52 protein-coding genes and 5 pseudogenes (2 of these 57 only partly in view) are annotated in these 56,878 nt (G+C 68.8%); 18 read left to right on the top strand and 39 right to left on the bottom strand.

What is annotated here, in order from left to right:
- From OG252_RS50445 to OG252_RS50435, 3 genes are all read right to left on the bottom strand, one after another.
- On the bottom strand, positions 1-98 hold the start of the coding sequence (locus tag OG252_RS50445) for a hypothetical protein (RefSeq protein ID WP_329344908.1). The gene continues 166 nt to the left of window position 1, outside the view; only the first 98 of its 264 coding nucleotides appear in the window; it begins with the start codon at positions 96-98; its stop codon lies off the left edge, out of view.
- A gap of 154 nt (positions 99-252) precedes the next feature.
- Positions 253-1,164 (bottom strand): LysR family transcriptional regulator, encoded by a 912-nt coding sequence (locus OG252_RS50440; protein WP_329344907.1) that lies wholly within the window; start codon positions 1,162-1,164, stop codon positions 253-255.
- 179 nt (positions 1,165-1,343) lie between these two features.
- Positions 1,344-1,961, bottom strand: a complete 618-nt coding sequence (locus tag OG252_RS50435; protein WP_329344906.1) for a TetR/AcrR family transcriptional regulator — start codon at positions 1,959-1,961, stop codon at positions 1,344-1,346.
- 336 nt (positions 1,962-2,297) lie between these two features.
- On the opposite strand from OG252_RS50435, the gene OG252_RS50430 reads away from it, so the two are divergent.
- From OG252_RS50430 to OG252_RS50400, 7 genes are all read left to right on the top strand, one after another.
- Complete coding sequence (locus OG252_RS50430) at positions 2,298-3,644, top strand: aminomethyl transferase family protein (RefSeq protein WP_329344905.1); 1,347 nt, start codon at positions 2,298-2,300, stop codon at positions 3,642-3,644.
- 482 nt (positions 3,645-4,126) lie between these two features.
- Positions 4,127-5,020, top strand: coding sequence for a dihydropteroate synthase (folP, locus tag OG252_RS50425; RefSeq protein ID WP_329344904.1), 894 nt, complete (start codon positions 4,127-4,129; stop codon positions 5,018-5,020).
- A gap of 164 nt (positions 5,021-5,184) precedes the next feature.
- Positions 5,185-6,528: an aminomethyl transferase family protein gene (locus OG252_RS50420; protein ID WP_329344903.1), complete on the top strand. Its 1,344-nt coding sequence runs from the start codon at positions 5,185-5,187 to the stop codon at positions 6,526-6,528.
- 29 nt (positions 6,529-6,557) lie between these two features.
- The gene (locus OG252_RS50415) at positions 6,558-7,430 is read left to right on the top strand and encodes a methylenetetrahydrofolate reductase (RefSeq protein WP_329344902.1); all 873 of its coding nucleotides are present in this window, start codon (positions 6,558-6,560) and stop codon (positions 7,428-7,430) included.
- Positions 7,427-8,332, top strand: a complete 906-nt coding sequence (gene purU / locus OG252_RS50410) for a formyltetrahydrofolate deformylase (RefSeq protein ID WP_329344901.1) — start codon at positions 7,427-7,429, stop codon at positions 8,330-8,332. Before OG252_RS50415 ends, purU begins: the two co-directional genes overlap by 4 nt.
- 204 nt (positions 8,333-8,536) lie before the next feature.
- Positions 8,537-9,400, top strand: coding sequence for a bifunctional 5,10-methylenetetrahydrofolate dehydrogenase/5,10-methenyltetrahydrofolate cyclohydrolase (locus OG252_RS50405; RefSeq protein WP_329344900.1), 864 nt, complete (start codon positions 8,537-8,539; stop codon positions 9,398-9,400).
- A gap of 60 nt (positions 9,401-9,460) precedes the next feature.
- Positions 9,461-10,501: a chorismate-binding protein gene (locus OG252_RS50400; RefSeq protein ID WP_329344899.1), complete on the top strand. Its 1,041-nt coding sequence runs from the start codon at positions 9,461-9,463 to the stop codon at positions 10,499-10,501.
- 84 nt (positions 10,502-10,585) lie between these two features.
- Here the strand turns inward: OG252_RS50400 and OG252_RS50395 are convergent, their stop codons facing one another.
- Positions 10,586-10,996, bottom strand: a complete 411-nt coding sequence (locus OG252_RS50395; protein WP_329344898.1) for a hypothetical protein — start codon at positions 10,994-10,996, stop codon at positions 10,586-10,588.
- 90 nt (positions 10,997-11,086) lie between these two features.
- On the opposite strand from OG252_RS50395, the gene OG252_RS50390 reads away from it, so the two are divergent.
- Positions 11,087-12,013 (top strand): LacI family DNA-binding transcriptional regulator, encoded by a 927-nt coding sequence (locus OG252_RS50390; protein ID WP_266447316.1) that lies wholly within the window; start codon positions 11,087-11,089, stop codon positions 12,011-12,013.
- 246 nt (positions 12,014-12,259) lie between these two features.
- Here the strand turns inward: OG252_RS50390 and OG252_RS50385 are convergent, their stop codons facing one another.
- The gene (locus OG252_RS50385; protein ID WP_329344897.1) at positions 12,260-13,759 is read right to left on the bottom strand and encodes a long-chain-fatty-acid--CoA ligase; all 1,500 of its coding nucleotides are present in this window, start codon (positions 13,757-13,759) and stop codon (positions 12,260-12,262) included.
- 148 nt (positions 13,760-13,907) lie between these two features.
- Between OG252_RS50385 and OG252_RS50380 the strand changes: the two genes are divergently transcribed.
- Entirely contained in the window at positions 13,908-15,113 is a 1,206-nt protein-coding gene (locus tag OG252_RS50380; RefSeq protein WP_329344896.1) for a PucR family transcriptional regulator, read from the top strand.
- Between the two features lie 403 nt (positions 15,114-15,516).
- Positions 15,517-15,714: pseudogene (locus tag OG252_RS50375) on the top strand (oxidoreductase); the annotation flags it as partial.
- Between the two features lie 119 nt (positions 15,715-15,833).
- Here OG252_RS50375 and OG252_RS50370 read toward each other — a convergent pair.
- The gene (locus OG252_RS50370; RefSeq protein ID WP_266447308.1) at positions 15,834-17,279 is read right to left on the bottom strand and encodes a pyridoxal phosphate-dependent decarboxylase family protein; all 1,446 of its coding nucleotides are present in this window, start codon (positions 17,277-17,279) and stop codon (positions 15,834-15,836) included.
- A gap of 400 nt (positions 17,280-17,679) precedes the next feature.
- On the opposite strand from OG252_RS50370, the gene OG252_RS50365 reads away from it, so the two are divergent.
- From OG252_RS50365 to OG252_RS50355, 3 genes are all read left to right on the top strand, one after another.
- A complete protein-coding gene (locus OG252_RS50365) occupies positions 17,680-18,279 on the top strand; it encodes a TetR/AcrR family transcriptional regulator (protein ID WP_266447306.1) in 600 nt (199 codons plus the stop codon).
- A 181-nt stretch (positions 18,280-18,460) separates the two neighbouring features.
- Positions 18,461-18,739 carry a hypothetical protein gene (locus tag OG252_RS50360; protein WP_411151625.1) on the top strand — a complete coding sequence of 93 codons (279 nt, stop codon included), beginning with the start codon at positions 18,461-18,463 and terminating at the stop codon, positions 18,737-18,739.
- Between the two features lie 302 nt (positions 18,740-19,041).
- Positions 19,042-19,620, top strand: coding sequence for a MarR family winged helix-turn-helix transcriptional regulator (locus OG252_RS50355; protein ID WP_266447304.1), 579 nt, complete (start codon positions 19,042-19,044; stop codon positions 19,618-19,620).
- A 452-nt stretch (positions 19,621-20,072) separates the two neighbouring features.
- Here the strand turns inward: OG252_RS50355 and OG252_RS50350 are convergent, their stop codons facing one another.
- From OG252_RS50350 to OG252_RS50305, 10 genes are all read right to left on the bottom strand, one after another.
- Complete coding sequence (locus OG252_RS50350) at positions 20,073-20,792, bottom strand: gamma-glutamyl-gamma-aminobutyrate hydrolase family protein (protein WP_329344895.1); 720 nt, start codon at positions 20,790-20,792, stop codon at positions 20,073-20,075.
- The gene (locus OG252_RS50345) at positions 20,789-22,279 is read right to left on the bottom strand and encodes an aldehyde dehydrogenase (RefSeq protein ID WP_266447300.1); all 1,491 of its coding nucleotides are present in this window, start codon (positions 22,277-22,279) and stop codon (positions 20,789-20,791) included. Before OG252_RS50345 ends, OG252_RS50350 begins: the two co-directional genes overlap by 4 nt.
- Positions 22,280-22,826: 547 nt before the next feature.
- On the bottom strand, positions 22,827-24,284 hold the full coding sequence (locus tag OG252_RS50340) for an APC family permease (protein WP_329344894.1): 1,458 nt from the start codon (positions 24,282-24,284) through the stop codon (positions 22,827-22,829).
- A gap of 212 nt (positions 24,285-24,496) precedes the next feature.
- Positions 24,497-25,138, bottom strand: coding sequence for a TetR/AcrR family transcriptional regulator (locus OG252_RS50335; RefSeq protein ID WP_266447295.1), 642 nt, complete (start codon positions 25,136-25,138; stop codon positions 24,497-24,499).
- A 128-nt stretch (positions 25,139-25,266) separates the two neighbouring features.
- Positions 25,267-26,112 (bottom strand): fumarylacetoacetate hydrolase family protein, encoded by an 846-nt coding sequence (locus OG252_RS50330; RefSeq protein ID WP_329344893.1) that lies wholly within the window; start codon positions 26,110-26,112, stop codon positions 25,267-25,269.
- A gap of 11 nt (positions 26,113-26,123) precedes the next feature.
- On the bottom strand, positions 26,124-27,059 hold the full coding sequence (locus OG252_RS50325; RefSeq protein WP_329344892.1) for a 3,4-dihydroxyphenylacetate 2,3-dioxygenase: 936 nt from the start codon (positions 27,057-27,059) through the stop codon (positions 26,124-26,126).
- Positions 27,052-28,539, bottom strand: a complete 1,488-nt coding sequence (locus tag OG252_RS50320; protein ID WP_329344890.1) for an aldehyde dehydrogenase — start codon at positions 28,537-28,539, stop codon at positions 27,052-27,054. The genes OG252_RS50325 and OG252_RS50320 overlap by 8 nt, the downstream gene beginning before the upstream one ends.
- A gap of 35 nt (positions 28,540-28,574) precedes the next feature.
- A complete protein-coding gene (locus OG252_RS50315; protein ID WP_329344889.1) occupies positions 28,575-29,381 on the bottom strand; it encodes an acetoacetate decarboxylase family protein in 807 nt (268 codons plus the stop codon).
- A 12-nt stretch (positions 29,382-29,393) separates the two neighbouring features.
- Positions 29,394-30,608, bottom strand: a complete 1,215-nt coding sequence (locus OG252_RS50310) for an NAD(P)/FAD-dependent oxidoreductase (protein ID WP_329344888.1) — start codon at positions 30,606-30,608, stop codon at positions 29,394-29,396.
- Positions 30,609-30,613: 5 nt separating this feature from the next.
- On the bottom strand, positions 30,614-30,802 hold the full coding sequence (locus tag OG252_RS50305; RefSeq protein WP_266447280.1) for a ferredoxin: 189 nt from the start codon (positions 30,800-30,802) through the stop codon (positions 30,614-30,616).
- A 369-nt stretch (positions 30,803-31,171) separates the two neighbouring features.
- On the opposite strand from OG252_RS50305, the gene OG252_RS50300 reads away from it, so the two are divergent.
- Positions 31,172-32,527, top strand: coding sequence for a glutamine synthetase family protein (locus tag OG252_RS50300; protein ID WP_329344887.1), 1,356 nt, complete (start codon positions 31,172-31,174; stop codon positions 32,525-32,527).
- Between the two features lie 21 nt (positions 32,528-32,548).
- Complete coding sequence (locus OG252_RS50295; RefSeq protein WP_329344886.1) at positions 32,549-33,847, top strand: cytochrome P450; 1,299 nt, start codon at positions 32,549-32,551, stop codon at positions 33,845-33,847.
- Between the two features lie 538 nt (positions 33,848-34,385).
- Here the strand turns inward: OG252_RS50295 and OG252_RS50290 are convergent.
- The 3 genes and pseudogenes from OG252_RS50290 to OG252_RS50280 all read right to left on the bottom strand — a co-directional run bounded on the left by OG252_RS50290 (position 34,386) and on the right by OG252_RS50280 (position 35,772).
- Positions 34,386-34,670, bottom strand: coding sequence for an aldo/keto reductase (locus OG252_RS50290; RefSeq protein ID WP_266447272.1), 285 nt, complete (start codon positions 34,668-34,670; stop codon positions 34,386-34,388).
- Positions 34,671-34,674: 4 nt separating this feature from the next.
- Positions 34,675-35,019 (bottom strand): annotated as a pseudogene (locus tag OG252_RS52540) (aldo/keto reductase); the annotation flags it as partial.
- A gap of 144 nt (positions 35,020-35,163) precedes the next feature.
- Positions 35,164-35,772 carry a carboxymuconolactone decarboxylase family protein gene (locus OG252_RS50280; RefSeq protein WP_329344884.1) on the bottom strand — a complete coding sequence of 203 codons (609 nt, stop codon included), beginning with the start codon at positions 35,770-35,772 and terminating at the stop codon, positions 35,164-35,166.
- A 413-nt stretch (positions 35,773-36,185) separates the two neighbouring features.
- Here OG252_RS50280 and OG252_RS50275 point away from each other — a divergent pair, with 413 nt between their 5' ends.
- A complete protein-coding gene (locus tag OG252_RS50275) occupies positions 36,186-36,422 on the top strand; it encodes a hypothetical protein (protein WP_329344883.1) in 237 nt (78 codons plus the stop codon).
- 134 nt (positions 36,423-36,556) lie between these two features.
- Here the strand turns inward: OG252_RS50275 and OG252_RS50270 are convergent, their stop codons facing one another.
- Together OG252_RS50270 and OG252_RS50265 are read right to left on the bottom strand one after the other, a co-directional pair.
- Positions 36,557-36,991, bottom strand: a complete 435-nt coding sequence (locus OG252_RS50270) for a nuclear transport factor 2 family protein (RefSeq protein ID WP_329344882.1) — start codon at positions 36,989-36,991, stop codon at positions 36,557-36,559.
- A gap of 86 nt (positions 36,992-37,077) precedes the next feature.
- Positions 37,078-37,353, bottom strand: coding sequence for a hypothetical protein (locus OG252_RS50265; RefSeq protein WP_329344881.1), 276 nt, complete (start codon positions 37,351-37,353; stop codon positions 37,078-37,080).
- 274 nt (positions 37,354-37,627) lie between these two features.
- Here OG252_RS50265 and OG252_RS50260 point away from each other — a divergent pair.
- A pseudogene (locus OG252_RS50260) lies at positions 37,628-37,920 on the top strand (helix-turn-helix domain-containing protein); the annotation flags it as partial.
- A 103-nt stretch (positions 37,921-38,023) separates the two neighbouring features.
- On the opposite strand, the gene glpK reads toward OG252_RS50260, so the two are convergent.
- The 11 genes from glpK to OG252_RS50205 all read right to left on the bottom strand — a co-directional run bounded on the left by glpK (position 38,024) and on the right by OG252_RS50205 (position 50,911).
- Positions 38,024-39,538 (bottom strand): glycerol kinase GlpK, encoded by a 1,515-nt coding sequence (gene glpK, locus OG252_RS50255; protein ID WP_329344880.1) that lies wholly within the window; start codon positions 39,536-39,538, stop codon positions 38,024-38,026.
- A gap of 11 nt (positions 39,539-39,549) precedes the next feature.
- Positions 39,550-40,386, bottom strand: coding sequence for an MIP/aquaporin family protein (locus tag OG252_RS50250; protein WP_266447262.1), 837 nt, complete (start codon positions 40,384-40,386; stop codon positions 39,550-39,552).
- A 551-nt stretch (positions 40,387-40,937) separates the two neighbouring features.
- Positions 40,938-42,032, bottom strand: a complete 1,095-nt coding sequence (locus OG252_RS50245) for an ABC transporter ATP-binding protein (RefSeq protein ID WP_329344879.1) — start codon at positions 42,030-42,032, stop codon at positions 40,938-40,940.
- A gap of 2 nt (positions 42,033-42,034) precedes the next feature.
- Complete coding sequence (locus tag OG252_RS50240; protein WP_329344878.1) at positions 42,035-43,558, bottom strand: ABC transporter permease; 1,524 nt, start codon at positions 43,556-43,558, stop codon at positions 42,035-42,037.
- A 38-nt stretch (positions 43,559-43,596) separates the two neighbouring features.
- The gene (locus OG252_RS50235; protein ID WP_329344877.1) at positions 43,597-44,652 is read right to left on the bottom strand and encodes an iron ABC transporter substrate-binding protein; all 1,056 of its coding nucleotides are present in this window, start codon (positions 44,650-44,652) and stop codon (positions 43,597-43,599) included.
- Positions 44,653-44,823: 171 nt separating this feature from the next.
- Entirely contained in the window at positions 44,824-45,303 is a 480-nt protein-coding gene (gene bfr, locus OG252_RS50230) for a bacterioferritin (protein ID WP_329344876.1), read from the bottom strand.
- Positions 45,304-46,518: 1,215 nt separating this feature from the next.
- Positions 46,519-47,100, bottom strand: a complete 582-nt coding sequence (locus OG252_RS50225) for a hypothetical protein (RefSeq protein ID WP_329344875.1) — start codon at positions 47,098-47,100, stop codon at positions 46,519-46,521.
- 471 nt (positions 47,101-47,571) lie between these two features.
- On the bottom strand, positions 47,572-48,252 hold the full coding sequence (locus tag OG252_RS50220; RefSeq protein WP_329344874.1) for a polysaccharide lyase family 7 protein: 681 nt from the start codon (positions 48,250-48,252) through the stop codon (positions 47,572-47,574).
- A gap of 220 nt (positions 48,253-48,472) precedes the next feature.
- The gene (locus tag OG252_RS50215; RefSeq protein ID WP_329344873.1) at positions 48,473-48,838 is read right to left on the bottom strand and encodes a hypothetical protein; all 366 of its coding nucleotides are present in this window, start codon (positions 48,836-48,838) and stop codon (positions 48,473-48,475) included.
- 83 nt (positions 48,839-48,921) lie between these two features.
- Positions 48,922-49,719: an alpha/beta fold hydrolase gene (locus OG252_RS50210; protein ID WP_329344872.1), complete on the bottom strand. Its 798-nt coding sequence runs from the start codon at positions 49,717-49,719 to the stop codon at positions 48,922-48,924.
- Between the two features lie 634 nt (positions 49,720-50,353).
- Positions 50,354-50,911 carry a hypothetical protein gene (locus OG252_RS50205; RefSeq protein WP_329344871.1) on the bottom strand — a complete coding sequence of 186 codons (558 nt, stop codon included), beginning with the start codon at positions 50,909-50,911 and terminating at the stop codon, positions 50,354-50,356.
- A 44-nt stretch (positions 50,912-50,955) separates the two neighbouring features.
- Here OG252_RS50205 and OG252_RS50200 point away from each other — a divergent pair.
- Positions 50,956-51,533, top strand: a pseudogene (locus tag OG252_RS50200) (transposase family protein).
- A 71-nt stretch (positions 51,534-51,604) separates the two neighbouring features.
- Here OG252_RS50200 and OG252_RS50195 read toward each other — a convergent pair.
- The 7 genes and pseudogenes from OG252_RS50195 to OG252_RS50165 all read right to left on the bottom strand — a co-directional run.
- Complete coding sequence (locus OG252_RS50195; protein WP_329344870.1) at positions 51,605-53,113, bottom strand: DUF4246 domain-containing protein; 1,509 nt, start codon at positions 53,111-53,113, stop codon at positions 51,605-51,607.
- Between the two features lie 325 nt (positions 53,114-53,438).
- Entirely contained in the window at positions 53,439-53,879 is a 441-nt protein-coding gene (locus OG252_RS50190; protein WP_329344869.1) for a VOC family protein, read from the bottom strand.
- A 180-nt stretch (positions 53,880-54,059) separates the two neighbouring features.
- Positions 54,060-54,473 (bottom strand): VOC family protein, encoded by a 414-nt coding sequence (locus OG252_RS50185; RefSeq protein WP_329344868.1) that lies wholly within the window; start codon positions 54,471-54,473, stop codon positions 54,060-54,062.
- On the bottom strand, positions 54,470-55,054 hold the full coding sequence (locus OG252_RS50180) for a dihydrofolate reductase family protein (RefSeq protein ID WP_329344867.1): 585 nt from the start codon (positions 55,052-55,054) through the stop codon (positions 54,470-54,472). Before OG252_RS50180 ends, OG252_RS50185 begins: the two co-directional genes overlap by 4 nt.
- A 149-nt stretch (positions 55,055-55,203) precedes the next feature.
- Positions 55,204-55,365 (bottom strand): annotated as a pseudogene (locus OG252_RS50175) (IS256 family transposase); the annotation flags it as partial.
- Between the two features lie 277 nt (positions 55,366-55,642).
- Positions 55,643-56,761 (bottom strand): PDR/VanB family oxidoreductase, encoded by a 1,119-nt coding sequence (locus OG252_RS50170; RefSeq protein WP_329344866.1) that lies wholly within the window; start codon positions 56,759-56,761, stop codon positions 55,643-55,645.
- Positions 56,762-56,784: 23 nt separating this feature from the next.
- Positions 56,785-56,878: the 3' portion of a metal-dependent hydrolase gene (locus OG252_RS50165; protein WP_266447241.1), read on the bottom strand. Its footprint extends 818 nt past the window's final position; only the last 94 of its 912 coding nucleotides appear in the window; its start codon lies beyond the right edge, outside the window; the stop codon is at positions 56,785-56,787.

Raw genomic sequence — 56,878 nt, 5'->3', positions numbered from 1 at the left:
ATGGAGCCCGTCGGCCACCTCTGGAGGAGCGCGTCGTGCCTCAGTGAACGGTATCCGCCCAGCGGGAGGTCGGGCACGAACGTGATGTGTTGGCTCACGTATCTGTCGACCAGCGGGCCACCGTGCTGGTCGGCCAGGTTGAAGAGGTAAGCGGCGATCGCTCGGAGTGTCGTACGTCAGGGATTTCTGCTCGTGGTCTCGCGCGGGCCTCATGTTCCGAGCGCACATCGGCGTTCCGCCGGGCGCCTACCTTCACATCCCGATCGCGGGAATGGGGTTCTCCTTGAACCATCGCGTGAGGAATTCGAGCAGGATGACGACCTTGCGCGGCACGGTCTGGCCGGGTCCGTAGATGGCGTACAACGGGCGGTCGGGGATGGGGACTTCGGGGAGCTGGACCTGGAGTGCGCCGGAAATCAGGTCTTCGTAGGCGGAGCGCTGTGGGAGCAGGGCGATGCCGAGACCTTGCACGGCGGCCTTCCGCAGGGCCATGTACGAGTTCGAGGAGAAAGCCGGGTTGCGGATCTTGTGCAGGCTGGAGGTGGATCCGTGCCCCAGGCGCCACACGGGCTCGTTCACGTGCACCAGGCAGTCGTGCTCGGCCAGATCGCCTGGATGGTCGAGGAAGCCGTGTCGCTTCACGTACTCCTCGGACGCGCACAGAGTGAAGGGGAGCGACGCGATCTTCTTGAGGTGGACCCGGGAATCCCTCAGATCCCGCGTGTGCAGGGCCACGTCGAAGCCGCCGTCCAGGAAGTCGTAGGTGCGCTCCGACAGGCCCCCCAGTTCGAACCGCACGGTGATCTTGGGCTGCGCGGCGGCGAAGGCGGCGATGGCGTCCCCGACGTCCAGGCTTCCGATCCACTTGGGGCAGACGACGTTCAGGGCACCTTCCGCCCGGTCGTGCAGGTGCCCGATGAGGGCTTCCTCGGCTTCGACCTCCGCGAGGATACGGGCGGCGAACTCGGAGTAGCGCAACCCCGGTTCGGTCAGGCTGACGGAACGAGCCGTGCGGTTGACGAGGCGGACACCGATCTGCCGCTCGAGTTCGGCCACGTGACGTGAGACGAGAGAGCCGGACGAGCTGAGGGCCCGGGCGGCCCCGCTGAAACTGCCGAGCTGCGCGACCGTGACGAAGCTGCGCATCAGGAGCATGCGGTCCATGGAAATCCTCCAGTCGGGCACGGCTCGGGCGTCCCTCCGGCCGGGTGGGACATGGGGTGCGAGGCGCGCGAACACCTACTTAACTAGAACGATCTAGTTGACTCCGTTTTGACGGTAACAGAGGTCCTTGGCTTCTCGCGAGAGTCGGGAAACGACCCAGGCTGTGAGTGATGCCCGCGTTACAGCGCGTCGCCGCGCGATGCCGTCGCGCCGTGCAGGAAGACCCGGACCGCGACGGCGATGCCCTCCTGGACCTCGTCGTCGTCCGGCTTGTGCGGGGAGTTGGTCAGCAGGCGCATCTGGGCGTCGCCGAGCATCGCCTGGAAGAGCTGTGCCGCCGCGCGGACCGGGTCACTCACGTCGATCTCGCCGGCGTCGCGTGCCTGTTGCAGGTACTTGGCCAGAACGCGCTGACCGGCGGAGGGACCGTGTTCAAAGAAGGCGCGGCCGACCTCCGGCATACGTTCGGCCTCCGCGGTGACCAGTCGGTGCAGGGCGATGGCCTGGGGGGTGAGAACCAGGGCGGCGAAGTGCCCGCCGAGGGCCGTGAGCGTGGTGGTGAGGTCGGCGTCAGGGGGCGCGGTGAAGGTGTGCACCGGCTTCGACCACTCGTCACACAGGGCTTCCACAGCAGCCTGGAACAGCTCGGCCTTGTCGGCGAAGTGGCGATACAGCGTCGCCTTCGAGCCGCCGACCTTCGCGAGGACGTCTTCCATGGTGACACCCGAGTAGCCCCGGGCGATGAACAGCTCGCCTGCGGCGTTCAGGATCAGTTTGCGCCGGTCGGCTGCCGTCATCCTCTGCACGGTCGACATCGTATAAGCCGCTTCCTTCGCAGGCGGGCACGCCTGTTCCCGTCTCGCTTCGGCTGTCAGTGGATGTCTCTTGTGCACCCGCGCAACCAGACAGTACTGTACCGTACAGTACCGCTGGGATCAGGGCATATCCCGCCCCGTCCCGCATGCGTATGTCGAGCCGAAGACGTTCCTCAAACGGCCCCCCACCCGGCCGCGCCGACACCCGGCAGCACCTGCCCGAGCGCCGGCCAGGATGCCCCACCCCCTTTTCCGATCCGCTGTTGAAGCACCCGCAGCCGCGTCGGCATGGCATGCCGACAGGACATGGAGGAAGCAATGGCACACCTTGACGATCAGATACGCGAGGCCGGTGGCCCGCTGGCGCTGATGCGCGGCGGCCGGTCGGGGGCGTATCCCTTCCCGATCCGGGCCGAGTTCACCAACTGGCGTGACGAGCAGGAGAGCTGGCGCACAAGTGCCGCACTCATGGACCTCTCCCACCACATGACCGACCTCACGGTGGAGGGCCCCGACTGCTACCGCCTCCTCTCGGAGCTCGGCGCGAACAGCTTCGCAGGCTTCGGCCCCATGCAGGCCAAGCAACTCATCGCGGTCAACCACGACGGCTACATGATCGGCGACTGCATCCTGTTCTGCCTCGCCGACAACCTGGTCCGCCTCGTCGGGCGACCGCCGGCCCTCAACTGGGTCCAGTTCCACGCCGAGACGGGCGGCTACGACGTCACCCTCCGCCGGGACGAACGCACCGCCCAGAACCCGGGCGGCCGCGAGTTCTACCGACTCCAGATGCAGGGCCCTTACGCGGCTCGCATCTTCGAGGAGGTCAACGGCGGCCCGATGCCGGACATCCCCTTCTTCAGCATGGGCAAGTTCAACATCGGCAAGCACGAGGTCACCGCCCTCAACCACCGCATGTCCGGCTTCCCCGGCCTGGAGTTCTTCGGCCCCTACGCCGACATCGACGACATCCGCGACACCCTCCTGGAGGCGGGCGAACCCTTCGGGATACGCCAGGTCGGCGGCCGCGCCTACGCCTCGGTGGCCACGGAGTCCGGCTGGATCGCCTCCACCGTGCCCGCGGTCTACTCGGGCGAGAACATGCGGCCCTACCGCGAGTGGCTCGGCGCACGCACCTTCGAGGCGAACCTCTCGGTCGGCGGCAGCTTCGCCCCGGACCGGGTGGACGACTACTACGTCACGCCTTACGACCTCGGCTACGGCCACGTCCTCAAGTTCGACCACCACTTCATCGGCCGCGAGGCCCTGGAGGGGATGCGCGGGCGCAAGCACCGCAAGAAGGTGTGGCTGTCCTGGCACCGCGACGACGTGGCCCGCGTCTACGGGAGCATGTATGAACAGGGTGACCGGCGGTTCAAGTACATCGACACGCCCGCCGCGTTCTACTCGGCCTCGCAGTTCGACCGAATCGAGAGCGACGGCCGGCTGATCGGGGTGTCGACCTTGTGCAGCTACTCGTCCAACGTCCGCGGCTGGATCTCCGTCTGCATGATCGACGCGGACGAAATGGGCTACGGGCGCGAGGTCGACCTCGTCTGGGGCGAACCGGACGGCGGGTCCGCCAACCCGACGGTCGAGCGCCACGCCCAGACCACCATCCGCGCCACCATCTCTCGCAGGCCCTTCGCGAGCGACAAGCGCTGAGACTACATCTGGCACGGCACGAGGTCCCCCGGCCGCGTTCCCGGGGACCTACGGCTGTCATCTTGACATCCTCCCCCTCTTAAAAGAGGGGGATCCCAACCCAGGAGGGTTGAGGTTCACGGACACTCGACCGCTGTTGGGGCAGTGTTGTCCCTCCGGCACCGGCTGAGCGCCGGGGCCGGGAATCCCGCCCTGTCCTGCCGCGACGTTGGTTGCAGCGTTGGTGTCCGCGTTACAGATGAAGCCGCAGGAAGAGCAACAGAACTCGGCTTGGCCGTCGCTCGCCTCCGGGAGAACCGGTGACCGGGGTGGTCGCCCACCAGGAACACGCCTACCTGCGTGGTCGCGATGACACCTTCGGCCGCAGTGCGCCGTCACAGCAGGTGACTAGAACGATTAAGCTCCGCCATGTAACATCCCGGACAGATCGATTTAGCATTCCTTTCCCGCCGCAGGACGCGGGATCGAGGAGGTTGTCGCCGATGCCAACCCTGCAAAACCCCGCCCTCGGGCGGGCGAGACCCCTCGTACCACCGGAAGGGCTGCCCCTGCTGGGCCGCTGCCTGGTGATGGGCATCCTGAACGTGACGCCCGACTCGTTCTCCGACGGCGGCCTGTACGCGGACAGCGGCCACGCGATCGACCGCGGGCTGGAGCTCGCCGCACAAGGCGCGGACATCGTCGACGTGGGCGGCGAGTCGACCCGGCCGGGAGCGCGGCCCGTATGCCTCGACGAGGAACTGGCCCGGACCGTGCCGGTGGTGCGTGAACTCGCCCGGGCCGGGGTGTGGGTGAGCGTCGACACCATGCACGCGCCCGTGGCCCGCGCCGCGGTCGAGGCGGGGGCGCGCATGGTCAACGACGTCAGCGGCGGCCTGGCCGACCCGGGCATGGCACGGACCGTCGCCGAGGCCGGCGTTCCGTATGTCGCCACGCACTGGCGTGCGCCCAGCCGTGAGATGGACCGCCATGCGGACTACGGCGATGTCGTCGCCGACGTCATAGCGGAACTCGGCGCGCGTCTTCGGCAGTTGACGGGAATGGGGGTGGATCCGTCGCGCATCGCGCTCGACCCGGGACTCGGGTTCTCCAAGCGCCCCGAGCACGACTGGACGCTTCTGGCCGGCCTGGAGAGGCTGCGAACCCTGGGCTTCCCCTTGATGGTCGGTGCGTCGAGGAAACGCTTCATCGGCGCGGCCCTCACCGAGGAGGGCCGCGGCGACATGCCGCCCGCACGGCGTGACGTGGCGACGGCTGCGGTCTCCGCGCTCGCCGCCGTCGGGGGCGCGTTCTGTGTGCGGGTGCACGACGTCCGCGCGAGTCTCGACGCTGTGCGCATGGCCGCCGCGTATGTCGAGCACGTCGATTGCACGTAATGAATGCGAAACCAGCACCTCGTCTTGGCGAGACCGCTCTGCTAGCTTGCGCTAGATCGTTTTAGCATCACCAATCCGCCGACAGATCAGTCGCGTTGACCTGCTGTCGGCCGAACTAGATCGATTTAGCTTTCCGGAGCAGGCAGATACCAAAAGGAGCCGATATGGGAACCCCCTCTCTGCAGGATGGCATCGACAAGGCCGGCTCGCCGATGAAGCTGCTGTGGCAGCCGAACGCCGAGCCGTGGACCCCGGAGGTCGTCGAGCGCGAGTACGCGGGCTGGCGTCAGGAACAGGCCGCGTGGCACGAGGGCGTGGCCCTGCTCAACCTCTCCCACCACATGTACGACATGTGGATCGAGGGCCCGGACGCCACGCGGGTACTGGCAGACCACGGCGTCAACAACTTCGAGAAGTTCGCGATCGGGCAGGCCAAGCAGTACGTGCCGGTCACCCGCCACGGCCACATCGTCACCGACGGGATCCTCGCCCGCGAAGGTGAGAACGAGTACCTGTTGAGCGGGATCCCCGCCGCTCAGCACTGGGTTCAGTACCACGCGGAGAAGGGCGGCTACGACGTCGGCTTCGTCACCGACCCGTCCTCCGCCTTCCGTCCCGGAGGCGGGGACCCGAAGCTGTTCCGCTACCAGATCCAAGGCCCGCTGGCGGCGGAACTCGTCGAGCGTGCCTTCGGCGGCCCCCTTCCGGAGACGAAGTTCTTCCACTCCACCGCGGTCACCCTCGACGGCCGCCCCATCCGTGCCCTGCGCCACGGCATGGCCGGCCAGGCAGGCTTCGAGTTCATCGGCCCCTGGGAGCACGCCGCGTACGTGCACGAGACGTTCCTGAAGGTCGGCGAGCCGCTCGGCCTGATCCAGGTCGGCGCCCTGGCCTACACCACGCCCAGCGTGGAGAGCGGCTGGATCCCCTCGCCGGTGCCCGGCATCTACACCGACTCCGAACTGCTCGACTACCGGCGCCACTTGGCCCTGTTCGGCATCGAGGGCAAGCGGCCACTGAACGGCAGCTACTTCTCCGAGGACATCGAGGACTACTACGTCTCCCCGTACGAACTCGGCTACGGGAAAATGATCTCCTTCAACCACGACTTCGTGGGCCGGGACGCCCTGGAGAAGGCCAAGGGCGAGGTACGCCGCACCAAGGTCACCCTCGTTCTCGACGCCGACGACGTGCGCACCGTCATCGGTGAGGGCCAGGACCCCGGCTTCGTGCTCAGCTACGCCCGCCACCGCGTGGAGAGCGCCACAGGTCTGGTCGGCGTCACGATGCAGAGCGCCTCGATCGACCCGGTGGGAACCGTCCTGGCACAGACCCTGATCGACGCCGAGTACGCCACTGCGGGCACCGAGGTCACGGTGGTCTGGGGCGAGCACCCCGGTTCCGGCACCGACCCCGAGGCCGACCTCGGCCTCCCCCACATCCGTGCCACCGTCCAGCAGTCACCGTTCAACGAGCACGCGCGCACCCTCTACCGGCGCGACCGCTGACAACGGACCGGAAAGCGAGTCGCAAGACGATGAATCCCGCGAGCACGGCACGAACAGCGGTCGGCACGGCGCTCCTTGAGGACTTCTCCCTGGAGATGACCGGCAAGGACGTCCCCAAACTGGAAGGAGCCCGCGACACCATCCCCCGGGGCACCCGCATCAACGTCACCTTCCTCGGCAACGAGGACCTGGAGATGCGCTTGACCGCGGCCCGCGCGGTCAAGCGGTTCGGTTTCGTGCCCGTGCCGCACATATCCGCCCGGCGCCTCGGGTCGCGTGACGACTTCGAGCGGTTCCTGGCCGGACTGCATGCGGACGGCACGGGCGAGAACGTGTTCCTGGTCGGCGGGGACCCGGCACACCCCGAGGGCCCCTACGCCGACTCCCTGTCCCTGATCGACACGGGGCTGCTGCAGGAGTACGGCGTCCGGCACGTCGGCATCACCGGCTACCCGGAAGGCCACCCCGCGATCGACGGTGGAACGCTGTGGTCCGCGCTGGAGAACAAGCACAAGGCGATCGCCGCCCAGCCCCTGGAAGGCGGTGTCATCACCCAGTTCGGGTTCGACGTCGACCCGGTGCTCACCTGGGTGGAGGAGGTCCGCGGCCGGGGCATCGGCCTCCCGATCCGGATCGGGGTGCCCGGCCCCGCCGGTGTGCGCCGACTCCTGTCGTACGCGGCCCGCTTCGGTGTCGGGACCAGTGCGTCCGTCGTCAAGAAATACGGGTTCTCGATCACGAACCTGATGGGCACGGCGGGCCCCGACCGTTTCCTGCGTGACCTCGCCGCGGCCTACGAGCCGGCCCGCCACGGCGACTTGAAGATCCACTTCTATACGTTCGGCGGGCTCAAGGCCACCTCCGACTGGGCCGCCCGCTTCCGGAAGGAAAGCCTCGCATGACCCTCACGCATGACGCCCCGGCCCGCACCGCCACAGGCAAGCCCCCGGCCCAGCAGGCGTCGCTCATCGTGCAGGGCGCCGACGCCACCGGCATCGTCGCCGCCGTGACATCTGTCCTCAGTAGCCACGGCGCGAACATCGTCTCCCTCGACCAGTACTCCGACAACCCGCAGGGAGGCGCCTTCTTCCAGCGCACCGTCTTCGGCCTCGACGCCCTCCAGGCCGCGCTGCCCGCGCTGCGGGCCGATCTCGACAAGCGCCTGGTCGAAGGGTTCGGGCTCGACTACACGCTGCGGGACATGTCGGTGCCCAAGCGGGTCGCGATCTTCGCCTCGAAGTCCGACCACTGTCTCCTCGACCTGCTGTGGCGCCACCGCCGGGGCCAACTCCCCGTCACCGTCGCCATGGTGATCTCCAACCACCCCGATGTGGCCGAGGAGGTACGCGGCTTCGGCATCCCCTTCTTCCACGTGCCCTGCCAGGGCGCCGACAAGTCCGCAGCCGAGGCCGAACACCTGCGGCTACTGAAGGGCAATGTCGACTTCGTCGTTCTCGCCCGCTACATGCAGATCCTCTCCGGCGACTTCATCGAGAACGTCGGCGTCCCGATCATCAACATCCACCACTCCTTCCTGCCCGCCTTCATCGGCGCCGGCCCGTACGCCAAGGCCAAGGAGCGGGGCGTCAAGCTGGTGGGAGCCACCGCCCACTACGTCACCCAGGACCTCGACGAGGGGCCGATCATCGAACAGGACGTCGTCCGCGTCAGCCACGGTGACACCGCGGCCGACCTCACCCGCCGCGGTGCCGACGTGGAACGCGCGGTGCTCTCCCGTGCCGTGCTGTGGCACGCCGAGGACCGGGTCATCCGCGACGGCAACCACACCATCGTCTTCGCCTGACGGAGGACGCTTCTCCGGCACGCAAACCGCCCGGTGCAGGGACAGGTCTTGTCGTGCGCCACCCCTGTGACCGAGCCGGCCGGCCGCGACGACCGGCGGCCTACCCGGTCACGGCGCCGTACAGCCGCGGTCACGCCGACCGCTCGCAGCACAGCCTTTCGCCCGGGTGAATCGTTCCTCACGACAAGAAAGCGGTTCGCCACCATGACCACCACGATCGACGGCACCAGGATCGCCCAGCGAATCCGCGCACAGGTCGCCGAGAAGGTCGCCGAGGCCACCGGTTCGGGCAGAATCCCCGGCCTCGCGACCATCCTGGTCGGCGACGACCCGGCCAGCGCCGTGTACGTCGCCGCCAAACGGCGCGCCATCAGGGAGGCCGGCATGCGCGACTTCCACCGCCACCTGCCCCCGCGCGCCACCCAGGACGACGTGGCCGCGGTGATCGACGAGTTCGCCGCCGACCCGCGCGTCTCCGGCATTCTGCTCCAACTCCCCCTGCCTCCGCAGCTGGACGCTTCCGTACTGATCAACCGTATCCCCGTCACCAAGGACGTAGACGGCCTCACCACCGGCAGCGCCGGCCTGCTCGCGCGCGGGGAACGCGGACTTCGTCCCTGCACACCCAGCGGCGTCATCGCACTCCTCGACGCCGAGGGCATCCCCCTCCTAGGAGCCCAGGTCGCCGTTGTCGGCTGGGGCGAACTGGTCGGACGGCCCCTGACCCAGCTGCTGCTGCGGCGTGGAGCGACCGTGTCCGTCGCGCACGAACACACCACCGACCTCGCGTCCGTCACCCGTCCCGCCGACATCGTCGTGGTCGCCACCGGCGTCCGCGGGCTCATCGGCCCAGAACACGTCAGCCCCGGAGCCGTCGTCATCGACGTCGGTATCCACCGCACACCCGCCGGACTGACCGGCGACGTCCGCTCCGCCGAACTCGACGGCATCGCCGACCGCATCACCCCCGTTCCCGGCGGGGTCGGCCCCATGACCATCGCCATGCTCATGGTCAACACCCTCCGTGCCGCCCAATGGGGCGCAGAACGCGAGGCCGTCGCGGCGTAACTGCTTCCTCCACAGGAGCACCTCAGTTCTTTCGGTACCGCACGCTGCAGGAGGCGCGGCATGGATCAACCCCCTCCGATGGCCCTTTTCGGCGGGCACCTCGCCACCGGTCTCGCCGACGTCACCAGCGATCCCTCGGCCCTGGAGTCCGAGGGCTTCTGGGCCGTGGCGGCCGACTTCGAGGGCCGTCTGACATGCGCCCGCTTCCGCGACGTACGGCGGACCGGGGACCGCCATGACCCCACGGCGCCCTGGCGTGGACCGCGTACCGAAGCCTGGTCCACCTCGTTCGACCGCCTCGCGTACACGAGCGGAGTGAGCCGCATCCGTGAGCACATCGCCGCCGGTGAGGTCTACCAGGCGAATCTGTGCCGGGTCCTGTCCGCTCCCATCGGTGAGGGCGCCGACGTCGAGGCACTGGCCGCACTGCTCACACGGCACAACCCGGCGCCGTACGCCGGAGTCATCCGCGTCCCGAGCCACGGTGTGGAGGTGGCCTCCGCCTCGCCGGAACTCTTCCTCCGCCGCGACGGCAGGAACGTCACCTCCGGCCCCATCAAAGGAACTGGCCGCACCGAGGCGGACCTGCTGGACAAGGACCACGCGGAGAACGTGATGATCGTCGACCTGGTCCGCAACGACCTCGGCCGCGTCTGCGTCCCCGGTTCCGTGGCCGTGCCCGACCTGTGTGCAGTGGAGAAGCACCCGGGGCTCGTCCACCTCGTATCCACGGTGTCGGGGCGACTGCGTGACGGCGTGGGCTGGCCCGAACTGCTGGCGGCGACCTTTCCGCCGGGATCGGTCACCGGGGCGCCCAAGGAGAGAGCCCTACGGATCATCGGGGTCCTGGAAACCTCACCCCGCGGTCCGTACTGCGGGGGAATCGGCTGGGTCGACGCCGACCACGCCCGCGGCGAACTGGCGGTCGGCATCCGCACCTTCTGGATCGACCGAGCCGAGGGACTCCTGAAGTTCGGTACGGGAGCGGGCATCACCTGGGAGTCAGAGCCGGAACGGGAGTGGCAGGAAACCGAGTTGAAGGCACACCGGCTGCTGGCCATCGCGTCGGCGGACGTTCCCCGAGCCTGCTGCGGTGTGTAACGGATGACGATTGTCCGGCGCGAGGCGCTGCCCGCGCGCTGAGGGGAGGCAGCGCGCGGGCAGCACGTTGGGAGTGGCCGTGGCTCAGGCGTTGCGGCGGTAGCGCCGACGGGCGTGATCGTCGTACGGCGCCGGCTGGACGGTCGCGCGGACGCGGGGAAAGCCGAGGTCGGCGTCGGCCGGGGTGCCCGGCCCGGGGTGCCGGCCCCAGACCACGGACACCTCGGTTCCCGGCGCCGCCCACTCACTGTCGACCAGGGCGAGCGAGAGGAGGGTGCCCAGGTGGTCGACCGGATCGGTCTGGAAGGTGACGCCGGCGAGCTCACCGGAGGCCGTCTCGACGCGGTTGCGGGCATAGCTGTGCACATAGCCCGGGTCCTCGCCGCCCCCGATGACCGAACGCACGTCCTCGGCGTCGCAGACCAGCGTGACTCGCGTACGCGTGACCTCCTCCTTCAACAACTGGAACGATCTAGTCGCGTAGGCTGGCCCCAAGCGCTTAATCGTTCTAGAGCTGGGACGCCACTTTCTTGACACCGCTCACGGGCGGGCGCGCCCAGTCCGTCGGAGAAGGAGTGTTCCGGTATGGGCCGTTCTGGCCGGGTGACGTTGAGCGACGTGGCCAAGGTGTCCGGCGTGTCACGGGCGACCGTGAGCTTCGTCCTCAACGACGACCCGCGGCAGACGATCTCCGCAGCGACCCGGGAGCGGGTCCTGGAGGCCGCAAATGACCTGGGGTACGTCCCGCACGGGATCGCCCGCGCCCTGCGTGAGGGGTCTTCGCGCATCGTGGTGCTCAACGTGGACTGGGCGATGGAGGGCAACTTCTCCCGCAGCTACGTCCGGGGACTGGACGAGGAACTCGCCGAGCACGACCACGTTCTTCTCGTCCGGCACGGACACTCCGCGCCCGAGGCCACGCAGAAGATCCTCGACGCCATCGTGCCGCGGGCGGTGTTCAGGCTGGGCGAGGTCTACATGCAGGGACACGAGCCGATCGAAGAGGACTGGGACAACGGGTTCGCCGCCAATGCCGCCCTGCAGATCGGCTACCTCGCCGAACGCGGGCACAGCAGGATCGCGATGGCCATGCCCGACCACGAGTTCCCGCTCACCGAGGCCCGCCTCGGATTCGCCCGGGAGGCCGCCCGGCGCCTGGGGCTTCCGCCCCTGGAGCGCTTCGTCGTCCCGCGGCCCCGGGAGGCCGGCGCGGCCGCTGTCGAGGCGTTTCTGGCCGGGCACTCGGACGTGACCGCGCTGGCCGCCTTCGACGACGACATCGCGCTGCGCAGCCTGACCGCCCTGCGCGACCTCGGGGTGCGGGTGCCGGAGGACGTGGCGGTGATCGGCTTCGACGAGACCGAGTACGGCTCCCTGTCGACGCCCGCGCTCACCACCGTGCACATCGACGCCGAGGTCCTCGGACGGCTCGCCGCCCGGAGCGCTCTCGGCATCGACACGGAGGGGCTGGCCCCGGTGCCCGGCCGGATCGTGGCCCGCGCGTCGGCGTGACGCCGCGCGGGCCCGATGTGGAGGTACTGGTCCCATGAGACGTGTACTGCGAAGGCGCCCCCCGACTCAGTCGGCACCAGGCTCCTGTCGCGCAGCATGAGCCGCACCGGCTCGCTGAGGAGTCTCACTGACCCGAACTGCCTCGCCATCGCCGCCCGTCTGAGGCGCCCGAGAAACTGAGCAGCAGCAATGCCGACGGTCGTAGGCACCGTGCACGGTGCCTCACCATCGCTCGTGGCGGCGCAGTCAGACAGTCGGCTCCGCCGCCGGTGCGCTGATCTGCCGCTTGAGGATCTTGCCGCTCGGCCCCATCGGCAACGTGTCCATGAGCCACACGGCCCGGGGGTACTTGTACGCCGCTATCCGCTCCTTGACGTACTCCCGCAGTTCCTCGGCCGTGGCCTGGGCCCCCGGGCGCAGGACCACCGCGGCCGCGATCTCCTCGCCGAGTTCCTGATGCGGTACACCCACCACCGCGGCGAGGGCGACGGCCGGGTGCTCGTGCAGAACCTCCTCGACCTCGCGCGGGTAGACGTTGTAGCCACCGCGGATGATCATGTCCTTCTTCCGGTCGACTATGTAGAGGTAGCCGTCCTCGTCCCGCCGGGCCAGGTCGCCGGTGCGCAGCCAGCCGTCCGGGATGGCGATCGCCGTCTCCTCGGGACGGTTCCAGTAGCCCTTCATCAGGTTGGGACCGCGCACGGCCAGCTCGCCGATCTCCCCGGGGGCGACGTCCTGGCCCTTGTCGTCCAGCAGCCGGACCTCCACGTCCTTGATCGGGGTGCCGATCGAGCCGGCCTTGCGGGGCCGGTCGAGATGGTTGAACGTCACCACCGGACTCGTCTCGGACATGCCGAAGCCCTCCAGCACCGCGCAGCCGAAGCGCTCCTCGAAGCCGCGCAGCACCTCCACCGGCAAGGAGGCGCCGCCGGAGACGCACATCCGGAGCGTCGACACGTCCGCGTCCGTCGGGTGCTGCAGCAGGGCGGCGTACATGGTCGGTACGCCACCGAAGACCGTCGCCCGGTCGCGGACTATGGCGTCCAGCACGGTCTGCGGGTCGAAGCGCGGGATGAGCGTGAGCGAGGCGCCGCTGCAGACGGCCACGCTCATCGTGCAGATCTGGCCGAAGATGTGGAACAGAGGGAGACAGCCCACCACCACGTCGTCCGCCGTCATCCGCTGGACGTGGACCTCATTGGCCTCGGTGTTGTGCCGCAGTCCGCCGTGGGTGAGCGCGGCGCCCTTGGGCTTGCCGGTGGTGCCGGAGGTGTACAGCAGGACAGCCACGTCGTCGTCCGCCGTCCGCGCCACCTCGCTCAGCGGCTCGTGCCCGGCCAGCAGCGCGGCGAAGGACGAAGACTCCACTGCCACGCGCCGTACCCCGGCGGCAGCCGCTCCCTGCACGCCCTCTCCCGGCGCCTGGTGCCATTCGAAGAGCAGCACGGCGCCTGAGTCGCTGAGGTGGTAGGCGGTCTCCCGCTCCTTCAGCAGCGGGTTCAGCGGCACCACGATCGCGCCGGCCCGCAGCGCGCCGTAGTAGAGCACGACGAATTCGGGGACGTTCGGCAGCATCAGGGCGACCCGGTCTCCGGGCCGTACGCCTTCGGCCCGCAGCAGCGCGGCCGCACGGGCACTGCGTTCGTCCAGCTCCGTGTAGGAGGTGATGTGCGACCCCAGCCGCAGTGCGGGCCGTTCCGGCTGCCGGGCCGCCGTCCGCACCAGAAATTCCGCCAGATTCGCCATGACCGCCTCCACGAACTCACCGTTGAAATCCGTTGTTCACGTGGGCGCCATCGTGCTGCGAACCACCGCCGAGGCCTATGGGCCGCGCGACACCATCGCCCGCCCATAACTGTTCCCGCGAACAAGACAGGCGCATTAAGCTGCGGTGATGGACCTCTCAGACGTGATCGCGGCGATCCACGAGCGGCTTCCCGAGCTGGGAGAGCGGATCGCGGAACGCATTCGCGCGGACGTCCCCGCGTATGTGGATGAGTCGCTTATCCCGTTCGACTCGCTGCGCCGGTCCTGCACCGCCAACGCTGACCTGGTCCTCAGCCATCTGCGCCGTTCCGGCGCACCGGATCCCGGACCCGCCCGGGAGACCGGCAGGATCCGCGCCGAGCAGGGCATGCCGCTGGCGGACATCCTGCACGCGTACCGGATCGGCTTCGAGTTCGTGTGGTCGGAAATCCTCACCCAGGCACGCACCCACACCACGGTCCCCGACGCACAACTCGTGGACCGATCGGCGGAGATCTGGCACCTGTTCGGGCTCTATGCCGAGGCCGTGGCGGCCGCACACCGGGAGACCACCGCCGAGCTGGCCGTGCAGCGCGGCGCCCGGCGCTCGGCATTGGTCGAGGCGCTGTTCTCCGGTGTGATCGCCGACCGCATCACACTGTGGGACGCGGCCCGCGAACTCGGTTTGCCGGAACGCGGCCCGTACGCCGTCGTCGCGGCGGCCGCAGACTCACCCGGCGAGGAACCTCTGCCAGGCGTGGAAGCCTCGCTGCGCCATGCACACCTGCCCTCGGCCTGGCGGCTGTTGGCGGATCAGCAGATCGGCCTCATCGCCGTCGGCGCACCGGAGGCGGAGGCCACCGGCCTGCGCATCCTGCGCCGGGCCGGCGCCCGCGTGGGGGTCAGTCCCCGCTTTTCCTCACTGCGGGACACACCACAGGCCCTGCGCTTCGCCCGGCTGGCCCTCGCGGGACTGCCGGGCGGCGGCTCGGGCGTCGCCCGCTTCGACGACAATCCCCTCGCCATGCTCGTCGCCGCCGCCCCCGCGGAGGCCACTCACCTGATGAACGTGGTCCTGAAGCCCGTACTCGACCTCCCGGGCCTCGAACGCACGCGTCTCCTGGACACCCTGAAGCACTGGTTCGACGCCGGCGGCTCCGCCGCGACCACGGCGCAACGCCTCTACGTCCACCCCAACACAGTCCGCTACCGCCTGCGCCGCGTCGAGGAACTGACCGGACGTTCCCTCTCGGATCCCCATACGGTGGCAGACCTCGGCGCCGCGCTGCTGGCTGCTCGAAGCCCTGCGGCGGGGCGAAACCCGGCCACCGACGAGACAACATCGACTGCATGACCTGGCCCGAACGACAGGACACCGTGTCGCTCCCCGCTTCCGGGGGACTCCGGCGTGACGGGTCCACCAGCAGCGTCGAGACCGGACGACCGCAGGCGTCCTCCGCCGTGCGCCCCAGCAGATACCTGGCGCCAGGGGAACGGCACGACGACATCCGCGCAGATTTCTTCTGCCTCGCCGTCTGCCTGATCACCCACCGCCGCGTCCAACAGCTTTGTCAGAGCTTCTACGTCAGCACGACCTGCGGTCGCGGCCGCCGGGGCCGACTCAGCGGGTTCGCGTGGGCAGGCTGACAGAGGAGGGGTGGCCGGGGTCGTGGAATATCACCTCGGTGGCGGCTTTCAACTGGGTGACGGTGTGCCGGAGTTCGCCGGTGCAGGGGTTGCGGATGTACTGGGGGAACGCGGCGGTGACAGACCTGCCCGGCGCCTCGTACATCGGCCCCGACGGCCCCGGCGAACGACGCGGCAGCCCTACCCTGGTCAGCCGTTCCGCCCATGCCGGCGACCCCGACACCGCCCGCCGCCTGTGGACCGACTCCGAGGAACTGTCGGGGGTCACCTTCCCCGCGCGGCTGCACGCAACGGACACCCAGGGATGAGTCGGTGCCCGCAACAGGCGCGGGCACCGATGCGGTGCTGCTCAGCACGGACGAGTCCCGAAACAGCTGACCCAGCTGCCACTTGCTGCCGGTCAACTCCACGATTGCGATGGGTTATGTCACCCACCGCTCTGGCGAGCGGCTTTGCGAAGCGAGTCCCACAGGGTGTCGATGTGGTCGGGCAGCGTCGTCGTCGCGCCGATAGCGACGCGGATCGCGAAGTGACCGTTGACCGATGTGTGCGTGAGGAAGGAATGCCCTTCGGCGTTGACCGCCTCCATAGCCGCCTTGGTGGCGGCGTCGTCGGGGCGACCGTCCCGGTCGACGAGGTACAGGCATACGAGTGCCAGTGACGGCGGGGTGGCCAGGGCGAAGCCCGGCTCGCTCTCGATCCGGGCGGCCAAGGAGTCGGCCATGGCGACGTGGCCACGGATGCTTTCGCGCAGGCCTTCCAGTCCGGCGCCGTGCACCACCGACCAGATCTTCAACGCACGCATACGACGGCCCAGCGGTACCTGCCAGTCGCGGTAGTCGATGACTTCGCCCGACTCAGTCGCAGCGTTACGCAGGTACTCCGGCGTGATGGACAGGGCTGTCGGCAGCGCTTGGGCGTCCCTCACCCACATGAACGAGGCGTCGAAGGCGGTGTAGAACCACTTGTGTGCGTCGGTGCAGAACGAGTCGGCAAGGTTTACGCCGTCCAGGAGCCAGCGGAACTCGGGACACAACGCCGCGACTCCCGCCCACGCGGCGTCGACGTGCACCCATGCCTGGTACTCACGCGCTGCCAGGGCGATGTCTCTGACGGGGTCGATGGCACCCGTGCCGGTTGTTCCCACGGTCGGACAGACCATGACCGGCCTCTTTCCGGCGGCTGCGTCCTTGGCCAGCATGTCTGCCAGGGCATCCGCCGACATGGACAGCGTGCCCTGGGTAAAAGGGACGATCCGCAGTGCTCGCGCGCCGAGCCCGGCCACACGCACGGCCTTGGCCAGTGACGAGTGGGTCTCGGCAGTGACGTACACCGTCTCGGTGCCGTCCACACCGTGTTCGCGCCAGTCCGGGTTGCTGCGCTGCAGCGCAGCCAGCAGCGCAGCCAAAGACGCCGACGAGGCCGAATCCTGCAGCGAACCGCCTCCGCCCCCGGCGAAGGTGAACTCGCGACCAAGGCCCAGCGCGTCCGCCAGGCCGTCGAGCAGGACCTGCTCGATCTCCGTCCCGGCGGGCGATGTTGACCAGAGCATTCCCTGCGCTCCGATGCCGCCCGATGCGATGTCGCCGAGGAGCGAGAGCAGGGACGCGTTCGCTGGGAAGTAGCCGAAGAATCCTGGGTGCTGCCAGTGGAGCGACGAGGGGACGACCACGTCGTTGAGCAGGGCGACGAGATCATCGCCCAGCGCCTGGGACGGCTGCTCAGGCAGTTCACGAGGAAGCTGAGCCTTCACGGAGCCCGGTGAGACATTCGGCTGTACGCGCAGGGAAGGGAGCGAGGCACGGTATTGGGCGACCCAGTCCACCAACTGGTGGCCCTGGCGGCGGAATTCATCTGGCTCAAGATCAGGCATGCTCTGTCCTATGAGGTGGTGTTGGTCATGACGTGGGCTGGGCGCCTACCTGAGCGCTGGGAGATCAGGTGCCAAGGGGCGAGGTGGCCGCTACTGGATTGAGAGGGCCTCGATGCCGCGTACCCACTGGTGCCGCACCAGAGCCTGTCGTCTACAGTTGTAGATTAATAGCTCCAATGTAATCCCTGATGGGCTTGCTGGGAAGGGGGCGCCCCATGGATCGCTCTCACGGCACCGGAAGTGACAGCTGTTCGTCCCCGCTCCGTGCGCCGTTAGCGAGAGAAGGTGGCGCGGGACCGACAGGACGCCTGGTCCAGCCATTGAAGGTTCTCAGTCTGGCCGCGAGGGTGCTGACCGTAGCCCTCAGAATCAGGCGTCTACCCGTTGGTAAGGTGTCAGCATGCCCAAGATCGTGGACCACGACGCGCGGCGTGAAGAGATCATCGAAGCCGTATGGCGCCTTGTCGCGCGGCGAGGATTCGCGGCGCTGAACATGCGGGATCTCGCCGCCGAAGCGGGGTTCACCAACGGTGCGCTCGCGCGATACTTTCCCACCAAAGCAGCCATTCTGCGGGCCGCGCTGGAGCGCGCCAACGCAGCCACCGAGCAGCGGGCCGCCCGCACCATCGCCGGCGCCAACGGCGTGAACGCGTTCCGCAAGTTCTGCATCGAGATCATGCCCCTGGACGACGAGCGTCTCAATGAGGCCCGCGTTGTCATCGGCTTCTGGAACTACGCGGTAGCCGATGAGGAACTGATCGACATCTACGACCAGGCAATATCGCGCTGGCGCGATCAGATGCTCTCGTATCTGCACACTGCGACCGAAGCGGGAGAGATCAACCCGTCCTGCGATCTCGATGCGTTCTTGGACCTTGTGATGGCCACGCTGATGGGACTCCAGATCAACGCGATCTTCGCGGCTCGCCTGACCACACCCACCCGCCAGTTGCGGATACTCGACGGACTCATCGCGGGGTTGCAGACCGGCACCTCATGATCTGAGCACGCAAGCGGAGAAGTAGACCGTGTGGATCAGTTTGCACCGGCCCGCCCGGCTTCGAACCGTCGTCCGTCCTGCAGACGCACGAAGGGGCGAGGGTTGCAGCCGTCTCCTGGACCCGGCTCATTCCATGGTCGATGCTCCGCCTTCTCGGCCGCCCCGGGCGTAGGCACGGGCAGTGGCAGGTCTGACTCACGTTCCACCGCGCCATACCCACAACGCCTGCGACGCGCCCCCACGGACCCTCCCGCTCCTCGCCACGGCGCTGGCCACCTCCGTGCGCGAGTCCGCAGCCGGCTGTCACGGCGACTTGGACGTGCTCATCAACAACGCCGGCATCATGAACATCGCGGAGTCGTCCACGAAGGGCGGTTTCGAGACGCAGTTCGACGCCCATCGCCTGGGCACTTCGCCCTGCCGAACCCGCTGCTGCCGCACATCACCGACCGCATGGTGACCATCTCCTCCGGGGCGCACAAGGCGCCGGGCACCCCGCGCATCCATTTCGGCTCGGCAAGCCGGTGCAGCGCCCACACGCGGGGGGCGCCGAAGCACTCGCCAAAGGCCGGCCGTCCTGCGCCCAAGACCGTCCCCTCACCGCTGGCAAGACCACCACCAGATAAGGCGAGCGAAACCTCCCGTGGGCACATCGGCGACTGAAGGCCGAGCACTCCCCCACTCGGCCTTCGTACAATTTGGGTCCGAACGATAATGTCGTCCAGTGCGTCGCAGAGACTGCGAAGTCGAAGGGGTGTGCCCGTGCCCGGCCATCGATCCATCACCGAAGCCGAGAAGCTGGCCGATTCGAAGCTCGGCGGCATCCCGATCCGCCACGAGCAGATGGCTGTCGTGGCCAACATCTACCGGGCGGCCTCAGCGGTCCGGCAGCATCTCGAGAACTCCGTACTCCGCGGATCCGACCTGACCTGGACGGCGTTCGTCGTCCTCTGGGTGGTCTGGGTCTGGGGCGAGTCGGAGACCCGGCATGTGGCTGAGGAAGCGGGGATCTCCAAGGGCACCCTCACCGGGGTCACGCGCACGCTGGAGGCACGGGGGCTGGTGCGGCGGAGCGGTCATCCCACCGACGGGAGGCTTGTTCTGCTCAGCCTCACGGACAAGGGCGAGGAATTGATGCGGCGGCTGTTTCCGCAGTTCAACGAGGAGGAGGCATTCGTCGCCGGGCAGCTCGGCGACGAGGAGTGCCGCAGCGTCGCCGACGGGCTGCGCCGAATTGTGCTCCAGGTCGAGGAGCACGGCGAGGAGCGCCGGCGCACACTCCTGAACGGTGCAGAGCCCGCCCTGCGTCGCAGTGGTCGCCGTCCGAAGCCGAAGGCGTGAAGCGGAGCCCGCACAGCGGAGGCAGGACTCCAAGGGAGGACATTCCCGCCGCGATGGCTGCCGGCATCGCGCTCGGTGTCAGGTACACATCGGTCCACGTCGTCTTCCCTATCGGGATCTAGCAGATGCCCCACCGCGTTAGCTCTGCCACGAGGAGCGTCGGCCCTCGTTCCCGGGCCAGTGCAGGTGTGATGAGGTGTGGCCCCGTCGGACACTTCGGCGATGAGCCCGCGCGTTCCCGACGACGGTGACAGCGGCGGTCCCACTCCTCGCCGGTGGACCGCGACAGCTGCTCCCGTCTGGCGATGGCGATGTCCTGCGGTCCCAGTCTTCGGGCGGCGGTGATGCCCCGCACAGCTCGACCAAGGGCGAGGTCGTCAAGGTCCGGGGCGAGCCGCAGAGCAGCTCCGCTGGGGCCTCCGACGAGGGACACGGTGGTGGGTTCTCGTGCGTCAGTGGCGGTCGCGTGCGGCGCCCACGAGAGCGTCGAACAGTCCCTGCTGGGCGGAGTCTTCGTGGGCGGTGTCCTCCGGGTGCCATTGGACGGCGGCGAACCAGCCGGGAACTCCGGGCAGTTCGAGCCCTTCCACCGTGTCGTCGGCGGCCCGGGCGGTGATCGTGAGGCCGGCGCCCGTACGGTCGACCCGCTGGTGGTGGTAGCAGGATGCCTCCACCTTCTCGGTGCCGGTGGCCTGTTCCAACAGCGAACCGCGCCGGATCGCCACCGGATGCACGACATGGCGGTGCTCGCGGTCCGGGCCGCCCATGTCCTGGTGGAGGGTGCCGCCGAAGGCGGTGTTGACGACCTGGAGACCGCGGCAGATCGCGAGCAGGGGCAGGCCCAAGTTGATGGCCTGGCGGGCGACTTCCAGGTCGAAGCCGTCCTGGAGGTCGTCGACGTCGTACACGCTGTCGTGGGTGTCGGTCGCGCCGTAGCGGTACGGGGCAAGGTCACCGCCGCCGGGGAGGAGGACGCCGTCGAAGCGGGCGAGGCGAGCAGCCACGCCGGTGGCGGTTGGCTCGGCGGGGTGGATGGTGGCCGGTTCGCCACCGGCCCGCCAGACCGCCTCGACCAGTGCGCGGGCGTTGACCTCGGCGGCGTAGCGCAGCGCGGAGGTGGAGGCGGCGAAGCGGGCGGGGATCGCGATCAGCGGGCGCGCGGGCGTCGTCACAGCTGGATCCAGGTGGTCTTGAGTTCGGTGTACTTCTCGATGGCGTGGGTGGACTTGTCGCGTCCGTTGCCGGACTGCTTCACGCCGCCGAAGGGCACGGTGAGGTCGCCCTCCTCGTAGCAGTTGACCCAGACCGTGCCGGCCTTCAACGCGCGTGAGACCTGGTGGGCGGTGGACAGGTCGGAGGTCCACAGCCCGGCGGCCAGGCCGTACTCGGTGGCGTTGGCGAGCGCGACGGCCTCGTCGAGGTCGTCGAAGGTGAGCACGGACAGGACGGGGCCGAAGATCTCCTCACGGGCCAGCCGCATGCCGGGGTCCACGTGGTCGAAGACCGTGGGCTGCAGGTAACTGCCGCCGGTGCCGGCGAGTGTGCGGCTGCCCCCGACACGCAGTCGCGCGCCCTCGTCGAGGCCGGTGCCGATGTGGTCCAGTACGCGCTTCAGGTGGCGTTCACCGACCAGGGCCCCCATCTCGGTCGTCGGGTCGAGCGGGTCACCGATCCGTAGTTCCTGGGCCCGCGCCACGATGGTGTCGGTGACGCGCTCGGCGATGGAGGAGTGCACGAGCAGCCGCGAAGGGGCCGTGCACATCTCGCCCTGGTTGAAGAAGATGCCCCAGGCGGCGGTGGCGGCGGCCTTCTCCAGGTCGGGTGCGTCCGGGAGGATGATGTTGGGTGACTTGCCGCCCAGCTCCAGCCAGACGCGCTTGAGGTTGGAGTCGGCCGCGTACCGCAGGAAGTGCCGCCCGACGGCGGTGGATCCGGTGAAGGCCAGCACGTCGATGTCCGGGTGGAGGCCGATCGCCCGTCCGGCGGTGGGTCCGTCGCCGGTGACGACGTTGAGTACGCCCGGCGGCAGCCCGGCCTCGGTCGCCAGTCGACCGAGCAGCAACGCGGACAGCGGCGAGTTCTCCGACGGCTTGAGCACAACGGTGCAGCCGGCCGCGAGCGCCGGAGCGACCTTCCAACTCGCCAGTGTGAGGGGGAAGTTCCAGGGGACGACCGCGCCGACGACGCCCGCCGGTTCGCGGGTGACCAGGGCGAGCGCGTCGGGCGCGGTGTGCGGCGACTCGTCGGTGAGTTTGTCGGCCAGTTGTCCGTACCAGCGGAAGGTGTTGATCGCGGCGCGCAGTTCGATGTCGTACGCGTCCGTGATCGGCTTGCCCATCTCCAGGCTGATCGTCAGCGCCAGCCGGTGTCGCTGCTCCGCCAGCAGATCGGCGATACGCAGCAGGATCCGGCCCCGGTCGGCAGGTGCGAGGCGTGGCCACGGCCCCGAGTCGAAGGCCCGGCGCGCGGCGGCCACTGCGGCGTCCACCTCGGCGGTCCCGGCGTCGGCCACCTGCGTCAGCACCTGCCCGTCGCGAGGCGAGACAGCCGCGTAGGACTGCCCCCCGCCGGGTTCGTCGGTGCCGTCGATGTGATGCACGCCGGACAGGTCCAGTGCCTCGGCCCGGCGCAGCCATTCGTTGTGGGTGATGTCCAGCATGCGTGGCCTCCAGCTCCTGACATTACGTTTGAGCCCAAACGATACAAACGATATGCCATGAGTGATCAAGGGGTTATGGGCATTCGCAGGCGAACTCGCGCCGCTACGGCAAGGCTCACCAGCTCGGCGTGCTGATGCTCGGCGTCTTCCTCGGCGCTCGGTGGGCCGACCGCCTTCGAGGCGACACCGCGCCCGGATATTGCGGGCGTCCCAGGCGGGGCGCCTTCTAGGTGTGCGATTGCATCCTGCGACCACCAGGCGATGACGCGCGGCCGCCTCGACCTTGGCGGCGCGGAGCAGTCTCTACGGCATGGCGTCGACCCGGACGAACTGTTCACACGGAGCCGGACCATGGAGCCGACCGCCGGCCCCCACGCCCGTAGCTGGTGGACGGCTCCGTGGGCCGGGTGGCGTAAGCGGCCGGCTGGCGGCTTCTTCACGCCCCCGGGCTCAGCGAAAATCCTCCGCCGCCCCGGTGAGGTCGGTGCGGCCGGTCCGGGCCCGAGAAGGAGGCAAGGGCCGGGCCGGCCACGCCGCGGGGGCGGGTTCAGCGGTCGGCCGTCGTCCTGCCACGAGTCAGCCGTGCGCCGATGACGCCCAGGACCAGGACCGCCGGGACCGTGAGCTCCAGCCACATCGCCGTGCCCTGGTCCCCGCCGATGAGGGTGGTGAAGTTGGCCAGGATCAGCCAGATGGCACCGGCGATGCCGAGCGCACCCAGGACGGGGGCGATCAGCGTGTTCCAGGGGCGAGTGTCCAGCCGTTCCCGGCGGAAGAACACGACCACCGAGACGGAAGTCAGGAAGTACAGCAGCATGACCGCCAGCACCGCGACCCCGCTGAACCAGGAGAAGAGACTCAGCACCGGGTCCTTGCCCAGCAACACGAAGGGCATGACCAGCGCGAGCGAGATCACGGTCTGCACGCCGCCGGCCACCCAGGGCGAGTGGCGCCGGTTGACCGCGGTCAGCCCGCGCGGCAGCAGGCCGTCGCGGCCGAGCGAGAACAGGTAGCGGTTCGCGGAGTTGTGGAAGGCGAGGACGCCGGCGAAGAGTGAGGTGGCCAGCAGGATGGGCAGCGCGCCGCCCACCCAGCCGCCGAACTGCGCGGTGATCGGCGCGAAGACCCAGGACGTGGCGTCGCCGCTCTCCAGCGCCTGCCCGGCGGCCGCGGTGGCGTTCGAGGCGCCATGGGCGGAGACCAGCATCCACGAGATGAAGGCGAAGAAGACGGTGACGACCACGACGGACAGGTACGTGGCCCGGGGCACGGTCCTGCGGGGCTCCCGCGCCTCCTCGCCGTAGATCGCGGTCGCCTCGAAGCCGAACATCGACGCCACGGCGAACATCAGCGCCACGCCCGGCGCCCCCTGGAGGGCCGCGTCAGGCGAGAAGCTGTGAGCGAAGCCCAGCCCCTCAGGACCGCCGCCCTTGAAGAAGGTCACCAGGGCGAAGACGAGCAGGATGCTGAACTCGGCCAGGACGAAGACGGCGAGGATCTTGGCGCCCATCTCGATCCCGGCGGCACCGAGGATCTGGACGATCACCATGGTGACCAGGACACAGACCCACCACGGCGCGCTCAGCCCCGTGTACTGCTCGACCAGGCCGCTGACGATGAAGCCGTACAGGCCGTACATGGCGGCCTGGACCGCGCAGTAGGCGAAGAGAGCGACGCCGGCGCTCCCGGAGCCGATGGGGCGGCCGAGCCCCTTGCCTATGTAGGTGTAGAAGGCACCGGCGTCCACGACATGGCGCCCCATGGCGACGCAGCCGACGGAGAACAGCAGGATGACGGCGCCGACCGCGGCATACGCGGCGGGCGCACCCGCGCCGTTGCCGATGGCGACGGCGATGGGCACGGCACCGGCTATGCCGGTCAGCGGGGCCTGCGCAGAGAGGACGAAGAAGAGGATTCCCAGAACACCGAGGGAGTTGGGCTTGAGCCGGCCTGCAGCGGGGGGATTCTGCACGGTCTGTGTTGGTTCGACCGTCTGACTGTCCACGCGGATCACCTGCCTGGAAGGGAGAGAGGTTTCGTTTCGAGCCAAACGAGTTGCCTCATAGTGGGCCGGAACTATCCAGATGACAAGGGGTTGCAGGGTGATTTTTAGGCCACTGCATGGCTTGGTGCGAGGCCGTGACCGAGGTGACAGGCGAACCGAACGAGGCCCCGGGCGCCAAGCGTCCGGAGCCTCACAACAGACAGGTCGGCGAGTCAGTCGCCGCTGTCGCCCGCACTCTCTCTGTCGGCGTCGGCGTCGGCGTCGAGCAACCGCAGCAGGGAGCGGAGCTCCTCGATGGCCGCGTCGGTGACCTCGGGTCCGCCGCCCAGGACGAGCTGGTGCAGGACGAGACCGTCCAGGGCGGCGAAGACCAGCCGTGTCATCGCACGGTTCGCACGCTCAGGGAGTATCCGGGACAGCTCGCGCTCGGTGGCGTCGAAGTACTCGTCGTACAGCCCGCGGATCAGCGGCAGCAGCTCGGGCCTGCGCCGGGATTCGAGCAGCAGCTCGTACTGGAAGACCTGGGTGTCCGGATTGGCCGTGACCATCTCGGACACTCCGGCCGAGAAGTCCGACATCTTGCCGGTCCCCGGCTCGACCGCGCTGACACTCAGGCTGGTGCGCACGCTGTGGGCGAGCGCCTCCTCGATCAGCGCGTCGCGGGTGCCGAAGTGGTGGACGACCAGACCGTGGGTGACCCCTGCCTCCTCCGCCACCGCGCGATAGGTGAGCTTGCGCAGACCGCCCCGGGCCACCACCCGCACGGCCGCGTTGAGCAGGGCCTCCCGGCCCTCCCCGTAGTTCAGCCGCTTGCGCGGCCTGCGGCCCTCGGGGGTCTTGGCGGCTTCGGTCATGGGTGCGACCCTACCGGCCCGTACGCGTATGGCGGCCTCGTCCCCGCCCGGCCGCCCGGGACCGGCAGGCGAAGTACGGCACCAGGCGCGTCGCGGCAGGACCGGTGCCGTTCCGTCCGCAGTGGGCATCAGCGCTTGGGGGGCCGGATACCGCGGAACTCCCAGTCGCCGCCGAGCGCGGTGGACAGGACCTCTTCCGACTGGGTGGGCTGGGCTCCGACATCCGTACGGATCGAGGTGGGGCCGGTGACGATGTGGTTGGTGAGCCGCCCCAGGCCCTCGACCTCGACCTCGACGACGTCACCGGGCTGGACGGGGCGGGAGTTGGCCGGGGTACCGGAGAGCAGCACGTCGCCGGGGTAGAGGGTGATGGTGCGGGCGATGTCGGCGACGAGGTAGTGCATGTCCCACTCCATCTCGTCCGTCGAACCGTCCTGTACGAGCTCGCCGTTGACATACGTGCGCAGGTACTTGCCGTGGAAGTCCCAGTCGGTGACCAGCCCCGGGCCGAGCGGACACAGGGTGTCGGAGCCCTTCACCCGCAGCATCGAACCGGCGTCGGTGTCCCGGAAGTCGTGCAGGCCGTAGTCGTTGGCGACGGTGTAGCCCGCGATGTACTCCCCCGCCTCGGCCGGTGAGATGTTGCGCGCGGTCCGGCCGATGACGATCGCCACCTCACCCTCGTAGTTGAGCCACTTGCAGCCCTCGGGGCGGACGATGGCGCCGTTGTGGGAGTTGAGGGCCGAGGTCGGCTTGTGGAAGTACGTCGGCGTCGCGGTCAGCTGGATCTGGAACTCGTCGACGCGGCTGCGGTGGTTGAGGTGAACGGCGACGACCTTGGACGGCACGACCGGCGGCAGGTGCTGGGCGTCCTCGATCTTGACCCGGCGGCCGTCCCCGGCGACGAGTTCGTCACCGTCACGGACGGTCTCGACGGCGGCTCCGTCGAGGAGGACACGGCGGAATTCGGGCATGGCGGGCCTTTCTAGAAGCGGCTGTGCGGGGCGGGCGGGGAGGCAGACGCGGGCGCGCCGGTGCCGGTCCAGTCCTCGGCCGGGCGGTCGAACCAGAGGTGGACCTGGCCGGTGCCGATGGAGTTCTCGTACTCGCCGTACTGGCGGGCCTTGGCGACGCACGCCTGCTCGCCGAGGGCGCCGGCCATCATCAGGTAGTGGTAGAAGCGGGCCTCGGGCTTGTGCTTCCAGAACTCGTCCATGGTGTCGAGGACCTTGTCGTGGCGGCCCTCCTTGAACCAGGCGATGCGCTCGTAGTCGGCCTCGCGGGCCTCGGGCGTGAAGATGTGGACGGGGTCGCTCGACTCGTGGTCGCGAAGCTCGCGCAGCGGCCAGAAGGTGTGCGACAGCGCACCGGAGGCGATCAGCAGCACGCGGCGGCCAGGGGTGGCGGCGATACCATCCGCCAGGGCGCGGCCGAGCCGCAGGTGGTCCTCCATGTCACCGGTCTGGCAGACGCCGATGGTCACCCATCGCTTGTCGGGCAGCCCCTCGCCGAGGAACTTCCACAGATTGGTGGTGGCGTAGTAGACCGGCAGGTACTCGTCGTCGATCGCGGTGATCCAGGTGCCGTGCTTGTCGGCGAACCGGGCGATGTTGTGGGCCAGTTCGGGATCACCCGGGAAGTCGTACGGCATCCGGCACATGCCGCGCGGCAGTTCCTCCGAGGTGAACAGTCCGGCCCTGCGTTGCTGGGCGGTGACGACGAACTCGACGGTGGTGGCCCAGTGCGAGTCCAGGACCACGACGGTGTCGTAGTCGTCACTGTCGAAGACGTCCTCGCGGAGCTGTCGCAAGCCGGTGACGAGGGTGATCTCCTTGCCGTGATTCAGCTCCAGCCGGTCGGCCTCCGGCAGCACGATGGTGGGGACGTGGGCGAGCAGGCCCGCCCCGACGATTTCACCCATGGTTGTGCCATCCGTTCGGCGCGGTGACGGTGTTCTTGACGTCGCAGTAGAAGTCGAAGCTCCACGTGCCGCCCTCGCGGCCGACGCCCGAGTGGCGGGAGCCGCCGAAGGGCGCCCGGAGGTCGCGTACGAAGAAGCAGTTGACCCAGACCGTGCCCGCGACGAGCCGCGCGGTGACCCGCTCGGCACGCTCGTGGTCGCCGGTGACGAGGGTGGCGGCCAGACCGAAGCGCGTGTCGTTGGCGAGGCGCACGGCCTCTTCCTCGTCGCCGAAGGTCTGGAGCGTCAGGACCGGACCGAAGATCTCCTCCTGCACGATCTCCGAGTCCTGGGCGACGTCGGTGAGGAGGGTCGGCTCGTAGTACAGCCCGTCCTTGCGCTCGCCGCCGATGACCGCGCGAGCCCCGTCCTCGAGCGCGCGCCGCACGATGCCGTCGATCTTCTCCAGCTGGCGCTGGTGGATGTTGGGTCCGAGGTCGGTGGCCTCGTCGCGCGGATCGCCCTGCCTGAGCCGGCTCGCCTTCTCCACGAACCGGCGGGTGAACTCGTCCGAGACCGTCTCCTCGACGAGGAGGCGGGTCGCGGCCAGACAGACCTGTCCGGCGTTGTCGTACTGCTCCACCGCCAGGTCCACGGCGAGGTCGAGATCCGCGTCGGCGAAGACCAACAGCGGCGACTTGCCGCCGAGTTCGAGGCTGAGGGGGGTGAGGTTGGCGGCGGCCGCCCGGGCGATGTGCTGGGCGGTGGGCACGGAACCGGTGAAGCTGATCCGGCGGACGTCCGGGTGCGAGACAAGAGGGTTGCCGACCTCGGCGCCGTATCCCTGCACGACGTTGAGGACACCGGCCGGCAGCCCGGCCTCGGCCGCGATGTCGGCGAGCAGTGAAGCGGTGAGCGGGGACCACTCGGCGGGCTTGAGGATCACCGTGTTCCCGGCGGCCAGCGCCGGGGCGACCTTCCAGGTGGCCAGCATCAGCGGGGCGTTCCACGGCGTGATCAGCACGCACGGGCCCGCCGGGTCCCAGCTCACGTGGTTGGTGTGGCCGCGGCCCGCGGCGGAGCCGCTCGTGTGCGTCGTGAATGCCTCGTGCTCCAGCTTCAGCAGCCAGTCGGCGAAGAAGCGGAAGTTGTGTGCCACGCGCGGCATCACACCGCGGCGGTGGGAACGCAGCAGGGCGCCGTTGTCGAGCGTCTCGACGTTGGCGAGGTCCTCGATGCGCTTGTCGACTCCGTCGGCGATGGCGTGCAGGATGCGGGCGCGCTCGGCACGCGATGTGGCGGCCCAGGCGGGAAAGGCGGCGCGAGCGGCGGCGACGGCCGCCGCGGCCTCCGTCGCCGTGCCCCGGGAGATCTCCCCGAGGGTGCTTGCGTCGATCGGCGACACGTCGGTGAACGTCTCGACGGACGCCACGCGTTCGCCGCCGATCCAGTGCCGGGTGTCGACGGCGACCCCGGCCACCGTGGTGATGTGCTCGGTCATGTCCGGTCTCCAGGTCTTCTGATGCGTAAGGGGGGTTACTCGGCCTCGGAGGTGCCGGACTCCAGCAGTCGGCCGCCGTCCCAGACGACGCCCACCTGCCGGTAGTACGCGGCGATCGGCTCCCGGATCTCCAGCCGGGCCAGCTCTTCGGTCGGCGCCTCGAACAGCTCCAGTTCCGCGTCGCCGACCCACGGTTGTCCGGCCTCGACGGATGCGGCGCCGGTCTCGATCAACTCGTCGAGCGCGAGGCCCTTGCCGTTCTCGATGGAGGGCAGCCAGCGGTGGTGGGCCATCGGGTGGCCGTTGACGAAGCCGTTGGTCTCGGACGGCTCGCGCAGGGTCACCACCGTCTGGGCCAGGCGTCGGTCGGCGGCGGCGAGGGTCGCGCCGAAGCGGGCCCCGGCCTCGATGCGCGGGGCCGGACCGTAGGGGTGCGGACGCGTCTGGTGGATCGAACCGAGTTTCTTCGGGTAGCCCTGGTGCAGCCCGCGGGCGATCGCGAAGTCCTTGTCGACCCAGATGTACACGCAGCGCGAGTACATCTGCCCCTTGTACGAGCAGCGGACGACCGCGAAGGCCTCCTTGTACTGGGCGCGCACCGGGTCCAGCAGCTCCTCCTTCGTACCGGAGCAGGACTGCCAGTCGGCCCAGATCAGCGCGACCGCGCCCGGGTCCTCCTCGGCGAGTTCCAGCGGAGCGGGCAGCAACTCCCGTACGCGTGCGGGATCGGTGCGGTACTCGATCGTGAGCAGGTCGCCGGAGTAGTGCCAGGGAGGCGAGGGGATCAGGGACGACGAACCGGTCGCCGTCTTGGGGTGGAAGTAACCACGGACGCTGGCCATGACGTTGGTTCCTTACGCGGTGAGGGCGGGCTGCTTGAGCAGCTGGGCGCGGTAGCGGGCGGCGCCGGTGGCGGCGGCCTGGCCGCCGAGGGCGACGACGCCGACGAGCTGCCCGCCATCGGTGTGGTAGCCGACGAGCATGTCGCCGCCCGGATCGCCGGCCAGGACGCGGATGTCGGCGAGGCCGAGCACGGGGGAACCGAAGCACTGCAGCCGGAAGTCGTGCTGGTCGCTCCAGAAGGTGGGCAGCGGCGCGAACGGCGCCAAGCCGGCTTCCGCACCCATGAGATGAGCCACCAGCGCCTTGGCCGCGTGCTTCGCCGTGTCGCCGGGGATCGACCAGTGCTCGACCCGGCGCGGTACGCCGTCGTAGCGGGCGTTGGGGAAGCGGGCTACGTCGCCGACCGCGACGACGTACGGCAGTCCGCCGACCCGCAGCTGCCCGTCCGTGAGCACGCCGTCGGTGAGGTCGAGATCGTTGCCGTCGAGCCACTCGGTGTTGGCGACGGAGCCGACCGACTCCACGACCACGTCCGCCGGGAGCACTGTCCCGTCGCTCAGTACGACCCCGGTGACGTGCTCCTCGCCCTCGAACCCGGAGACGCCCGCACCGAGAGCGAAGCGCACGCCGCGCTCCTCGTGCCGCCCCAGCAGCGCGCGGGCCGGCAGCTCGCCGAGCGGTCCGACCATGGGCAGCGGCAGCGGGTCGACCACGGTGACGTCCGTGACACCGAGACCGACCGCGGTGGCGGCCACCTCGCAGCCGATGAACCCGGCACCGATGACGACGACCCGGGCTTCCGGCCGGGTCAGCTCGGCCCGCAGGGCCTGAGCGTCACCGAGAGTCCGTACGGTGTGACGGCCGACCGCGGGGCCCTCGCAGCGCAGGCGCCGGGGACGCATACCCGTGGCGACGACCAGTCCGTCGAAGGGCAGTTCCTCGCCGCTGTCGAGCACGACGACACGCTCGGCGAGGCGGGCGCTCGTCACGCTCGTACCGAGCCGCCACTCCACGTCGGCTGTGCTCGCCTTGGGAGTGAAGGCCAGGGACGCGATGGGCGCCGTCCCGGCCAGCACTTCCTTGGACAGAGGCGGCCGGTTGTACGGCATGTGCGGCTCGTCACCGATCACGGTGATCGCCCCGGTCCACCCGGCGCCGCGGAGTTGTTCGGCCGCGCGCAGGCCGCCCATGGAGGCCCCGGCGACGATGATGCGCTGCGTCGTCATGCCGCTCAGTCCTCGATCCGGATGGCCTGCAGCGGACAGACGTCGGCGGCTTCCTCGACCTCGTCGCGCAGGGTGTCGTCCGGGTCGCTGACGTAGGCCAGCCGTCCGTTGTCGTCCAGCTGGAAGACGTCGGGGGCCGCGAAGACGCACTGTCCGTGGTCCTGGCACTTGTTCATGTCGACGACGACCTTCATGGCCGGTCCTCCTGGAAGGTGAGTGCGCCGGGGCGGGCGGGAGAGAGGGGGAAGCGGCGGGATGGGAGGGCCCGGCCTGTGGCCGGGCCCCTGGCCAAAGGGGTACGGGAGAACCGAACCCCTGACTCGTTTGGCTTCAAACAACATAGGAAGCCGCCACGCTCTGGTCAATACCTATCCGGATGGATAAATTCATTGCCGCACCCCCTTGCGGGAAGGTGGCCACCTCCATACCGTTTGGCTTCAAATGATTGACCGGGGCTTCACGACCGCGGCATCGCCCGGCGCCCCGGCTCCAGTCTTCGCTCCGCCACCCTCCCCCCGGGCCCGAGGCCCGAGAGGTGCCCCGAATCCGCCGAGGAGACATCGGTGAGCGCTCACGACACCCCATCCGTCCGCCGGCACCAGGAGCGGCTCACCGCCGAGGGCATCGACGTGGTCCGGGTGACCTACCCCGACCTCATCGGCACCGACCGTGCCCGCGACGTGCTGCTCGACCACCTGCCGTCGGCCTGCGAGCACGGCCTGGCCTTCTGCCGCGCCGTCTACCACACCACCCCGCGCGGCGGCGTCGTCGCGATCCAGGGCGGCATCGATGCCGGCCTGCCCGACATCTCCGTGCGACCGGATCTGAGCACCCTCGCACGGGTGCCCTGGGAGCCAGGCGTGGCGTGGTGTCTAGGTGACACCATCGACCCCGCGACCGGCGGCCCCTCCGCGGAGTCGCCGCGCGATCTCCTGCACTCGGTGCTGGCCCGATGTACGGACGCGGGCCTGAGCCCGGTCATCGGCCCGGAACTGGAGTACTTCCTCCTCGAAGAGGACGCCACCGCACCGAACGGCTGGCGGCGCAGCCCCGCCGTCACCGGAACCGTCTACACCGCCGGCCTGCGCGCCGACCCCGACAACCACCTGCTGCGTACCCTGCGGCAGCTGCGCGACCTCGGCATCGGCGTCATCACCGGCAACCACGAGTTCGACGGCGGCCAGTACGAGATCAACCTGACCCACTCCGACGCCCTGGACGCCGCCGACCGCGCGTTCCGCTTCAAGGCGGCTGTCAAGGAACTGGCGCGTACGGAAGGCAAGTTGGCCACCTTCATGGCCAAGCCCTTCAACGACTCGGGCGGCTCCGGCTTCCACCTGCACTTCTCCTGCGTCGACGCCGACGGCCACAACGTCTTCGACGACCCGGCCGGCGCCTTCGGTCTCGCCGACAACGCCCGGTACGCCATCGCCGGCCTCCTCGCGCACGCCCCGGCACTCGCCGCGCTGCTCAACCCGACCGTCAACTCGTACAAGCGCTTCGGGCCCGGCACCCTCGCGCCATGGCTGATCAACTGGGGCCTGGACAACCGAAGCGCCATGGTCCGCATCCCGCCCGAACGCGGCTCCGGCGCCCGCCTGGAGCTACGGCTCGGCGACGCCAGCGCCAACCCGTATCTCGCGATCGCCGCGCTCACCGCCGCCGCCCTGCTCGGCGTCCAGGAGGGCAAGGAGCCGCCCGCACCGCTGGAGGGCTACGGCTACGACCTGGAGAAGTCCAAGGTCCTGCCGATGAACCTGACCGCCGCGCTCGACGCCCTCGAAGCCGACGAAGCGCTCACCGAACTGCTGGGCAAGGACTTCACCGCGTCCTTCCTCGCCTACAAGCGCGACGAAGCCGAACGCTTCCAACGACACGTCACCGACTGGGAGTTCGCCGAGTACTCCTACCACCTCTGAGCACCCCGCCAGGAGCACACCATGACGAGCACCCTGAACACCGCCGACACACACCACGCCCCCGACGAGCCGATGCCGCTGGACGAGGTCGACCTCGCCGACAACGACAAGTTCCTCGACGGCGTCACCCCCTGGCGCATGTTCCACACCCTGCGCCACCAGGACCCGGTCCACTGGCAGCCGGAGCCCGAGCCCAACCACGGCTTCTGGGCCGTCACCCGGCACGAGGACATCGCCCGCGTGGGACGCGACGCGCAGACCTTCACCTCCACCAAGTTCGTCAACCTCGAAGAACTCGACGACGACCAGATCAAGAAGCGCGCCTCCATCCTGGAACTGGACGGCCTACGCCACCGCGCGATGCGCAGCCTGCTGCAGCGCCAGTTCGGCCAGGGCGTCATCAACGAGTACGCCGACTTCCTGCGCGGCCTGACCGCCAGGACGCTGGACACGGCCCTCGCCAAGGGCACGTTCGACTTCGTCGCCGACGTCTCCGCCGACTTCCCCATCAACGTCCTCGCCCGCCTCCTCGACGTCCCCCCGGAGGACAACCAGCAGCTCATCGACTGGGGCAACCGGATCATCGGCAACACGGACCCCGACTACGCCGATGTCCTCCTCCACAGCGAGGAGAGCGAGCAGTACAAGGATCTGCCCTTCCGCAGCCCTGCCTCGCTGGAGGTCTTCGAGTACGGACGGGAGTTGGTCCGCCAGCGGCGGGGCGGCACCGGCACCGACCTGATCTCCAGGCTCGTCAACCAGACCCCCCGCGACGGCGTCCCACTCTCCGCGCAGGACTTCGACAACTACTTCCTGCTGCTGGTCGTGGCCGGCAACGAGACCACCCGCCACACCATCTCGCACTCCATGCTGGCGCTCATCCAGCACCCCGAGCAGCTGACCAGGCTCCAGGAGGACCCCTCCCTCATCCCGGTCGCCGTCGAGGAGTTCCTGCGCTGGGCCACGCCCGTCTACCACTTCCGCCGCACCGCGACACGCGACGTCGAACTCGGCGGCAAGCAGGTGAAGGAGGGCGACAAGGTCGTCATGTGGTACGCCTCCGGCAACCGCGACGAAGAGGTCTTCGGCAACCCGTACGACTTCGACGTCACCCGCCGGCACAACGACCACCTCACCTTCGGCAAGGGCGGCCCCCACCTGTGCCTGGGCAACCTGCTCGCCCGCACCGAGATCCGCATCATGTTCGAGGAACTGATCCCGCGCCTCGCCGGCATCCGCCTCGCCGGCGACGTCCCCCGGGTCCGCTCCAACTTCGTCAACGGCATCAAGAAGCTGCCGGTCGAGGTCACCCTCGCCTGACCGCCCGTGCACAGAGCTGTGGCCACCCGGACCGCTGGGTGGCCACAGGCGGTCATCAAGGCGGTCCACGGTGTACCGCCGCACCCTTACGCGCGGCCTCGCCGCACTGCGCGAGCCGGTGGCGGACGGCGCCGGAGTAGCGGCCACGCCCTGCGCGGTGACTGGGCGGCGGCCGAACACGACCTGGGCGAGGCCGCCGCGTCCTCTCACCACCACGAGACCATGCTGGTCCCGTCCTGCCTGGCCCGGGCCAGGTGGCCGAGGCGCGTGGCGCCTGCGAACGCGTCGTTGAAGCATGCTCCCCGATCCGCCGACTGCCCACTTTGCAGGCGATCGACGAGCCGGGCTTCTGGCCGTGCTCAGACCGCAAGTGTCCACGCCGAAGTCGCGACTGCTGGACGGGAATGCCACATTGACGATCGTGGTGTCCATGATCGACATGAAGCTCGCGGCGATGAACACCCCGCAGACGGCGGCCTTCGCGGAGACCCGGCGGCCGGGTTGCGGGGCGGCCCCGGTGCCGTCGGGTGCGCGGAGCTCACCGGCCGCCGTACCGGAGCCAGTCGACCTGCTCCTCGGTCAGCGTGACGCGGCGTGCCTGGAGCGAGTTGTCGATCTGCTCGGTCGTCCGGGGGCCAATGGACGGCCACACCTCGGGGTGGTGCAGGGTCCAGGCCAGGGCTACCGTCTCGGGCCGGGAGCCGAGTTGCTCGGCGAGCTCGCGGCAGCGGCGCCGTTCGGGCGCGGTTGTCCTCGGTGTCGTTGGGGTCCGGTCCGGCTTTGACCTGCCGCGGCTCGGTGCGTGCGAAGTAGCCGCGGGCATGTGCGGACCAGCTGAGCAGGGGCAGGGGGTGTGCGCGTACGACGTCGAGTACGGCGGTGTCTGCGTGGAGGCTGCCGCTCAGCAGCGCCGGGTCGGGTTCGGCGAGGCTGAACTGGTAGCTGGCGACGGGGAGGTGGCCCCGCCCGGCGAGCTCGACGGCGAGAGCCGAGAGCCGTTCCGCCGGCCAGTTGGAGGCCCCGACGCGGCGGGCGTACCCGGCCTCCACGAGGCTCACAAGCGTGTCGGCGAGTTCGGCGACGGGTCGGGCGGGGTCGTCGCAGTGGTAGAGCAGGACGTCGATGGTCTCGACGGCGAGGTTGTCCAGCGCGGACCGTACGTGCTCGTGCACAGTGGCACGGCTCAGCGGGATGTCCGCGCCGGTGGTGTCGTGTCCGAACCTTGGTGACCACTCCGACAACGCCCAAATTCTTGCGCGGCCACTCGCCGACCGCCGCCTCGGCTTTGCCGCCGGCGTAGCTGTGCGAGGTCTCGATCAGCAGGCCGCCTGCGTCGGCGAAGTGGCCAGTCGCTCGGCGGAGGCCTCGGCCGGCTCCGCTCCGAAGGCGCCGCCGAGGACGAAACGGTGCGCCGCCGTCCGCGTGTTCTCCTGGTCGAAGAGGCCCTCCAGCAACTGCAGGGGGAATGCGGCATCAGGCCAGATCCTTCCCGTTCGAGACCGTCGGAAGCCGTCGACGCCATTGAACGGCCGGGGCAGACGCGGCCGGAGCCGGACCTGGAAGGTGTAGAGCATCATCGCGGACATGCTGAAGCTGCCGATGCAGCCGATCAGGTCCAGCACACCCTCCTCGTCGAACAGCGAGAGAGCGGCGGCGTAGGTCTCGTCCGTGACGAAGTGGTCGTAGAGCATCTCGTGGGCGAAGGCGTGGAAGACGCGCTCGTCCTCGGCCTTGAAGTCCGGGTCCTCGCCGCGGGCGAGGCGGTCCAGGCAGTCGGCCGGGACGCCTTCCTCGACGGCCTGCTGGATGTGGGTGTTCCAGGCGGACTGGCTGTCGAAGTGGCGGGCGCAGATCAGCACGCTCAACTCGCGCAGCCGCTGCGGGAACCGGGACTCGCCCCGGCAGTAGCGGCCGAGGTTCTCCACCAGCCGTGTAGGGGGGCGTGGTGACCAGCGCGGTGACCTCGGCCACCAACGAGTACGTTTTTGGTCTGTCATCGACATCGCGCTCGGTTTTCCCGCTGCAGTGCTCGCCGGCATCTCCGGAGCTGCCGGGCCGGCGTCGGCAGATGCCCGTATCCCTGCGGCACTGTTGGCCCTCGTTACTGCCGGATTTTCGGCGGGGGCCGGCTTCCTCCGAAGCGACGTAAGACGCGCCCGCCAACCGACGCAGCCGACTGGCATGGGCACAGGTCGAAGGGGAAGCCCGCCTGCTTTTGGCACAGGAGAGTCAGCTGGATCGCGGAGCCATCCAGGAAGTCCTTCGGAATCTCTTCGACAGCCGGACAAGAGCCATCGGAACCCGCCTCGAGGATGCGGGGGCTTCATGATCCAACAGTATGCAAGCACCAATCATGTTCTGGGTTCGCTCGATGCTGTGCGACATGATGGACATCTCCAGCCACCATCCGTGGTCCTTCCCGTCGTTCGACAGAACCGTGACCTCGAACGGCGCTGTGCGCAGCTACTGGTGCTGTGCGCACGCTGCGCAACGGGTCGCCCGGCTCACGTCGGTCGGTGCACAACAACCGGTGCGCTGCGCAGTTTTCGGCCCGGATGGTCTGCGAATGCTGTGACCTGCTGTCGTCGGATTCAGGTCGGGGTTCCGGAGGCCATGGTCGGGGTCTTGCGCAGGCGTGTGCGCAGTGGTGACTGGTGTCGGTGACTGCATCCCGGCGACTCCGCATTGCGGTCTACCGTTCCCGGGCGCCTACGACCAGAACGCGTCGTAGGCCTGCGGGTCGACCGTCAGGACCCAGCCCTCGGTGATCTTGGCGTCTTTGATGTGGAAGACGATGGCGTAGTCCATATCAAGCTGCTTGCCTTCACGTGACGCTGTGACGTGCATCAGGGCGACTGTGTGGTCATCGCCGGCGAGCACATCGTGGAGTTGCGGCCGGTACGTGCCGGCCGTCAGCTGGAACTCCCGCCCGAACACCGCGAATGTCTCCTCGCGTCCCCGGTACTCTCCCGCCAGCAGGTTCCTGCCCCCGATGTGCCAGACCACATCAGGGTGGAAGAGCTCCGCCAGGGCATCCATATCGCCGGCTGAGAAGGCAGCCATGACACGGTGAAACACGGCGATGTGTGGGTGATCGGTCATCAGCGCCTCCAGCTCTCCCAGCTCTCCCAGCAACCTGTGCACCGCGACACGTGCAGTGGCACATTGACGTCGGCCATCGGGCCGAACCCCGCACGGGGCCGTGGCGGCCGAGGTCCAGACGTAGGTTCCTAGCCGATATCCATGTTCACCGCTTCATAGATCTTCGGCTCGACCCTCGGCATAGCGTTTGCCTCGAAGATCGTCGCCGCCTTCTCCATGAACGCCGCGAGAGCCGCCTTCGACTCCCAGATGTCCACTACGAGCCAGCCGCCGTCCGCCGGGGCACCCGCGTGGGAGATGAAGCCCTCCGCTGGCCACCACGGCGCGGCGTGGATGCTCGTGTGGTTGACCTGGTACTGCTCCTTGGTGACGCCCGGCAATTCGATGATGGCGATGATGGCCACGGAACTGCTCCCGTGAGGTCGGAGGATGGGTGAACTCCTCCAGTCGAGCAGTCCGCACAGCCCTCCGCACGGCGGCAGGAGCCGACCGGGCTACGGGGTTGATCTACCGGGTACCCCTAAAACCGGCCTACAGGACGCTTTGCAGCCAATGAGCGGCAGTGTCGGTGTGAGGTCTCAGGAGATGCTTGACCGTTTGTGCTCTGGACATGGTTGACACGTTCGGCTGAACGTCCGGCAACTCCCGTACCCCGCTGAAGCTGGGGTGCTTCACTCGGTGGTCGTGGACGTACGGCAGTTGGCCGAGTACCACTACCGGGCTGTCCGCGAGGTGCTCGGCGGGTCTCCAATCGGTGAGGTCTCAGCCCGTACGGGACCTCGCGTCAGACTCTGCTCAGCTGGCGTCGGCGGTTCGAGCAGGAAGGCCTGCCCGGCCTGCTGGACCGCTCCCGGCGCCCGCGAAACAGCCCCACGCGCCTGTCTGCCGAGGTGGAAGCCGAGATCTGCGAGCTGCGTCGCCGGCATCCCCGGTGGGGCGCCCGCCGGATCGTCCACGAACTCGCGGGCCGCTTGATCATCAACTGCCTCCGCAGCCCACCGACAAACGCTGTCCTGGACATCAACGACGCCAGCAGATGATGCGAACTTCTGGCCATGCGCGCCCGAGTCCCGGCTATTCAACCTCGACCCAGTCGAGGCTGCGTTCCACGGCCTTCTTCCAGCCTGCGTAGCCCCGTTCCCGCTGCTCGTCGTTCCACTGCGGCTCCCACCGCTTCGACTCGTGCCAGTGCAGGCGGAGTTCGTCGGTGCTCTCCCAGAAGCCGGTGGCAAGCCCCGCCGCGTAGGCGGCGCCGAGTGCGGTGGTCTCGGCGACGACAGGGCGGCTGACGGGTACGCCGAGGATGTCGGCCTGGAGTTGCATGCACAGGTCGTTGGCGGTGACGCCGCCGTCGACCCGGAGCACGTCGAGTGCCACCCCGGAGTCCTGTTCCATCGCCTCGGCCACATCGCGGCTCTGGTAGCAGATGGCCTCCAGGGTCGCTCTGGCGAGGTGTCCGTTGGTGTGGAACCTGGCCAGACCGACGATCGCTCCCCGGGCGTCGGAGCGCCAGTAGGGCGCGAACAGGCCGGAGAAGGCCGGTACGAAGTAGATGCCGCCGCTGTCCTCCACCTGGCGGGCCAGTGTCTCGACCTCGGCGGAGGAGGAGATGATCCGCATCTGGTCGCGGAGCCACTGCACGGCGGACCCGGTGACGGCCATGGATCCCTCGAGTGCGTACACGGCCGGCGCGTCCCCGAACTGGTACGCCAGCGTGGTCAGCAGACCCTTGCTGGACCGGACGATCTCCGTGCCCGTGTTGAGGACCAGGAAGTTGCCGGTGCCGTAGGTGTTCTTCGCCTCGCCCGGGCGGAAGCAGACCTGGCCGACGGTGGCCGCCTGCTGGTCCCCGAGGACGCCGGTGATGGGTACGGCGGTCCGCAGCGGACGGGTGGTGCGGGTGGACCCGAACGCCTCCGGGTGCGAGGACGGGTTGATGGTCGGGAGCATGGCCCGCGGGATGCCGAAGATGTCGAGAAGCTCGTCGTCCCAGTCGAGGGTCTCCAGGTTCATCAGCATGGTGCGGCTGGCGTTGGTGACGTCCGTGGCGTGGATGCCGCCGTTCGGACCGCCGGTGAGGTTCCACAGCACCCAGGCGTCCGTGTTCCCGAAGACGGCCCGGCCGTCCTCGGCCGCCTCCCTGACACCGTCGACGTTCTCCAGGATCCACTTGATCTTGCCGCCGGAGAAGTACGTCGCCGGTGGCAGCCCCGTCTTGCGCCGGATGAGGTCGCCGTGCTCCCGCTCCAGCGCCGCTGCGATCGAGTCGGTGCGGGTGTCCTGCCAGACGATCGCGTTGTAGTACGGCTGACCGGTGCGGGGATCCCAGATGACCGTGGTCTCCCGCTGGTTGGTGATCCCGATGGCCGCCAGGTCGGCGGCGGACAGGTCACTTTGGCGGACGGCGTTCTGCATCGTGGAGTTCGTGCGTTCCCAGATCTCCACGGGGTCGTGCTCCACCCAGCCGGAGCGGGGGAAGATCTGCTCGTGTTCGAGCTGGTGGCGTGCGACCTCGTTGCCGTCGTGGTCGAAGATCATGAAGCGGGTGCTGGTGGTGCCTTGGTCCACCGCCCCGACGAATTCGGGCATGGTCGTCCCTCTCACTTGTCCGGCGCGGGCACCCGGCCGGTTTCCTGCTCGGCCCCGGGAGCCGGCAGGAAGGGGGTGATCAGCAGGCGGTAGAGCAGCGCACCGACCAGGCCGCCGACCAGAGGGCCGACGATCGGCACCCAGAAGTAGAGGTCGCCGTTCTGATCACGCCAAGCGCCGCCGTAGCCCGTGAGGAATGCCGCCAGCCGTGGTCCCAGGTCACGGGCCGGATTGATCGCGTAGCCGGCGTTGGTTCCCCAGGCCATGCCGATGGCGACGACGATCAGGCCGATGATGAACGGGGCCATGTTCGCGCCAGGCGGCGTGTTCAGCAGGTCGGTGACCGCGAAGACCAGCAGCACCAGCAGGGCCGTACCGATGATCTGGTCGCGGAAGGCGCCGAGCTGGCTGATCGGGAGCCCGCCGTTGCCCGGCAGGGTGGAAAAGACAATCTCCGTCTTGTCGGTGTGCCCGGGGTCGGCCCTCGCCAGCACCTCGCTGTAGTTCCAGCGCACCAGCAGGGCGGCGACAAATGCGCCCGCGGTCTGGGCCAGCGCATATGGCAGGACCTTGCTCCACGGGAAGCCCTTGAAGGCCGCGAGCGCGAGGGTGACCGCGGGGTTGATGTGGGCGCCGCTGATCCGCGCCGCCACGTAGACGGCGAGGACGACGCCGAGGCCCCAGGCCCACGCGATGCTGTCGTGGTCGCCCAGGCCACCGTCGGTCAGCGCGCCACCGGCGACGACCTGAGCGACGACACCGCAGCCGAACAGAATGAGGATCATGGTGCCGACGAACTCGGCTGTGAGTTCACCGACCAAACCTGCCTTCGATGTGGGTTCCGGCATGGTGCGATCGTCGGCGGCGCGGACGCGGGCGGCATCCGCAGACGCACCGCTCGGGTGAACCGGCGCCTGGCACCCGGGGCCCTAGAGGTGGAACTTGCCGCTCAGGCTTCGGGGACGTCACCCCACTGACCTGCTGTGACCAGCAGCGACAACGGTCGCTGGCTCTGGTCGCGGACCAGGTGAGTGAACCCTGGTGGTCCAGCCACCCCGGGACCGGCCGAGCCCATGGTCGTCCAGCTCGCAGCCGACCCCGCCTGGCGGCTCCTTTCGACCTTCCCCTCCCGGCGGGCGCCGGCCGCGTGCTAATGAGCCCGGCAGATGGTGGAGTCGACGTTCACCTCCCACGTGATCAGCCCGGCAGCGTCGGCCCTGTCCTGCAAACCGGTCAGCGCAGCCACCCAGATCCGGCCGCTGCCAGCGGCGGAAGAGCCCGTAGACCGTCTGCCACGGCCCTTACTCCACTGGCAGATCCCGTCACGGGGCACCGCTTCGCACCCGCCAGCGGTCCCATCAATCAGCCTGCGCCGACACGCTGACGGCCTGCGCTGCATTCAGGGGCGGCCGTCCGTGGCGGACGGCCGCGCGGAGCCCTCCGGACGGCCGTCGGGCGGGAAGGCGCGGGCGGTGCCGTGGACGCGCAAGCCGACCTGGTCCCCGACGGCGGGCGAAGCCGTGGCAGGGTCGAAGACCCGCGCGGTCACCGGCGTGCCGTCGGGCAGGCGCAGGGCGAGCATCGCGTCGTGGCCGTAGAAGTCCCGTCGCTCGACGGTCGCGGCGGTCGCGTTCGGATCTCCGGGTCGGGAGAGCGTGATCTGTTCGGGTCTCAGCAGTACGCGCACCGGGCCGACCGGCACACCGCCCTCGGCTGGTGTGAGCCGCATTGTGCCCAGCGGGGTGCGGGCGCGGTCGCCGTCCGCCGTGGCGGGTAGCCACACCGCTTCGCCGACGAACCCCGCCACCCATGGGTCGGCCGGTGAGCCGTAGAGGAGTTCCGGTGGTCCGCTCTGGACGATTCGGCCGTCCCGCATGACCGCGATCTCCTCGGCCATCGACAGTGCCTCCGCCTGATCATGGGTGACCAGGACAGCCGTGGCGCCGTCGGCGCGGAGGGCGTGCCACACGTCTCGTCGTACCTCGGCCCGGAGCGCGGCGTCGAGTGCGTTGAACGGCTCGTCGAGCAGCACGACCGGTGGGCGGGGTGCGAGCGCCCGGGCAACCGCGACGCGCTGTTGCTGCCCGCCTGACAGGTGGTGCGGCATCCGGTCCTCGAAGCCTGCCAGGCCCACCAGGTCCAGCACGGTGGCCGCTCGGCCGGCCCGCCGGGCGGACCGGCCGAGCCCGTAGGCGACGTTGCCGAGGACGGACAGGTGCGGGAACAGTGCGCCCTCTTGGGGGACCACCGCGACCCGCCGCCGCTCGGGCGGCACGGATGCGTCGGGGGCGGCGACACGGTGGCCATTGATCCAGATCTCTCCGCCGTCCAGTGGTTCGAAGCCGGCGATGCAACGCAGCAGCGTGGTCTTGCCCGAGCCGGAGGGGCCGAGCACGGCCACCAGCGCTCCGGAACGGACGGCGAGGTCGACCCCGGACAGGGCCTGGACGCGGCCGAAGGCTTTGTGGACGTCGGCGATGCGCAGGTCCGCCATTGTCAGCCTCCTGTCCGGGTGAGGACGCCGGTGCGGGCCGACAGCCACCAGGTGGGCACGGCGGCGATGAGCACCAGCAGAGCCGCGTACGGCGCGGCGGCCGCGTACGCGGCGACCGAGGTGTGCTTCCACAGACCGGTGGCGAGCGTGTCCATTCCGGTCGGGCGCAGCAGCAAGGTGGCGGGCAGCTCCTTCATACAGGTGAGGAAGACCAGGGCGGCCCCGGCTCCGATGCCGGGCGCGGCCAGGGGAACGGTCACCGTGCGCAGTACGTACGCCCGCCGACGCCCGAGAGAGCGGGCTACCTCCTCCAGGCCGGGCGGGGCCTGGGCGGCGGCGGCACCGACTGCCGCGACCGCGAGGGGCAGGAACAGCGCCGCGTACGCGAGTGCGAGCAGCCACACGCTCTGGTAAAGCGGGTAGGCCACGTTGATGCCGAAGAACACCAGCGAAAGCCCGATGACCAGACCGGGCAGTGCGTGCGAGAGATACGCCAGACGGTCCAGAGCCACGGCGAGCAGGCCGGGCGCGCGGGCAGACAGTAGCCCCACCGGCAGCGCGAGGACCATGGTCAGGCCCGTGCCGAGCAAGCCGACCCCCAGCGAGTTCCCCGCCGCGTGGGCGAGTTCCCCCAGCGACCCCGGCCGCGACACCCCCGCACCGAACCACCGCACCAGACTCACCGTCGGCACGCCGAGAGCCGCCCCGAGCACACCGGCGAGCCCCAGCGTGGCCGGCCACCGCAACCGGCCCAAGCGCAGCCGCGTCGGAGGCCGGGGCGCCCCGCCTCCGAGACGAGCGAAGCGGGCCGCACGCCGACGGCTGAGCTGTTCGGCCACCAGCACCACCGCCGTGAGGGCGACGAGGACCGTGGCGAGCACGAGCGCACCGGTGCGGTCGAAGCCGAGGTTGATCGAGGTGAAGACGGCCCGGGTGAGGACCTCCACCCGCAGGATCGAGACGGCGCCGAAGTCGGAGAGCACGTAGAGCGCGACCAGCAGCGCTCCCGCCGCCACCGCCGGCCGCACCTGGCGCAGCGTCACACCGGCCGCGGTGCGCCACGGGCCGCGCCCGAGCGACCGGGCCACCTCCTCCTGCGCCGGATCCACGCCGACCAGTGCGGCCGCGACCGGCAGGTAGACATACGGGTACGAGACCAGCGTGAGCACGAGAGCCGCCGCCCAGAAGCCCTCGAAGCCCTCCACCGTGGACACCCAGGCGAAGGCAGCGACGTAGCTCGGCACCGCGAGCGGAAGCGCGGCGAGCACTCCGAACGACCGCCGGCCCGGAATGTCGGTGCGGGTGACCAGGAATGCCGCAGCCACACCCAGGACGGTGCAGGCCGCGGTGACGACCACCGCCAGCGCCAGGCTCCGTATGACGAGCGCCTGGGTGCGCGCCGTGAACAGCTCGTCGGAGACCCGCCCCCAGCCCGCCTCGCCGGCCCGTATCCCCAGATAGACCAGCGGGATGAGCGCGACGCCGATGGCGAGCACCGCCGCGCAGGCCAGTGCCGGGCGCGGCACCAGCCGCCGCGCCCGGCGCAGGGTGAGGGTCCAGGTGGTCAGACGAGCCCCGAATCCTTGATCATTTCGACCGTGGTCGCCAGATCGTCCAGGTCGTTGAGGTCGATGTCCGGTGCGTTCAGCGAAGACAGCGAGGGCAGGCCGGGGGCGGTGTCGACGCCTTCGACCAGCGGGTACTCGTATGTCTGCTCGGCGAAGTAGGTCTGGGCCTCGGTGCCCAGCAAGTAGTCGACGAACGCGCGGACGTCGGGATCGTCGTCGGCCCTGTCCAGCACGCCCACGCCGGAGACGTTGACCAGGCTGCCGATGTCTCCGTTGGGGAAGAAGTGGTTCTTCGCCTTGAGGGCGTCGACAGTGGTGCCCTTCTCCTTGGCCAGTTCGTACACGTAGTAGTGGTTGACCAGCCCGGCGGCGAGCCGACCGGCGTTGACGTCGGCGACGATCGGCGCGTTCCCCTCGCGGATCTGTGCGTCGTTGGCCTTCAGCCCCGCCAGGAAGTCCTCGGTCCTCTCGTCGCCGTCCTCCACCCGCATCGCGGTGATGAACGCCTGGAACGAGCCGTTGGTCGGCGCGATGCCCACCTTGCCCTTCCACTCGGGCTCGGTCAGCTCGAACACCGACTCCGGCAAATCGGCCTCGGGAACCTGGTCCACGTTGTAGACCATCGTGCGCACACGGCCGCTCACACCGACCCACTCGCCGCCTTCGTCCCGGTAGGCGGCCGGCACCTTGTCCAGCACCTCGTCCGGCAGCTTGGCGAACAGACCCTGCGCTGCCACGGACCCCAGGGCACCAGCGTCCTGCGCGAGGAAGACGTCCGCCGGGCTCCGGTTGCCCTCCTCCTGCAGCTGGGCAGCCATCTGTGCGGTATCGCCGTAGCGCACCTCGACGGCGATACCGCTGGCCTCCTCGAAGTCCTCCAGCACCGGCGTGACCAAGGACTCGCTCCGCCCGCTGTACACGGTGATCTTCTCGTCGGAGCCTGCCGCCGCTTCGGCCTGCGCGTCCTCGTCCAAGCCGCATCCCGTGGCCCCCAAGGCCAGCAGACCGCCGAGCGCCGACGCCAGCAAGGGCCTCATCCGAGATGTGCTCACGATCCCGCCTCCATTGCCGGTCCCGCCGGCCGTGCTTAGGGCAGACTTACCTTCCTTAAGTCAGGCTTACCTTGCTATAGGTGCATGTGTCCACATTTATGTGGCCCACGGGTGGTGGTGAATGGCCCGGCGGTACTTCGCCCACAGTCCGTGGCGGAGCGGGCTTCGCGGTCAGCTCTCAGGCTGATCGACAACCTGTGCGATATAGAGCGGCTCGCCCAGCTTCTCGATCAGCTCAATCTGCGTGTCGAGGTAGTCGATGTGGTTCTCCTCGTCGGCGAGGATCGACTCGAAGATGTTCGCCGAGGTGACGTCGCCCTTGGAACGCATGACCTCGATACCGCGCCGGAGACGGTCGATCGCCTCGACCTCGACCTCGCGGTCCGCCTGGAACATCTCGGTGACGCTCTGTCCCACCCGCACATGGAAGAGCCGCTGATAGTTGGGCAGACCGTCAAGCAACAGGATTCGATCGGTGAGAACCTCCGCATGATTCATCTCATCGAACGACTCGTGGCGCGTATGTGCCGCGAGCTTCGTCCAACCGTTGCTCTCCTGCATCTTGGCGTGCAGGAAATACTGGTTGATCGCCGTCAGCTCCGCGGTCAGTTGCTCATTGAGGAACTCAAGAACCTCGGGGTCACTCTGCATGGCAAGCCGTCCTTCCCGAGAGAGACCGACTCGACGCCACGTGCCCACACCGCGACCAGCATCCGACCCGGCAAGGGAACACTTACCGTAAGTAATCCTCCCCGCGGCTGGCCGGCATCCGGCTCGGCCGGGACGTTGTTGATGGCGCCAGCTTCTTCGACGATAACGCGCTTCGGGTTGCTGTGATCAGGCCACTGCTTCCCAACGCGGGCCGCGTCCCTCCAATCCCGAAGCCCGAGTCGGCGCCCGCCGCCAGGCATCCTCGGCCTGCTTGTCGCAGAGGCCCATAACGACGCATTGAGCTGACTCTTGTGTCGTGGAGTCCCTGAACCCCAAGCGCCGCCCGCGAGGTCCGCATCACCGGCCGCCCGGTCACGGTCCCACGGCGGCCCGGTCGCTTCGGCCTTGGCATCTGGATCGCTGAGCTGAGTGGTATCGCTGTCGGCGTACGGACCTTTCACGAGTACGCCGACACCTCACGCAATACACGCTCCCCAACACCGGCGAAATCGTCCCGCTGCTGCAGATCGCGCCATCAAAAACGACGAGGAGCGAGCACTGCTCGACAACCCCGAACTCGCCGACGTCCTGAGCACGACCTTCCGGCGAGTTGGTGACCGCTCCGGCGCAATCCCTCTGGTCACATCGTTCGACGACCAGGAAAGGCTCTGGACCCCACCCCTGCCGTTGCTGCCCAGTCGGAATCCGCTGGCCGCCGCTCGCCCGTCGCGCCGAGCAGCATCCACAAGGCCTCAACGAAGCCTTGCTCGCCACCGGCCTGATCGACGAGACGGCAAGCCCCCTGCGCTTCCAGCCGCACGACTTCCGCCGGATCTTCGTCACCGACGCCCTCGCGAACGGCATGCCCCCGCACACTGCGTAGGGTCGTTTCCACAGGCAGATGCTCTCCTCCGGAACAGCGGACGCACACCGCGCCATGGCCACCTGGCGCGAGCTCGCGAACGGACCCTACGACTGCAGAGCGCCAAGAACATCGAGCCAGCCACCGCCCCCATGCCCCCGACCCGCGCCGACCCCTCAGCATCCTCGAGTTCACATGATCACGAACCGGACGCCCCGCGACTACGCCGGAGCCGCAAACCCTTCGCCAACCCCAAGAACGACGACCGGGTCCACGGAAACGCCTTCCGCTCCCCCGCCGCGTTCCGCCTGGGCGATCCTGGCACGCGTTCGGAGAGCGGCGGCGGCCCGTTCTCACACCTGGCGTTTCCAGACCAGCTTCCAGCGTTCTGCGCGGGCGGCCTCGACCCCGGGAGCAGGCTTGGTGGGCCGTCCGGCGAGGCTTGCCCCGCATCCCGCGCAGAGCAGGTGTGCCGTGAACCCGTCGTGCCAGGACTTCGTACCGTAGCCCGCTCCGCAAACCGGGCATTCGGTCAGATTCCCTGAAGGGGCGCGCAGAATGCGGGGCATGACTGCCGTAAGCGGTTCGGCAGGGTGGACCTCCGGATCGGGGTACCAGAGCTGGCGTCGCGGCTCGGGTGGGGTGGGAATACGCATGCCGGCGGCTTTCTGCGCACGGCGGCGGACCTGCCACTCACGAAACTGCACCAGCCATACTTCCCGCGCGGCGTGCAGTTCCTCGACTGCCCGCACCACCGCCTCCGAGTCCATCTCGGGCTCGGGCGGAATCCCGGCGCTGCGGCACAGGTGGTGGTAGGTAGCGCGGAACCCATAAGGGGCGAACTCTGTGATGCACGTGCGCAGGGCCCCGAAGCGCTGCACCGGTGAACGCGTACGGTCGTGCGCCCGCAGGTGATGTGTGGTGAAGCTCCCCATCATCCGAGCCTAACGAGCTTGTCCCAAGGTTGGCTTGGCATGTCGAGGGCCGCGGCGTGCCTTCAGGTTCACCTTCACGGATTGCCGGGCAGTGTTGTAGCGGTCTGCGGGTGTGAGAGGCGTTCGGCTACGGCTTGGATGATGTCGATCATGTGCTCGCGGCGGGCGTGGTGACGGGAGAGGGCCCGTGAGTTCTTCACCTGGCGGCGGTTGACCGCATGGAACGAGCCGGCGTGTGCGAGGAGTCGCACCTCGTGCTGCTGAGGAAACGGCGGGCCGCGAAGGCAAGCGTCAAGGCGCCGACGTGCCGCTGTCGGTGCGGGACGCCGACGACATCGTCAGCAGCGTCTTTGCCGCGGCGCTGCGAGGTTCGGGCCGCGGCAGCCGCCTGATGTCGTCGGACACCCACCGACGGGGAACTGAGTCTGCTTCGGGACACAGGAGCGCCGCTCGGATCTGCCTACGCTGCGGTCACCTCGTCCAGTAGCGGATGTTGCGGAAGCGGGCCTCGGCGCGGCCGGAGCCGTGGTGGTATACGCCGTTCTTGAAGTAGCGGGTGGCGGGGCCCCGGTCGTCGACCGTCAGGACGAGGGAGTCGTCGAAATAGACCTTGATGGTCCCGGTCCCGCTGCTTGCCTGGTGGGCGATCTTCACGTTGAACCAGGTGTCGTAGGCATCCGTCTTGAGCACCGTGCCGTCGTAGCGCCGCACGGTCCCGCCATTGGTGTTGTAGGCGTTGAGCATGATGTCGGTGGCGGGGGTGCCCGTGGGGCGAACACTTCGCAGGGTCTGCACGAAGGAGGCTCCGTCGGTACCGGACGGGATGTAGACGTCGGCGTCCCACATGTGGTTGCCCGTGGTGTAGTCGGCCTTCCAGCGCATCTCGGTGCGCGGGTCGGTGGAGTTGCCCTCCTCGAACGGCTCGTCGGTGGCGTACACCCACATGCGGTGGACGCCGCCGCTGTAGCTGTGCCGGTCGCTGAGGTCGAGGTTCCAGGGCTTCTGCCAGCTGTACGTGAACGAGGTCTGCGTCCAGCCGTCGGTCGGGTCGGCGGCCGGCGCGGCACCGGCGAGCGGGGTCGGCGGCAGGGCGAGCGCGGCACCGCCGGCCAGTAGGCCGGCTCCTGCGCGTAAGACGGATCTCCTGTTCATACGTGTGTCCTTCCGGTGAGGGAGAGGGGTGTGAAACGCGAACGCAGGCAACCTCAATACATCGGAGGAGTCAAGACTTCGACCAAGATTGCCGATGCGGGCACGAAGTCCCAACCTGCCCACCGATGCCATTCCAGGCCCAGGAGATGGCTCTTAGGAATGTTGGCAGATACACGGCAAATGCCTAGGTTCCCGATACACCCGATGTATCGACGATCCGTCAGGTCTGCAGGACGATGATGACCTCACAGCAGGGCTGGGCATGCGCCGGCGCCCCGCAGAGCCGTACTCGGCACCGCGCTGGGCGGAGCGGCAGCGTCGGCCCTGCCCGGAACGGCCCCCGCCGAACAGCCCGTACCGGCGGAGCGGTTGGACGGTGCCACGCCAGTGGCCGGGGCGGGGGAATCGCCTCGTACAGGCCGCTGACACTGCAGTTGAGCTCCAGTTGGCGGCGGACCGCCGCGAGGGTGCGCGCTATCGGGACGTTGATGAGGAACGCGGGCGGGCATCCGTCTTCTTCCAGGCGGCGGGTGACGCCGCCGTGCAGGACGGCGAAGGGCTGCTGTTCGAGGTCGCTCTGCTGCATCAGCCCGTCCCAGCCCCGAGGATCTCAGCAAGCCTGCACGGGATCTCCAGCCGTCTCGCCCGTCCGAGCTCTGCGCCCGGCAGCTACGAGAGTGCGCGAAGCAATGGCCTGATGGTGCGGACGAGTTCCTCGGGGCGATCCCACTGCGGCGTGTGTGCGCCCGGGGTCTGCACTACTTCGACCCCGAGCCGGGCGGCGAGCCAGGCGGCGGCTTCGTGGAAGTAGTCCGGTGATTCCTGGCCGACCAAGACCTGGGCAAGGGTGGTGATGCCGGCGAGCCTCGCATCGTCAGGGCGGTAGGACTCGAACGCACCCATCTCGATACCGAAAAGCGTCTCCCCGTTCGAGGCCATCCTGTGGCGCAGGTCCGGGTCCAGGCGATCCCAGTTGTCGTCGCCCGCAGCGAATCGGATGAAGTGCTCAGCGGCTGTCTGAGGCCCCCCGGCGGCCATCCCCGCTTCGACGACCGGCGCCACGACGGCCTCGGCCTCGCCCGGGTTCTCCAGGACTGAGAACAGCGTGATCTCGTGCAGGAGGGCGCCCCGGACGACGCCGGGGTGGCGGATGAGCAGGTCAAGGGCGGTGATCGCCCCATAGCTGTTGCCGAACACTGCGGCGGGAGCGAGCGCGAGCGCGGTGAGAAGTGCTGCGGCATCGTCGGCCTGCTCAGGTACGGAGGTGGCCTCCCACCCGCTGGGGCGGGGGCTGCGGGAATTGCCACGCCTGTCGTAGGTGACCACGGTGAATTCGTCGGCGAGCAAGTCCGCGACTCGGTCGAAGTGTCCGGCATCGCCGGTCGCGCCGGAGATGAACAGCACCGATGGGCCAGTGCCCCGAAGCTCGTAGTAGATGTCTGTCCCGTTCACGCCAATCGACGGCATAGCGACTTCCTCAGCTGGACGAGAGCCTTCGCGCCTCTGCGAGATACTGCTGTCCTGCCACCTGTGCGCGTCGGACGCCGCGCGCGGTGTCGCCTGCGGGTGGGCGCGTCGATGGCCAAATGGCGGTTCGCCGATGCGCTCCCACTCGCGAGCTCCGGCCCGGCCGCGTTCGTCGTCGGCGAGGTGCTCCTGGCGGGAGTCCTGTTCGCGTGTCGAAGAGGGCGTCCTCGAGGGGCCGCCGCGACGGCATCCGCGGTCATCCCCTTCGCGCGGCGGCGGACCACGCGCCGACTGATGCGGGCGTGGTCGACCGGCACCGACACCCCAGGGCCGGCTCCAGGCTGTCCTCGTCCCATGCCGGCCCTACCGCCTGGCTCAAGGGCACGCGCAGTCCGCGTCCCGCTGGAATTGGATGTCCAACGGTGGGTGATGGCGCTCCAGGGCATGCTCCACCTGCCGCCTCGACACAGAGCCTTTTCCAACCTGCTGTTTGCACGGCTCAGTGGAGACCTCCGTGGACACGGGTGGCATCTGCGATCCGGCATCGCAAAACTGCGCCTGAGCAGTTCCTGAGTCCCTCGGTGCATCACCGCCGGACGAATCCGGCGGTGATGCACTGCTGTTCATGACCTTCTCAGTACGGTGCCATCACCAGATCGCCGATCACCCGCAACCCGACCTGGGCCGCCAGCCATGGTGCGCGTGCGGCCTCGATTTGCTTGACGTGGACGAAAACCGTGTGGTCGGTCGCGGGCTCCTCCAGGTCCAGGTCGCGGACATTCATGCACAGCGTCAGGAACGCGCCCCTGGTACCACCCACACCCAGGCCGACTTCAGGGGCCTCGGGCCAGCCCGCGAAGTCCCACCGCACCGTGGCTGGGCTGTCGCCCACCGCCTTGAGGAACGGCTGTACGGTCTCCAATGGCATGGCCCAGCCCCGCAGCCGGATGGGCAGGTGTGCCGACGGATCGTCCCCCTTCTCCGACGAGCCGTCCCTGTCCCCTTCCGCCCACCATTGAGTATCCGGCAACACAACCAGCACGGCTGAAAGGATGTGCGTCGAGGAGATCCGCACCTCGAAATCGACTTCGAGGTCCCTGAGATCGGCGATACCGAGCAACCGCTCAACAATGCACAACGCCTCCGAGAGATCGTTCGTTCTCAGGATGGGTTGCGCGTAGGAGTTGGACATGGCGACCATGTTGCCACCGGGCGCTTCTCAACGTACTTCCGAAGCTGGGCACTTGGACTGACAGACGGGGGAAGCTCCCCGGTAGATGGGACTCGTCCGGCGTCGATGTGTCCAGCTCTGCCCTCCGCTTCCTCGCCGCCCGCCTGAGAGAACACCGCCGCGCTCTCGGCACCGATGGCGGCGCCTGAGCGCGGGCCGACAGGCCCTGCTCCCCCTCTCCCACTCCGCAACGGCCACCCCTATGCCCAGCTCCCGGCCGGTTCCGGGGTCGGCACCACCACCGTCTACCGATACGTCACCGAAGCCGTCGAGCTCCTGGCCGCCCTCGCCCCCCTGGCTTCACCTGCCCTGGCCGGTGCCGTCCATGACGTCAGGGCGGCACGCGAACACGGCCCAGGGCGCAGGCAACACGATCCGTCTCCCTTACCGCGGCCGACGGGACAGCCTTTCCGCCGGTCAGCAGGCCGTCAACCGGTCCCATGCGAAGGCCCGGGCGCTGGTCGAGCAAGCCATCGGCACCCTCAAGTCCTGGCAGCTCCTGCGCAAGCCCCGCCGCTCGACGACCCGGATCACTAGCCTCGTCCACGCCGTCTTCACCCTCCATCCGGCCAGCTCAGACTGAAGTTGGAGAGGGCTAACTGTCACCCAGGCCGTCTGCGTCTCCCTGACCTGCACATGTTCAGGACAGAAGATTCAGTGCTCGCAGAGGGAAAATTCTCGTTCGTAGACCTGCTCGTTGTGCTCGTCGACGAAGAACTTGCGTTCCTGCATGAGTTGGTCGCGGTAGTCCTTAGCCTGTTCGAGCGTCATGGTCGAGGTGCCGGACCATGGTTGTTGCGGTGGCACATCGGACGTCGAGACGATCTTCTCCGACGGGTCGACCAGGAAGAACGCGAGAATTTTGCGATATCCCGGGCGGGTGGGGTCCGTGAGGCGGAATGAACCGACGCGGTGTTGCAGGACGTTGGGGAACGCCAGGCAGCGACCCGCTGGGGTCGAGGCCGATCCCAGCATCTGGTTCAGCGCGTCTTCGTCCTCCAGGCCGTAGACCTCACGCAGACCGTTGTCGTCGTTCTGTTCGTAGTTGGGGTCGTCAAGTGCCGCCCGAAAACTCAACCGGCTCTCGGTGATGTTCTCGCTGTCCCAGTAGTAGATGCCGGTCGAGACGATCCGCTCGTTCATCATCCCCTCGACATGCCAGGAACCGCCCGGGTATTCCGGCTTGTCCGGGGTGAGATGAATGGTGGCGAGCTTGACGATGACCTGGAGACGGCAGCCGCGCAGGTCGACACGAGCGGATTCCTCGGGCAACACGGGCGGGGTGAATTCCGGGGCGTCCGGAATGACCGGGCGGCGGTTCTCCCACCAGTCCTCATGGGCCTCTTCCCATGCACGGAGGGCTTCCGCGTAGGCCTCGTCATCGCTGTAGGAGGACTTGTCCGGATACTCGGGCTCCGAGTCGTACCACCCGTAAGGATCGGCCTCGATCCGCAGGGGCCGCGGATGGCGCAGATCGGTGAGCACATTCTCCAACAGCGGGCGGAAGCGGGCGAACAAGTCCGGTAGGACGGAGGCCAGTTCGCGATGAGTCTCGGGATGGACGTTGTTGACGTACGAGCGGAAGGTGACATCGCCGTCGTCACTGACATCGACGTCCGTGGGCAGCCACTGGAACTTTTCCGAGAACTCGTACTTCGAGTAGCGGTCCGTCGGGTTCTGCCAAGCGCGCTCGGGCGCACCGCTCATGTCTCTGACCAGGCAGAACAGTGAGGGATGGACTAGATCCAGTACCTGGCCGTCGGATCCGGGATGCCAGTCCTGCTCCGCTTCGGGGACCTGTTCCAGGACCCGCACCGCCTCGCGCAGCCGGGATCTGAGCTTGTCGTCGACCAAGGTGTCCGACTGCCACACCCCGTCAACGGCGGACACCTCGACACCGGTTCGTCCGTCCCGCAGCGCGGCGTAATGACGGAGTTCGGCCAGCACGTAACGAACCTGCGCTTCGGTTAGGCCTTGGGCGACCGCTTCTTGCGTCCACCTGGCGACGATGTCCGCATCGTTCATCTTGTCGAACCACCCCGGCTTCGCCCGGAGGTGTGAGCTGCACTGCATCATCTGAAGTTCCCGCAGCGTTCGGGGTGTCGCCAACGATATAGAACGGGACGTACGAAAGGGCAGCGGGAAAGCAGACATGCCAGTCAATTCTCTTGATCCTCCCAGTCGGTGCGCGGTGGCGGGAAGGATACTTCAGCCCACTGACACCGCAGCCGTGGTCCCTTCATGGCTGGTCCGGGAGCCAGGGCTTCGACGGCGTCGCATGGTGTCCGGTTCGCGCTCATCCGAGGCCGAGGATGCGCGACGGGGAAGCGGGAGTTGCAGGCGTTGCGGCGTGGCCGTGCTGCTTCTCCGCTCCTGCCTTGCGGAGACCCCCGATGGCCGGCAGTTCCTGGCTGCCGGCGGCTCTGGCTGATCGGGCGGTTCAGAACCTCGATGATCTCGTTCGGCCGCATGGTTCGGTTCCTCGTTCTCAGCGCAGCTGCTCGGCCAGCCCGACGATGATGCCCTCCGGACCGCGGACATAGCAGAGCAGATAGCTGTCCTCGAACCGGGCGATCTCGCCGACGAGTTCGGCGCCGTGAGGGCGCAGGCGCGCAACGGTGTCCTCAAGGTCGTCGACGGCGAACATGACGCGGTGCGTGCCCAGAATGTTGTGCGGCCGGTTACGCGGCCCGGCGCTGATCACCGCGGGACTGCGGTACTTGGCCAGCTCGAGCCGACTGTGACCGTCCGGGGTCCTGACCATCGCGACGTCACAGCGAACGCCGTCGAGTCCGGTGCACTGGTCGGCGAACAGGCCTTCGACCTCCGCCCGGCCCTCCAGCTCCATACCCAGTTCCACGAAGAACGCGATGGCGGCATCCATGTCCTCGACGACGATGCCGACGTTGTCCATCCGCTGAATCGCCATGCTCGTTTCTCCTTCTTCCTCGTGCGGCCGGTGGTGGCCGCTGATGGGCCTGGGACGGAGCCGGTGGCACGTTCTCGACATCCTCAGACCGCCGCACTCCGAAAGTTCTGGATCGCGCCTCAGCACCGGTACGGCAGACCGCCCCGAAGCGGAGCTTCTTCACTCCACTCACCGGACCGCTCAGGAGAAGTCCGCGGCGGTGATGCCGTCGGGATGTCCAGGCGGCCACTCCACCAGCTCGATCCGGTAGCCATCCGGGTCGGTGAGCCACGACGTCTTCGGACCGCGAGGCCCGCCCGGGTACTGGACAGGTCCCGGCTCCAGGCCGGCTTCGGTCAGCATCTCCAGGGTGGCGGCCAGTGTGTCCACCTGGATCGCGAGGTGGTCGAAACCGCTGCCGACGTCGACGCGTCCGTCAACGGGACGGTGGACCAGTTCGAGCGAGGCCGCCGGTTCGCCGGGGAACTTGAGGATCACGAGGTGGCTCCCGTCCCCGCCGCCGACCCTGCCCAGCTCGACGTAGCCCAAGGCCGTGTAGAAGGTGAGCGAGCGGTCCAGGTCGGTGACGCGGTAGCCGACGAAGAGCGTCTTCATGCGGCCTCATCGGGTCGGCGCACCCGGTAGCGGAGGTGCGTGACGTCTCGATCCTCGAGCCGCCGGACGAGATCGAGTTCAATGTGATCACCACCGAGATGGTCGAACAGCCGTCGGCCGTCCCCGAGGAGGACCTGCACCAGGTGGATCTCCATCTCGTCCATGTGCCCGGCTCGGAGCAGGGCTTGGGCCGCGCCCGCCCCATGGACCATGACCGGCCGGTCCCCGGCGGCCGCGCGAGCCTGACGGGCGCAGTCCTCGACGTCGGTGACGAATCGCGCGTGGCCGGGTGGTACGTCCCCGTCATCCACATGGTGGGTGAGGACGAAGATCGGCACACCGTCGTGATGGTCGCCCTGCCAACGCCCGGCGAGTTCGAAGGTTCGACGGCCGGAGATTACCGCGCCGGTCGCCAGCGCCTCGCGATAAACCTGTCCGCTGGGACCGTCGGATTCCCGGTCGTCGAGCCAGTTGAAAAGACGTCCACCAGCGCGTCCGAGCTCCTGGCCCGGTCGATCGTCCGGACCGGCAACGTAGCCGTCGAGCGACATCGACATGTACAGCCGAATCGGACCGCTCATTCTGGCCTCCATCTCTCCTCCACGGCGTGAAGATGCTCCGCTTCTCGCCCCATCGGGGTGGGAATGTCAAAGGGGAAGACTTCAGGCGGCAGGCAAACTCATCGGCCTGACGAGGAGCAGATCAAGAGCAGTCGATCAGTTGCGGTGACTCAGACTGCGTGAGCCTCGGGGCGTTCGACGAGCCGACCCCGTTCGAAGCAAGCTCCGGCCCGCACGAGGGCGACCAGGTGGGGCACGTTCACGGCCGGCCAGCGGGTCGGGGCGGACTCGACCAGCTTGAACACCATGGCCAAGGCTGCCGCGCGGGAACCAGCGCACGCGAACCTGTCCGGTCCGGGCGGGCGCCTACCCCGAGGGTGCCCGGCGCGGTGCCGCGAGGCTCTGCAGCCAAGTGATGTCCCGGCAACCGTTCGCGCTGCGCCCGGTGGCCGGCCTGGTGGTTGTCGAGGCGATGTGCCGCTGGATCTGGCCGGTGTCCCATGGGACGGCTCACCGCCCAGGCAGTGCGTCGCGCCATGGGTCGGGTATCAACCTGCCGCTGGGGTTGCTCGTGGCGACGGCCGCGCTCTACGGGCGCTCGGCCATCGCTCACACCTCCAGCACCAACCGCTCTCCTTCCGGTGCACGCGAGACGCAGGGCAGCATGGCGCCGGCCGCGCGTTCGGTGGCGGTGAGCCGACGGTCACGGTGATCGACACGGCCATGGGCCACCCGTACCCGGCAGGTGCCGCAAAACCCCTGGCGGCAGGAGAACGGCAGGTCCGGCAGGGCCTCGTGGAGAACGTCCAGGGCGGAGCGGTCGTACGGCACGGGCAGAACCTGTCCGGTGTCGCCCAGCTGGAGTTCGAAGGGACGGCCGTCCGTGATCGGGGCCGGGGCGAAACGCTCGAAGTGCAGGGCCGACGCGCGGCTGCCACCGAACGCGCGCCGAACGCCGTCGATCATGGGCGCGGGCCCGCAGCAGTACACCGCACCCGCCGCCGGGCTCAAGCTCAACAGATCGGCTGCTTCGGGGACGCCGGACTCGTCGTCGGGACGGATGGAGACCCGGCCAGGGGCTGCGCCTGCGAGTTCGGCCAGCTCTGCTGCGAAGGGCATCGAGCCGCGGCTGCGGCCGGTGTGCACGAGCCTCCAGTCCAGGCCGCGTCGGGCGGCTTCCCGAGCCATCGGCAGGATCGGGGTGATTCCGATGCCGCCCGCGATGAGCAGGATGGATGCTTCGGCGGCGAAGGGGAAGGCGTTCCGGGGCCGCCCGGTGATGGCGACCCGCATGCCCTCTCCGAGGGCGTCGTGCACCTCGGCCGAACCGCCTCCGCCGTCGGCGATGCGGCGCACCGCGATTCGGTACTGGTACTGGTCGGCGGGGTCGCCGCACAGGGAGTACTGCCGCTTGCGGCCGGAGGGCAGGTGCAGTTCGATGTGGGCGCCGGGCTGCCAGGGCGGGAGTACTCCCCCGTCGGGTGCTGCCAGCTGCAGGGAGACGACATCCTCGGCCTCTTGGCGCTTGGTGGCGACCACCAGTTCCCGGATCAGGGGCATCTCGGTGGCCGGCGGGCGCCTGGGAGGAGTGCTGCGCCGCGCGAGGCCCGTGACCGCCTTGTCGCTGAAGGCCGTCAGCTTCTGCATGAAGGAGTCGCTGCGCGGTCTGCCGTACAGGTCCGGCGGCCGGGTGACGGGTGTCCGGGTGCCGGGTGTGCTGATGTCCATGGGATGCCTCGCTGGTCGCCGGGTCATCGGGCAGCCGCTCGGGCAGCGGGGGACGCCGCCAGGTAGGCGACCGCCTGCTGAGTCGAGCCCTCCTGGGTCGGGTGATAGCCGGAGCGG

Origin of the sequence: Streptomyces sp. NBC_01352, from assembly GCF_036237295.1 — a bacterium.
Lineage (GTDB): Bacteria > Actinomycetota > Actinomycetes > Streptomycetales > Streptomycetaceae > Streptomyces > Streptomyces plumbiresistens.
Note: the sequence above shows the minus strand (reverse complement) of the source record. Positions and strands in the feature narration are given on the sequence as shown.

Coding starts and splice junctions, on each gene's coding strand:
- OG252_RS50440 (WP_329344907.1), bottom strand. CDS start 1,164: ATGGACCGCATGCTCCTGATGCGCAGCTTCGTCACGGTCGCGCAGCTC.
- OG252_RS50435 (WP_329344906.1), bottom strand. CDS start 1,961: ATGACGGCAGCCGACCGGCGCAAACTGATCCTGAACGCCGCAGGCGAG.
- OG252_RS50430 (WP_329344905.1), top strand. CDS start 2,298: ATGGCACACCTTGACGATCAGATACGCGAGGCCGGTGGCCCGCTGGCG.
- folP (WP_329344904.1), top strand. CDS start 4,127: ATGCCAACCCTGCAAAACCCCGCCCTCGGGCGGGCGAGACCCCTCGTA.
- OG252_RS50420 (WP_329344903.1), top strand. CDS start 5,185: ATGGGAACCCCCTCTCTGCAGGATGGCATCGACAAGGCCGGCTCGCCG.
- OG252_RS50415 (WP_329344902.1), top strand. CDS start 6,558: ATGAATCCCGCGAGCACGGCACGAACAGCGGTCGGCACGGCGCTCCTT.
- purU (WP_329344901.1), top strand. CDS start 7,427: ATGACCCTCACGCATGACGCCCCGGCCCGCACCGCCACAGGCAAGCCC.
- OG252_RS50405 (WP_329344900.1), top strand. CDS start 8,537: ATGACCACCACGATCGACGGCACCAGGATCGCCCAGCGAATCCGCGCA.
- OG252_RS50400 (WP_329344899.1), top strand. CDS start 9,461: ATGGATCAACCCCCTCCGATGGCCCTTTTCGGCGGGCACCTCGCCACC.
- OG252_RS50390 (WP_266447316.1), top strand. CDS start 11,087: ATGGGCCGTTCTGGCCGGGTGACGTTGAGCGACGTGGCCAAGGTGTCC.
- OG252_RS50385 (WP_329344897.1), bottom strand. CDS start 13,759: ATGGCGAATCTGGCGGAATTTCTGGTGCGGACGGCGGCCCGGCAGCCG.
- OG252_RS50380 (WP_329344896.1), top strand. CDS start 13,908: ATGGACCTCTCAGACGTGATCGCGGCGATCCACGAGCGGCTTCCCGAG.
- OG252_RS50370 (WP_266447308.1), bottom strand. CDS start 17,279: ATGCCTGATCTTGAGCCAGATGAATTCCGCCGCCAGGGCCACCAGTTG.
- OG252_RS50365 (WP_266447306.1), top strand. CDS start 17,680: ATGCCCAAGATCGTGGACCACGACGCGCGGCGTGAAGAGATCATCGAA.
- OG252_RS50345 (WP_266447300.1), bottom strand. CDS start 22,279: ATGCTGGACATCACCCACAACGAATGGCTGCGCCGGGCCGAGGCACTG.
- OG252_RS50335 (WP_266447295.1), bottom strand. CDS start 25,138: ATGACCGAAGCCGCCAAGACCCCCGAGGGCCGCAGGCCGCGCAAGCGG.
- OG252_RS50330 (WP_329344893.1), bottom strand. CDS start 26,112: ATGCCCGAATTCCGCCGTGTCCTCCTCGACGGAGCCGCCGTCGAGACC.
- OG252_RS50325 (WP_329344892.1), bottom strand. CDS start 27,059: ATGGGTGAAATCGTCGGGGCGGGCCTGCTCGCCCACGTCCCCACCATC.
- OG252_RS50320 (WP_329344890.1), bottom strand. CDS start 28,539: ATGACCGAGCACATCACCACGGTGGCCGGGGTCGCCGTCGACACCCGG.
- OG252_RS50315 (WP_329344889.1), bottom strand. CDS start 29,381: ATGGCCAGCGTCCGTGGTTACTTCCACCCCAAGACGGCGACCGGTTCG.
- OG252_RS50310 (WP_329344888.1), bottom strand. CDS start 30,608: ATGACGACGCAGCGCATCATCGTCGCCGGGGCCTCCATGGGCGGCCTG.
- OG252_RS50305 (WP_266447280.1), bottom strand. CDS start 30,802: ATGAAGGTCGTCGTCGACATGAACAAGTGCCAGGACCACGGACAGTGC.
- OG252_RS50295 (WP_329344886.1), top strand. CDS start 32,549: ATGACGAGCACCCTGAACACCGCCGACACACACCACGCCCCCGACGAG.
- OG252_RS50290 (WP_266447272.1), bottom strand. CDS start 34,670: ATGCCCGCGGCTACTTCGCACGCACCGAGCCGCGGCAGGTCAAAGCCG.
- OG252_RS50275 (WP_329344883.1), top strand. CDS start 36,186: ATGCAAGCACCAATCATGTTCTGGGTTCGCTCGATGCTGTGCGACATG.
- glpK (WP_329344880.1), bottom strand. CDS start 39,538: ATGCCCGAATTCGTCGGGGCGGTGGACCAAGGCACCACCAGCACCCGC.
- OG252_RS50250 (WP_266447262.1), bottom strand. CDS start 40,386: ATGCCGGAACCCACATCGAAGGCAGGTTTGGTCGGTGAACTCACAGCC.
- OG252_RS50245 (WP_329344879.1), bottom strand. CDS start 42,032: ATGGCGGACCTGCGCATCGCCGACGTCCACAAAGCCTTCGGCCGCGTC.
- bfr (WP_329344876.1), bottom strand. CDS start 45,303: ATGCAGAGTGACCCCGAGGTTCTTGAGTTCCTCAATGAGCAACTGACC.
- OG252_RS50225 (WP_329344875.1), bottom strand. CDS start 47,100: ATGGGGAGCTTCACCACACATCACCTGCGGGCGCACGACCGTACGCGT.
- OG252_RS50220 (WP_329344874.1), bottom strand. CDS start 48,252: ATGAACAGGAGATCCGTCTTACGCGCAGGAGCCGGCCTACTGGCCGGC.
- OG252_RS50215 (WP_329344873.1), bottom strand. CDS start 48,838: ATGCAGCAGAGCGACCTCGAACAGCAGCCCTTCGCCGTCCTGCACGGC.
- OG252_RS50210 (WP_329344872.1), bottom strand. CDS start 49,719: ATGCCGTCGATTGGCGTGAACGGGACAGACATCTACTACGAGCTTCGG.
- OG252_RS50205 (WP_329344871.1), bottom strand. CDS start 50,911: ATGTCCAACTCCTACGCGCAACCCATCCTGAGAACGAACGATCTCTCG.
- OG252_RS50190 (WP_329344869.1), bottom strand. CDS start 53,879: ATGGCGATTCAGCGGATGGACAACGTCGGCATCGTCGTCGAGGACATG.
- OG252_RS50185 (WP_329344868.1), bottom strand. CDS start 54,473: ATGAAGACGCTCTTCGTCGGCTACCGCGTCACCGACCTGGACCGCTCG.
- OG252_RS50180 (WP_329344867.1), bottom strand. CDS start 55,054: ATGAGCGGTCCGATTCGGCTGTACATGTCGATGTCGCTCGACGGCTAC.
- OG252_RS50170 (WP_329344866.1), bottom strand. CDS start 56,761: ATGGACATCAGCACACCCGGCACCCGGACACCCGTCACCCGGCCGCCG.